Below are 57,671 nucleotides of genomic sequence, written 5' to 3'. Positions count from 1 at the left end.
TTAGCCACTCACAGCCTTACATTACGCCCGATAAAAAATTTACGGTTTACAGTTGGAGAATCTGCAGTATATTCAGATAAACTGCGTTTTGAATATATGATTCCCATTGCCTTATTTAGTGGAATGAGTCATTATATGGGAGAGCTTGTCAATAATTCGATATCTAATTCCTCTATCTTCACTCAGCTATCAATTAGAAATATTCCTCGTAAAACACATATTTATGCAAGCTTTTTTATAGACGAGTTAAGATTAAATTCTATAGATGGAGATTCTACTAACTCAAGAAACCAAACAGCGTACCAGCTAGGAATGAGTGTGGTAGACTTTCCTATTAGAAATATGTCTATTGTAGCTGAGTATTCACGAATAAGACCCTTTGCATATATACATTTTATTCCGGAACAATCTTATCAAAATAGTGGATACAACTTGGGACACTGGATTGGATCAAATGCTGATCAATTCTTTGCACAGATGAAATACAGAATTAAAAGAGGAATGGAGGTCAATATCGTATATCAGTATATTAGAAAGGGTAGTGTAGGAGTTGCATCCCAACAAATAGCAGATAACAAGTATCTATTCCCTTTTTTGTGGGGTGAAGTTAAAAATCATGAGTATTTTAGCACTACATTCCAATATGAACTTGTTCATGATCTTTTTTTAAAATTAGGCTATAATCATAGCAATCAAGCCAACCAGAACAATTCAAACAAATTGTTGAATGATCAGTTTGTTTTTGGATTCAATTTTGGTTTTTAAACGAAACAATTTTAAAGTATAATTATAATATGAAATTTATCAGTCACTTCTGTTTTATTGTAATCATTGGAATGTCTCTTCTTACAGGATGTTCAACTATTCCTAGAACTGTTTATTTTCAAGGCGATACTTCAAAATACGTTCCACTAATCAAAACAAGTCCAAAGGTTCTAAAAATAGCACCGAATGACATCTTAGGAGTCACAATTGCTAGTATTAACGAGGAAAGTAATAAGTTGTTTGAATTGCCTATTGTTGGAGGATTAAGATACTCAGGGTTTCCTAATACTCAATCAAGTAGCATGGGGCTTCAACCAATTGGCTATGAGGTAGATTCGTCTGGAAATATTGAACTTCCACTTGTTGGTAAAGTGAAAGTTGTAAATTTATCTTGTATGGAAGCTGGTGATACAATTAAGCAGCGTTTAAGTGATTATCTAAAACAACCAGTTGTTAATGTTAGGGTTTTAAACCATAAGTTTACTGTTTTGGGAGAGGTTAATCGACCTGCAACTTATAATATAATTGATAACACCCTCACCCTCTCGGAAGCTCTTGGCATGGCAGGTGATTTAACAATATTTGGTAGAAGAGACAATATCACCTTGATAAGAGAGCAAAATGGAGTTCGCTACAAAATTAGGTTAAATCTTCTAACGCAAGATATTCTAACATCTCCTTATTATTATATCAAAAACGGCGATGTAATATATGTTGAACCTTCAGAAGTTAAGTCTACCTATAATGATAGGTCATATCAAATGCTACCAATTGTAACTAGTGTTGTATCAGCTGTTACATCATTAGGGGTGTTGATTTTAAGCCTCAGTCGGTAATAATGTGTGACTTAGTTAGTTTTATGATTTTAATATTTACTTTATGAAAAATACTGTTAACAATATTGCCTTTGAGCAAGAACAAGAGGTTGATTTAAAAACTAGAATAGGTAAGTACGTAAGAAATTGGTACTTGTTTGTTATTTTCTTGGTGCTAAGTTTCACTTGTGCATTTATTTATTTGAGATATACACCTAAAGTTTATGAAGTATCATCAGTAATTTTAATTAAAGATGACGAGAAAGGTTTGGGGGCAGGGAATGATATCTTAAAAGACTTAGAACTCCTGAGTGGAAATAAAATAGTTGAAAATGAGATGGAAATTTTTAGGGCTAGATCGCTAATGAAGAGCGTAATTGAATCATTGCGACTGAATGTTCAATACTTCAGAGAAGGTAGTCCTATAGATACTGATTTATATGGTAAGTCTCCAATATGGATTCAGATAGAATCGCTTGCAGGGACCGCTTACAAGGAAAATATTACTATAAAAATTTTAGATCAATATCACTTTGAAGTTGTATTAAATAGTGGTAGTGCAGGAAAATACGAATTTGGACAGTCGATTTCATTACCTGAGATTGGAAGAATTCGCGTCTTCCAAAATAAGAGAAACTTTGCTGTGTCACAAGATGTGAAAGTTGTCTTTCATGAAATCAATCAACTAATTGATGATAATCTTAAGCGTCTAAATGTTTCTTTGTTGAATCAAAAGAGCACCGTATTAAAGTTATCATATGAAGAAACTTTACCTAGCCGTGGTAAAGATATCTTAAAGAAATTAGATGAGGTTTATACATTGGCGGCACTTAGCGATAAGAATATTGAAGCTTCTAATACTTTACGTTTTATAGATGACAGATTAAGATTAATTAGTACTGAATTAAACGATGTGGAAAGGGATGTTGAGAGTTATAAAAGTTCAGAAGGCTTTACTGATATTAGCGCTGAAGCTGATTTGTTTTTAGAAAAAGTAAAGGAAACAGATACAAAATTAAACGAAGTTGATATTCAATTAAGAGTGCTTGAGGGAGTAGAGAAAGTTTTAAGTGAAACCAACGCAAACCTAGGGGCTATTAGTTCAATGGTTCAAGATCCTGTCTTATTAAACTTAATTAAAAATCTGTCTGAACTTGAAATACAAAGAGAAAAGTATCAAAGAACATTACAGCCTAACAACCCTCTTTTTGAAGCTGTAACTAGTCAAATATCTAATACTAAGCAAGCAATAAGAGAAAATTTAAATAACCAAAAAAAGGGGTTGGTCGTTTCTAAAAATAGTCTTAAATCTCTAAACAAAACTATTGAATCCTCTATCAGAAGTATCCCTAGGAAAGAGCGTGAATTCGTAGCAATTAAAAGACAGCAGGGTATAAAAGAAAGCTTATATCTTTTACTTTTAAAGAAGAAGGAAGAAACGGCGATATCGTATGCATCCACTGTAGCAGATAGTAGAATGGTAGATGAGGCATTTGTTAGTCCAAAGCCTGTTAAGCCAAAGGGTATATTAATTTATATTTTCGCGTTGATAATAGGGATTGTAATTCCAATTACAGTTGTAAATGTAAATGAAATGCTTAATGATAGAGTTGGTTCGAGATTAGAGTTAGAAAATAGAATTCAAGGTCTACCAATTTTAGGTGAGGTGAGTTTGAAACCTAAGAAGTTAAATGGGCCACTACTCGATACAAATAGTAACCACTTCATAGTTGAGCAGTTTAGAATCTTGCGAACAAACTTACAATTTTTGATAAATACTGAAAAAAAGACACAGAAAGTTCTGATGACTTCTTCAATTTCAGGAGAAGGGAAAAGTTTTGTGTCATTAAACTTAGCATCTAGCATGGCGGCTGCTGGAAATAAGGTATTGTTGATAAATCTAGACATCAGAAAACCAAAACTCCATGAATACCTCGACTTACCAAATGATGTTGGTATCGTGAATTACCTTATAGGTAAGAAAAGTACTAATGACATTATTATTAAAACAAGTAAAGAAAACTTATCATTTGTTTCAAGTGGACCAATACCTCCAAACCCTGCTGAATTAATTTCAAATGGAAGATTTAAGCTTTTCATAGAAACTGTAGAGAATGATTACGACTATATATTTGTCGACTGCTCACCTTCAGGTTTAGTTACAGATGCACAGCTGATTGCTCCTTTGTGTGATGCAACTATATTTTTGGTACGTCATAATTATACCCCTAAGTATGCTTTGCAAGCACTGGCATCTTTGTACAAGGATAAAAAAATGCCATCTTTAACTGTTGTATACAATGGCGTGGTAGGTACAGGGGGCTACGGCTATGGCTATGGCTATGGCTATGGCTATGGCTATGGCTACTATTCTGACTCAGATAACGATTCACAAGGGTTATTTAATAAAATTAAAGGTATTTTGAAAAAAGATGGCAAATAGTAGAAGAATCTATTGGGTAAGCAATTCCAGAATTGTTTACCCAGTAGATTCCTCTGCTATTTTTGAAATGTAAGAGATTTTATCATAATATTTAATTATGTTCAAAACAAAAACCGGAGTTACTGTCATATTCTTAGTTTTGTTGATATTTGTTGACGCAATGTTTTATCAGATTCAAATTTATTTGATAGGTGGAATTATGTTCCAGCAAATAGTTTGGAAACTGTTATTATTCTTATTGTATCTAGCGACTTTTACGATTAGAACTAGTACGATAGCCCCTCTAATATCTCCTGTGTCCCTTTATGTGTTTGGTATCTATTTGTTGGTAGATGCAATCTTCTTAAATATCATACTTGGACTAGATGTATTTATGATTATAATTTCGTTTGTTTCGAGGTTTTTCTTTTTATTTTTTGCTTGGTTAATACAAAGCCAGCGCATAGTAGTTAATGAAAAATTAGTGTTTAACAGTTTTTTATTCTTAGGGATACCATTATTAACACTAGGCATATTTCAGTATTATTACAAAGAGCCTTTTGTGGCGGTTAACTCAGGTGACGGTATTTTCAAAGTGTACTCGATTGACTTTTTAGATGATTACAGAGCATTCTCGTTATTCTCTGCACCTCTAAATTTTGGATTATTTCTTACTTTTTGTTCTCTTATTTGTCTATATGAATTTCTTTATCTAAAAAAGAGATTATTTATAATATTTTATTTATTGTTCATTTATGGCTGTTACATTACTTTAACTCGCAATGTTTATTTGACTTGTTTGTTTTCAAATATTTTTCTCATTCTGTTTAAGTACAAGCCACAAAGTAGACTCTTGAGAATTTATCCACTACTTATGTTAATAGTTGGTTATAGCGTCATAATCTACTCAACTACTTTGGCTACTCTGTTTACTACGAATGCAGCTGATAATAGTAGTTTGTTACTCAGATTACAAGAATGGCAATATTTTTATAAATTAATTGATACAAGCTGGGAAGGATCTATTTTGTTTGGTCTTGGTATTATTCAGAATTCTAACTTTAAACAATTTGAGGATGTATTAATTGATAACGATTTGTTATCATTGATCCTAAACATAGGTTTAATTGGAGCAATTCTTTATTATAGAATTCTATGGGATGCTTGGAAAAATATGACTACCCATTTGGTCCACTATGAAGAAAGCCCTACATTACCGATTGTAGCCTTGTATTGTGTAACACCACTATATGGTGTCTTTAATATAGCAATTACACTTACATTGATGCTAATATTGTTTGTAATGATTGCTCCTAAAGATATATATATGACCTATTTGAAAAATAGAAGAAGCAATTCATAATACATTTTAAATCCTACTTGATTAGCGACTATAACCTATTATTGTACTGTAAGATATCAATGAGATTCATATGGTAAGGCAAACCTTAAATTATTCAGCGTATATTTTGTGAAGTTTATTAGAACTTCCAATTGGCGTATTAAATAAATTTAGGAATACACAACAATTATGTTATATTAAAACAAAACCGAATACATTTATTTTTCTGATTGCAAATTTTGGATATACGCCTATTCAATTTATTGAAAAGACAATAAACAATTTGATTTAATTTATCTGATGGTTTAAATATATTATTATTCTAAACGCCCAAAATACATTTTTAACATTACAAGAATATTTTCTTTCTATATCAACCATCTAAATCTCTATTAGACTCATAGATGTAAATAATCATAATTAAGTTTATGATATTTCTTTTAAGTCATTGTATACTTCCACCTTAAGATATGGCTAAGCTAAAAGAATATAATTCTATTCTAACACCTTTTAGTAGGTAAATAACTAACTGTATATTCCAGCTCCTTAATTGATTACTTAAAAAATGAAGAAAAGATTATTTTTAAATGCAATAGTTTCCATACTCCAAGTTATTTCTATGGGAGTAGCCGCCTTTGTTGTATATAAAATTGTATTATTAAAGTTAGGAGCAAGAGATTTAGGGATTTGGTCTTTGGTGTTCTCTGTAAGTTCTGTTGCAAATGTTGCAAACTTAGGAGTCGCAAGTAGTTTGATCAAGTTTATAGCATTTTATCATGCCAAAGAAGACTGGAAACAAATAAACAAATTAATTGGGACTGGTTTTATTATTGTTTGTTCATTCATGGGCTTGGTTGTTGGCTTACTTTACTTGCTTCGAAAACCACTATTATTGTTGTTGTTATCGGATAAAGATTTGAATATAGGGTTAGATATTTTCCCTCTATCATTGATGTCTCTATGGATTAATACTTCAGGCGCCGTTGTCCTAGCCGTTCTAGATGGCTTGAAACAGACCTACAAAAGAAGCCTCATATACATTTGCTCATCATTTGTGTTTACAATCTCAACATATTTGATAATTAGCACTTATGGCTTACAAGGGTTAGGGTATGCTCAAATCCTACAGGGATTATTTGTACTGTTAACATCATGGGTTATTTTGATAAAAAGCTCACCTTATCTATCTATTAGGTTTATGAAATTTGAAAAGCTAGCATTTAAAGAAATTTTTAGTTATAGTGTTAAATTTCAGTTAGTTTCATTGATAAATATATTTTTAGAGCCAGCATCGAAATTTTTATTAGCAAAATTTGGTTCATTATCGGATGTAGGCTATTTCGAGATGTCTAACCGTTTGGTATCGCAAGTTCGACAGCTGATGGTATCTGCTAATCAAGTAATAATTCCGTGGATTGCTCAAGGGGACGGAACTAGAGACTTTATTATTAAAATTTACAAGAAGAATTTTGATATAATTTCATTTTTTGGGTTTCTCTCAATGGGAGCTTTGATTATTCTATTTCCATTTTTTTCACTTATTTGGATTGGGGAATTAAACGATTTTTTCATATTCTCAGGAATAATTCTAACGTTTTCGCAACTTATAAATGTGCATACCTTTCCTGCAAATTTTACCAATTTAGGAGTAGGAAACCTTAACCACCTGATATACACTGCTACTACTTTCTGTACTTTAAACTGTATATTTGGAGCCATACTAGGTTATTACTTCAGTGGAATTGGTGTTGTTATTGGTTGGGGTATTGCTTTGATATTAGGTTCGCTCTTTCAAATGTATCTATTTAGAAAGGAATACTCTGTTAAATATTATCAAGTGTATACAAACGACATATTATTTAGAGGCTTATCTATATTAATATGTTGCTGCATTGTATTTTTCTACACTTTTGGCACTCAAGAACTTCTAATAGTTTCAGGATTAGGGTTGTTATGTCATACATTATTAGTTTTTTTAAGTTTAAAAAACTCCCAAATTTATTCTGAAATAGTTATTGTTATTGAATCTAAATTTAGAAAAAAAGAAAGCTAGAATGAAAAAAATCATGAAAAGTTTACTATACTCCATTGGTAAATGCATTTCTTATTTATTCTCGATTAAGAAATTATTTTTTTTAAGGAGGATGCGTGATTTGGTTTACTCAGGATTGATTTCCAAGGCCTTAAAAGAATCAGGATCAAATATTTTTATGGAGTATCCAGCAACATTTTTAGGTATTGAATCAGTAAGTATTGGTAATAATTTTGAATCATTGAAAGGTCTGCGTATTGAGGCTATACATCGTTTCCAGAACGATGAGTTTAAGCCTTCTGTAAAGATAGGTAATGACGTTTCAATTAATAGAGATTGTCATATTGCTTGTATAAATTCTGTTCAAATTGAGGATAATGTTTTGATTGCTAGTAAGGTATTTATTACTGATCATTCACATGGAGGTGTTTCAATCTCAGATATAATAATTCCTCCGAATAAAAGAACCTTGTCGACAAAAGGAGGTGTTAAAATCCATAGAAATGTTTGGATAGGTGAAAATGCAATAATACTTTCAGGGGTTGAAATTGGTGAAAACGCCATCATCGGTGCGGGTTCTGTAGTCTCAAAAAATGTTCCTGCTAATTCTATTGTTGCTGGAGTTCCTGCTCGCGTGTTAAAACAATTTTAGTACCGTGGACTTTCTCAAAATATGTTAGAAATGTCGTTTAATATTAAAATTTGAAAATAATACATAATGGATTCTTCGTTATTAAATAGAAAGGGTACGCAAGTGGAAAGTAAAGTTGGTATTGTAGTTTTAAACTACAACACTTGGGAAGACACGTTGGAATGCTTGGGTAGTTTATTAAAATTAGATTATCTAAATTACTCTATAGTAATAGTCGATAATGATTCTAAAAATGACTCAATGGAGCGTATACTACAGTGGGCAAATGGTTATTTTAGTATTTTTTTAACAAAAGAGAGCTCATACAAAGAATATTCCATACCATCTTTGTATGACATTACTAGTAATGAAGTTACAGGTGGCAAATATTACACTAAAGAAGTTATTTTGGATGAAAATAAAAAGGTAACACTAACTTTTATTAACTCTGGAATAAATGGAGGTTATGCAGCTGGAAATAATATAGGGATTCAATATTTGCTTGATAGAGGGGATACGGACTTTTTTTGGATATTAAACAATGATACTGTAGTTGACAGTAATGCATTAAATAATACTTTTGATACAATTTATCAGTTGGAATCTCAGGGTAATAAGTTAGGGATATTTGGTCATCGTCTCACATATTACTTTACTCCTGATACTTTTCAAGCATCTTTCTACTTGTATAATAAATTTTTAGCTACAACCAGACCCGTTGTTGATATTAGTAATAATTATATCTTACTCGATCTAGAAAGAGCATATCCTACCGGAGCATCTATTATAGTAAGTAAGCAATTTATTAAAGAAGTAGGTTTAATGAGTGAGGATTATTTCTTATATTTTGAGGAGCCTGACTGGGCTTTTCGAGCAAATGTGAAAGGATTTAAGCTCCTGATTATTAATAATGCTTGTATCTTTCATAAGGAGGGTGGAGCCGCAGGATCTAACGCTGATGTAAATAAAAAAAGTAAATTGTCAGATTTATATTCTTTAAGAAATAGGCTTGTAATAACAAAGAAGTTTTTTCCTAAAAACACATTTTCAGTTAAGCTAGGTTTGTTTGTCGCTCTTTTGAATAGAATTAAAAGAAGACAATTTAATCGTGCTTTATTTATTATGAAGTTGATATTTTCAAAATCACCCTACCAAAAAATTAATCTAAAATGAAAATTGTTGTCAATTGTAGATTTCTTTCTCAAAAAGTAACGGGTGTTCAAAGGTTTGCTCTTGAATTATCTAAACAACTAACGTTGCTTGACATTGATGTTGAGTTTATCGGGCCCAGAGACACAAATGAAGATAAGATAAATAATAGAAATATCAAAAAAATTGGAAGATTGAAGGGGCACTTGTGGGAAAAAGTAGAGCTTCCTCTATATTTATTATCAACAGGTTCACCAATTCTTATAAATTTTTGTAACACTGCTCCCTTTTTTTATAAAAATCAGATTGTCGCCATACATGATATGGCTGTATTTCAAGACCAAGAGTGGTTCAGTAAGAAATTTAAGCTATTGTATCAGCTTGCTTTTAAACATTACGCAAGTTTTTCAAAAAAAATAATTACAGTTAGTGAGTTTTCAAAAAAAGAAATTATAAAATATTTAAGTATTGATGCATCTGATGTTAAAGTCATTTATAATGGAATAGAACATTTTAAATATTTATCTGAAGACGGTGCGAGTAACAAATGTGATAATATTAAAGGAATTAATCTTAATGAAAAATTTTTTCTATGTGTAGGTTCAGTAGAACCGAGGAAGAATTTAAACATTGTGATAGAATCATTTCAATCGATAGAATTAGATGGAGTAAAGTTGGTAATCGTAGGAGGCAAAGATAAACTTTTCAAGTTTTTAGACTTAAAAAGTAATATATCAGAAAAATTTCATGATAAGGTTGTTTTTACGGGTTATCTGACTGATTTTGAATTGATTAGTCTTTATAGTAGTGCTACTGCCTTTATTTTTCCCTCTGTCTATGAGGGATTTGGTATCCCACCACTGGAGGCCATGAGCTTAGGATGTCCTTCTATTGTTTCTAATTCTACTAGTTTACCAGAAGTTTGTGGTGACGCTGCTATATATTTTGACACAAATGATGTAAGAGACTTAAGTAAAAAATTAGAAGAAATTTCAAAATGTACTCAAGAGCAAAAGGGTGAGATTATTTCTAAAGGTATATTACAATCTGAGAAGTATTCATGGAAAAAGTCTGCACTTGATTTATTAGATTTGATATATTCCTTAAATTAATTATATTCCTTTATTAGGATTCAAATAAACATTTTAATGAAAGTTGCGATAATTCAAGAATGGTTGGTTACATTGGGAGGCTCAGAGAAAGTAGTGAAAGCTATTAATGAGTTGTATCCTGATGCAGATATCTTTACTTTAGTTGCTGATGATAAGCTAGTTGAAGAATTGAATCTTGATAAATCAAAGATTAAAACCTCTATTATTCAAAAGCTTCCATGGGGACAAAAAAAGTATAAATTGTATCTTCCTCTTTTCCCCTTTGCCATAGAGCAATTAGATTTACGTGGTTATGATTTAATTATTTCTTCAAGCCATGCTGTAACGAAAGGTATTATTACAACGTCAGAACAACTCCATATAACCTACTGCCACTCTCCAATTAGATATGCATGGGATTTATATCATCAATATTTGGAAGAAGAGGGCCTAAAATATAATCTGAAAGGGATTCTTGCACGTTGGATTCTGCATAAAATAAGACAATGGGATTATACTACTCGAAATAGACCAGACTACTATATCAGCAATTCAGACTTTATTGGACGGAGAATTCAGAAGGTATATGATAAGCCATCGACAACCATTTACCCACCTATAGAAATTCAAGATTTTGTTTTAGAGGAAACTAAGGAGGATTACTATATTACCTGTTCTAGACTTGTCCCTTATAAGAAAATAGATCTGATTGTTGAGGCATTTACAGCTATGCCAGATAAAAAGTTGGTGGTTATTGGAGATGGCCCTGATTTTGAAAAGATTAAGAAATTGGCAGGGCCAAATGTTGAACTTCGAGGTTATGCTAAATTTAAGGATCTAATTCAAGCACTACAAAAAGCAAAAGCCTTTGTATTTGCTGCTATTGAAGATTTTGGCATGCTACCCGTTGAGGCTCAAGCTTGTGGTACTCCCGTTATCGCTTATAACAAAGGGGGGAGTTTAGAAACTGTTATTGATAATAAAACAGGAATTTTATATCAAGAACAAACCATTGATAGCTTGATTCAGGCGGTGGGTCGTTTTGAGGCAAATATTCAAAACTTCAATCCCAAAGAGATTCGTGAGCATTCGGAGAAATTTGGCACAGAGCGCTTCAAAAAGGAATTTAAACAGTTTGTCGACTCAAAATTAAAGTTATAGATTTTATGAAAAAAAATATACTAATTACAGGAGGTGCTGGATTTATTGGATCGCATGTAGTTCGATTATTTGTTACCAAATATCCTGACTATCAAATTATCAATTTAGATAAGTTGACTTATGCAGGTAACCTTGAAAATCTCACAGATATAGATACCTTACCTAACTATATTTTTGAAAAAGGAGATATTGTTGACGCAGATTTTATCAATAACTTATTTGATAAATATCAATTTGAGGGCGTAATTCACTTGGCAGCGGAATCTCATGTTGATAGGTCAATTACAGATCCAATGGCGTTTGTAATGACCAATGTTATTGGTACTGTGAATTTATTAAATGCAGCCAAAAATAGTTGGAAAGGTAACTTCGAAGGTAAAAGGTTTTATCATGTGTCTACTGATGAGGTGTATGGGGAGTTACATAATCCAGAAGATTTTTTCTTAGAAACAACCAAGTACGATCCACGTTCTCCATATTCTGCTTCAAAAGCTTCTTCAGACCATTTTGTGAGAGCCTATCACAACACTTATGGCTTACCAATTGTAGTGTCGAATTGTTCTAATAACTATGGGCAAAATCACTTCCCTGAAAAGCTGATTCCATTAATGATACACAATATCAAAAATAGTAAGCCATTACCGGTGTATGGGAAGGGTGAAAATATTAGAGATTGGTTGTATGTAAAAGATCATGCTCGTGCGATTGATGTGATTTTTCATGAAGGTAAAAATGGTGATACCTATAATATTGGAGGACATAATGAATGGAAAAATATTGATTTAGTTCATTTATTATGTGATTTGATGGATGAAAAATTAGGAAGACCATCAGGAGAGTCTCGCAAACTTATTACGTTTGTAACTGACCGTGCGGGGCACGATTTACGTTATGCAATTGATGCTACCAAACTCAAAGAAGAGTTGGGATGGATTCCATCGGTAACTTTTGAACAAGGCTTGTCTACAACTGTAGATTGGTATTTGACAAACTGGGAATGGATTGAACGTATTACTACAGGTTCGTATCAAAATTACTACGAATCAATGTACCAAAACCGATAATATTCTAACAAGATCAATAATATGAAAGGAATCATCTTAGCAGGTGGTAGTGGAACTCGTTTGCATCCACTCACCTTGGCCGTCAGTAAACAGTTGATGCCAGTGTATGACAAACCCATGATTTACTATCCCTTATCGATTTTGATGTTAGCAGGGATTAATGAAATTTTGATCATCTCGACCCCACATGATTTACCCAACTTTAAGAAATTATTAGGAGATGGGTCTCAATTTGGCTGTCGTTTTGAATATGCTGAACAGCCATTGCCCAATGGTTTAGCTCAAGCATTTGTAATTGGTGAAGAATTTATCGGGAAGGATAAAGTGGCTTTGGTTTTAGGTGATAATATTTTTTATGGCAGTGGACTGAGCAAGCTTCTCCAAGCCAACAATGATCCTGACGGAGGAGTTGTGTATGCTTATCAAGTGCATGACCCAGAACGTTATGGAGTTGTAGAGTTTGATGAAGCTTTTAATGTAAAGTCAATTGAGGAAAAACCGCTTGCCCCTAAATCGAATTATGCTGTGCCAGGCTTATATTTTTACGATAATCAAGTAGTTGAAATCGCTAAAAATATAGCCCCCTCTCCCCGTGGAGAATATGAGATTACAGACGTCAATAAAGAATATCTTAAACAAGGAAAGCTTAAAGTTGGTGTGTTGAACAGAGGAACAGCGTGGTTAGATACCGGTACCTTTGAATCTTTGATGCAAGCTGGTCAGTTTGTTCAAGTAATTGAAGAAAGACAAGGGCTTAAAATTGGTTGTGTGGAGGAAGTAGCTTATAGAATGGGCTTTATAACAAAGGAGAAACTTGAAGAGCTGGCTGCACCATTGGTAAAGAGCGGCTACGGAAAGTATCTATTACATATAATTGGTAAGTAATCTTAGGCATCATTTAATATAGACGATTATGAAAATCTCTTCCGCAAAACTCAACGATGTGATTATTATCGAGCCTTCAATCTTTGAAGATGCTAGAGGCCTTTTTTTCGAATCCTTCAATAGTATTACTTGGGCAGATAAGGGCCTGCCTACTAATTTTGTGCAAGACAACCAGTCTTTTTCACAAGCAGGTGTTTTACGAGGACTACATTTTCAAAAGGGAGACTATGCACAAGGTAAATTAGTAAGGGTAATTTCTGGTCGAGTACTGGATGTTGCGGTTGATTTACGTCCTGACTCTTCTACCTTCGGTCAATGGGAGTTTTATGAGCTAGATGGAAAGTCTAATCGTATGGTTTTTATTCCTGAAGGATTTGCTCATGGCTTTTTAGCTTTAGAGGATAGTGTTTTTTCTTACAAATGTACTGCAGGGTACAACAAAGCCTCAGAGGGTGGTATAATCTGGAATGATTCTACACTAAATATTGATTGGCCTATTGCCCATCCAAATGTTTCAGAAAAGGACTTAATCCTATCAACGTTTGAGGCTTATAAGCAGGAATTAAGTTTGTCTGAATAAACCTAATGAAGGTAAATAATGCGAGTTTTGTCAAAAATGCTAATCGTACTGCTTATCGCCTTGATTCTGCTACTTAGCTGGATAAAAAATTCAATGTTTACGAATTTAAGTCTTATGCCTAGTTGGTTGGGTGTCTGGTGTGATGAATTTCCAAGATTCAGAACTGCAATTCCTTTCTTTTTTCTATCTATTTTAGTTATTTCAGTAGAAAGAAAGTTTCTTAAATATTTGGTGATAAATTGTGCACTCGTAATATTTGTAGAACTAACCCAATTATTGATTCCTACAAGACATTGCGATGTATATGACATGCTTTGGGGATGTGGAGGTGTTATTGTTGGGCTGTTGCTAGGTCATTTATTACAAGTTTTTTATATTTTTAATAGTAAACAAACTCATAATTAGAGTCAATTAGAACAATGAAAAATATTTTAGTATTCGGAGGCGTTGGCCAATTGGGGCAATGTATTCAAAAAGCCTCTGCTTCATCAGAGCAGTTCAATTTTATCTATCTAGATGAGGTAAAAGGAAATATTTTAGATAATTCTTTATTGAGTGATTTGTTTGAAGAATATAAACCAGTATACATTATAAACTGTGCTGCTTACACGGCGGTAGATAAGGCAGAGGATGAGTTAGAGCTTTCTCGTAAAATCAATGCAACAGGCGCAGAAAATTTAGCTAATCTCTCAGAACAGTTTGGTAGTACCATGATACATATCTCTACAGATTTTGTGTTTGAAGGCAATCAAACGGGTTTGTTGACAGAAGAAGATATTGCTAAGCCAGTAGGTGTTTATGGTTTAACAAAGTTAGAGGGAGAAGTCGCCATTCAAAAGGCTGCGCATAAATACTTTATTTTGAGAACCAGTTGGTTGTATTCAGAATTTGCCAACAATTTTGTAAAAACAATGTTAAGACTGGGAGCCGATAGACCTGAGCTTGGAGTTATTGTGGATCAAGTGGGTTCACCTACTTATGCGGTGGATCTAGCAAAAGTGATTTTGCAAATTATTGAATCTGGGTCCGAAGCTTATGGCCTCTATCATTACAGTAACGAAGGAGTAACCTCTTGGTATGATTTTGCTTCGACCATATTTGAACTTGCTGGCCTGAAAGTGAAGGTAAAAGCGCTCAAAACTAGCGAATATCCTACTAAGGCGAGAAGACCATTTTATTCAGTAATGGACAAGACTAAAGTAAAGCAAAACTTAGGGGTTGAAGTTCCTTATTGGCGTGATAGTCTTAAAACATGCTTAGTAGAATTAGGGTATTAATTTGTACTTTATTGATAGTGTGATTGAGGTAAGGTTTTAGGAAAATTAATCTTTTCTTAAAACCTTATTTTTTTATACCTAATATGCTTACGAGAGGCTATACCGTTTACACATTTTCTCTTTTTTTTTATTGGATTGTTAATTTGGAATTTGTACAATTCTAAGAATTGAGGTATCTTTGAGTATCATAAACACGCCAACAAATTTCTTGCTACCGAAATATATCCTACCAAACGTTTAACTGCTAGAGGGGATTCATATAAAATCTGATATCTGTTTTGATCATACATCTCTAAATATGCCTGCAATGAATAGATTTTTTTTGATACTCCTACTTTTTTTGAGTAAGGTAGTGGTGGTCAGTGGCCAACAATTTTATCAGAATTTGGGTTTGGGGATTTCTGCTTCAACGATGGGAATCGGTCCTGAGTTATCTTATTACCCTGCAAAATATCGTCATTGGGGTGTGCGTGCGCACTGGGTACAGTTTAGTTATAAGGACCCTATACACATTGGCATGGCAAATGAAAAAAGCCTAGATATCAAACCAACTATCCAAAAGCAAGTAGGTGCGATTTATCTTGATTATTTTCCTTTTAAGAAACAGCGATGGCATGTGTTTGGTGGCCTATCCTATAATCTCAAGCAAGATTACTTGTTTAATGTAACGACAAAAACAGGCGTATCGCTAGGAGGAATAGATATACAGGCTACTGATTTTGGAAGCATTAATCTCGGTATCAAATGGAGTGAATGGATGCCTGCTTTAGGCTTGGGGTATTTGGGTAATATATATAAGAATAGACTATTGCTAGGAGTAGATTTTGGATTGAGCTATATGGGAAGTCCAAAGTTACAAGTAAGTTATGAAGGTTTTTTGGAGACAACCACCCTCGACGAGCAAATCCCAAAACTAGAACGTAATATCCGTAACTACTCTTATTATCCTAATTTGAACTTTCAGTTGAAATATCTTTTGGGCAAAAAGTAAGACCTCAATACAGCATAAACATGAAAAAGATTCTTATCCTAAGTATAATAGTTTTGCTTGGCTTTTGGGCTTGTCAATCGCCATTAGAGGGTTTTGAGCTAGGCTTCAAAGACCCTATAGAAAAAGCTAAGATAGAAATTCATTTTTACAACCCATCCGGAAGTTTACCAACAGATTTGAAAATAAGTTTTGCAGGACCAGACTCAAACTTGGTTGTAACCAATCTAAATACCAAGAAATTTAAAGTTAGTCCTGAGGGTTTGTTAATTGTGGCAGTTTCGCCTGAGGTAATTCCTTCGAGTGATAAACCCGTGAAGTTTACCATCGTCGCAGATGCAAGTGGATTTACCAAATCGACGCGAATGGTAGTATTTACCAATCAGTCAAATCAGGGAGTCTGGATTCCAATGTTTAACGAAAATAATCCACCTGCAGGAGTGAGTAGTAAAGAAGTTAACATTCCTAATACACAGGGAGGAGTACTTTCTGCCAACCAGACCATTTCAACGGGTACACAAAAGCCTGAAAATGCAAGTCTTGTTTTGGTGGCTGGCACGCAATTGACTGATATAGAGAACAAACCCGTGGCTGGTAACCTTAATGTGAGTATACAACATTTTGATAATAGGGGAGCAACTAGAGGTTTTCTTCCTACTGGGGGCGTTGCTACGAATCCCGTAGATGCAAATGGTAAAAGTTTAGCCAATCCTTTTGATTTGCCCAACTTTGCAGGGTTTGTTTCTATCGTGATGAGTAACGATCAAGGACAAATAGTCAAAAAATTATCTAAGCCACTTGAATTAAGTTTGGAACTGAACCCAGCTACATACAATCCCAGAACAAAAACTAATATTAAAGCTGGGGATATGTTGCCCATTTTTAGCTTTGATATTGACAAATACGAATGGAAAGCAGAGGGAGAAAGCAAAATTATTCAGGAAGGTAGCAAATTGATTACTAAGTTAAACATTAGCCACCTCACTGACTGGATTGCAGGTTGGGATAGAGAAATATGTCGCCAAGGGCCTACTTTTGTTTTTAAGAGTAATTTTACTGATGTAGATTTGGGATATTATTGTCAAATTGTGAACTCTAGAAATTCACAATTATTAAGCGAATTTGCGGTAGGAATAAATAATAATTGGTCATATACTCTAAGTTATTTGCCTAAAGATGCAGATTACATAATGGTAAAAGTATTTAATTTTAATACACATTGGGGAGGCGATAGAATTAATCCTGTTGCTTCGACTCGTGAGTTGGAGTTCTGTAATCCACAATCAGTGGAGGTGGATGTAAGAAGTATTCCGACTCCACCGTCAGTAGAGGTAGCGTTTGATATTGTTTGTTCTTCGGGTAAGAAGGTTGATGTAGATGCTCTACCAGCAACTTTTAAAATTCAGTATTCAGAAGTGGGTAAAAATAATTGGCAAGAATTAATAGAAATGCGGAGGCCTAATACTACTGCTAGAACCTATAAAGTAAGAGAGAAAAATACCTATGATTTTAGAGCAAGTACTGACGGTGGGGTAACTTGGCCATATAAACAATTAAATAAATATTTGGAATCGACAAGAATTTCTTATAGAATTGAGGATAAAGGGTTTTGTAAGTAATAAACCAGACGGTCGTTTGACAATAACTTATTAATCGGTAATAAATCATTGGAGAATTATAGAAAAGTCTCTTTATATAATTATTACCTTTGACATAATAATTTTTGTGATTAAAAACCATAATCGTTAAATATATGCATAGTTCAGTGAAAAAAAGAGAGACTCTACGTCTCTTCTCAGATCTTAGCTTTTTAATTGTATCTTTTTATGTGGCAGCAGAGGTGAGCGGGCATGGAGTTGGTAGACTCGATGGGGGTACTATTTTGTTTTTGTTAATTTCATGGTATTTTTCAACTAAGGCGACAAGCTTATATGATGATTTAAAGACGGTTCGTTTTGTGCATGAGTTTCTATTGTTGATTCCTAATATATTGATACAATCAGCAGTATTAATCATTACATTGTTTATTCTCAATGAGCATTATTTTGGCAGAACGTTTGTCGGCTTATATACAGTATTGCTTATTGGTATTTTAGCATTTAAAAAGTTTCTTTCTAGAAAGTTGATATATACCTTTAGTAAGGGAACCAATAGTATCAAAAACGTACTGATTGTAGGTACCAATGAGGTAGGTATGTCTTTTTATGAAACACTTAAAGGAACTCCGCACTATGGTTATCAAGTGGTTGGCTTTTTAGATCAGACCAAACCTCTACACCTAAATGGAATGTATAAAGGAGATTACAAGGAAATCGAGCGTATTTTATCCAATTCAGGGGTTGATGAGGTAATAGTAGCTTTAGATGAAGCTAACAGTGCACAACTTTCCAATATTATTAGAATAACGGATAAGTATGCAGTAAAAACAAGAATTATCCCTGATTATCTTAAATTTAATACAAGTCGCTTTAGTGTCGAAATGTTTGGGAAGTATCCGTTAATAACGGTCAGAACAGAACCATTAGAGTATTTTCACTGGAGATTGTTAAAACGTGCACTAGATTTTACCCTAAGCTTTATTGTAACAGTACTTATTTTATCATGGCTTTTACCAATTATTGCATTGTTAATTAGACTAGATTCAAAAGGAAGTGTTTTCTTTTTCCAACCACGTTTAGGCTACAACAATAAAGTATTTAAATGTTTTAAATTTAGAACCATGTATGTCGACATTGATAATTCTTCATTTAAAGCAACTGGTAAAAGAGATAATAGGGTCACAAAAATTGGTGCATTTTTAAGAAAGACGAATTTAGATGAGGTACCTCAAGTACTAAACGTATTGTTTGGGGATATGTCATTGGTGGGGCCGCGACCTCAAGCAATTCCATTTTACGAAGAATACAAAAGTTTTATCGAAAATCTAAACTTACGTCATAATGTAAAACCAGGTGTCACTGGTTGGGCACAAGTTAACGGTTTAAGGGGGGATGCGATAGATCCGATTGAAAATAAAAAACGTATCATGAAACGATTTGAGTGCGATTTATGGTATATCGAAAATTGGAGCTTTTGGTTAGATATCAAGATTATGTTTTTAACTGTATGGGTGTTTTTGAAAGGTGATGAAAACGCTTATTAGTATAATTTGTACATCTGAGAAAGAAAATTTAGAATTATGAATAACAACAATTACGTAATCATCATGGCTGGTGGTGTAGGAACGAGGTTTTGGCCATTTAGTCGAATTAGTAATCCAAAGCAGTTTCATGATGTATTAGGAACTGGTAGAACTCTCTTGCAACAAACCGCAGATCGTTTTGAAGGTATTTGCCCTAATGAAAATATCTTTGTGGTAACGAGTGAGGACTACATTGACTTGGTGCAAGAGCAATTACCGTTTTTGTCGACCGAGCAAATTTTAGCTGAGCCTATTCGCCGTAATACTGCTCCTTGTGTAGCTTATGCTTGTTATAAAATAGCGAAACAAAATCCCGACGCAAACATCGTGGTAGCTCCTGCTGACCATATTATTTTAAAGGAAAAGGCTTTTCAAACTAAAATCTTGACAGCACTCGAGGCATCAGCTAAAGGCGATGTCCTTGTCACTTTGGGTATCAGTCCTAGTCGTCCAGATACTGGGTATGGCTACATTCAATATAAACAAGAGGAAGGCGAAGTGAAGAAAGTTGAGTCCTTCAGAGAGAAGCCTAACTTGGAATTAGCAAAACAATTCTTGGCTAGTGGTGAGTACGTTTGGAATGCTGGTATTTTTATCTGGACAGCCAAAAGTATTATTACGGCTTTTGCTAAGCATTCACCTCGTTTACACGAGATATTTGAAGATGGGACTCAATATTACTTCACGGAAGGCGAGAAGCATTTTGTTGAAAAAGCTTACCAAATTTGTGAAAGTATCTCTATTGACTATGCCATTATGGAAAAATCGGATAACGTACATGTGGTACTTGGAGAGATTGGTTGGTCGGATTTAGGTACTTGGAAATCATTATACGAAGTATCTGGCAAAGACGAACTCGGTAACGTGATAGATGGAAATACTATGCTTTATGATGTGAAGGATAGTATTATCAAAACGCCCCAAGGCAAATTGGTTGTGATAAAAGGCTTAGAGAATTTTATCGTAGCTGAGTATGATAATGTTTTGATGATTTGTCCAAAAGACCAAGAACAAAAGGTAAAGGATTTTGTGGCAGATGCTGGAGAAAAAGATAGTTGTTTTATTTAATCCAGAATAATACATTCAAAAAAAGGCCTGTGGTTGTAAACCACAGGCCTTTTTTTAAGCTGCCTTGACATAAAATCCAAAGGTTGACAAGGCATTATTCACTTCTTTCCATCTACGCTTAGAAATAGGGATCGATTTGCCTGATTTGAGTATAATAAACTTGTTAGTATATTCTGCTACATAGTGAATGTTTATGATGTACGCCTTGTGAACTCTAATAAAATGATTGGCTTTGGCTTCCAACCTAGGAAGAAGGTTTTTGATGGTAATTGAAAATACTTTTGCGGGTTTATGATGTTGATAAATAACTGAATAGTTTACCTGTGCCTCAATAAAGAGAATATCACCTGTAGGAATTGTAACATTGTATTTAGGTTTGTCAGCTAACTCAGGTGGACACTTTTCAAAAAGGTAGGGGTAAGCAATTTTTGATGCATTAGGCATCTGGTTTGTATGTGTTCTCATAATTTTAAAGCTTTTAAAATTCTCTTAAGATACGGAAGTGTTATTTTTTAAGTAAAACTATGGTGTTAAATAATAGCACTTTAAGGTGTTCAAAGAGATTGTTTTAGCTAAAATGGTTGTAAAACCTAAAAGGTTAAAAAGAGTATAACGGATAAATAAAAAAAGGTATGAGCGTACTCAGTAATCGTGTAAAATCAAATTCTTGAGCTTTCAACTGTCAGCTGTGAGCAATAGAATCAAATTCAAATATTTTGCCTACAGCGTGTACTTTAAAGTGTAAAAATCATCTAGTTCGAATATTTAATTTATATTGAGTAAAAAAGGAATTTTACCTCAATTCTAAAATCAGATATCCCAAAGTTGTAGCAGTACAAAAACTTTCGTAAAGTCCTTGTACTTATTTTATAATACTTGATAATCAATATTTACCCTAAATTCCAAACAAAGCCTTATTCTGGAATGAATAGTTTTCTAATAAATTCATTTCTTTACTCATCCCCGAAAGCTTTTTGATTCTTTGGATATGCCTATCATGGTGCACATCAGTACCGATCAAGTCATAAAGATTGTTTTTTAATAAATGCAAAGCAATCTTTTTGATATCTGCTCCGTAATAGCCTTCCACTGCCAAGATATTTAATTGTAATAGACAACCTAGGTTTTTGAGTCGCTCAAAAACTTCAGGATTTTGATGCCAGTAGCGATATCTCTCTGGGTGTGCAATTACAGGTGTATAACCTCTTTTGGTCATTTCAAAAATACGCTCTTCATAGTTAAGTAGAGGAGCAATCATGGGATATTCCGCAAGAAGATATTTGCTGCCAGCCAAGGAAATCAGATGGTCTTCTTCCAGTAACTGAGTGTAATTGTCATCTATGTAATACTCCGCTGAGGCATCTATTTGAATGCCGTTTATCTGAGATTGAACTTCGCTCAATTTGCCTTTAATGATATTCGGTGTGTTTGGATACACCTCCATTCTAATATGAGGTGTGGTTATTAGCTTCTGAAAACCTAGCTCCTGAAATTCTCCTATCAGCATAAGGCTTGTTTCCATATCAGGAGAACCATCATCAATGCCTGGTAATAGGTGTGAGTGAATATCGGTCACAATCGTTTGATTGAAAAAATCAAAAATTCTTAGTTTATCAGTTTTATTTCGTTTGAAGAATGAAAACATAATTATTAGTCGATAAAACAGCAAAAGTTCAAGTATATGACACTTAAGATGGAGAAAGTAACTTATAAAAAGTACAAATTTAAAATAACTCTCACAGAGTTTGTTATGAATGTGATTGTTTTTGGAAAATCTCTATCTTTTTGCTATTAGAATCGAACTAAACAAAGTTATTTTATGGGTATGTGGAGAATTCCTCCACTAAAATACGAAAAAACTCTAAATATGGATTTATGTAAATGTTCGATATTTGTCATAAAAGAGGAATTTTACCTATTAGTGAAATAAATCATTTTGTTTATTGTAATAAATAAAGAATAAGTTTTCTTTTATTAATTACTCTTCATTTATGGCTTCAAATGGCTAGTTGAGAACTTCTAATTTTAATATTAAAATTCTACGATTAATAGATTTATTGCTCATTTATCACTACTGTCTACCGAATAATAAATTATATTCTTCGGTGACATACAAAATATTGCAACTATCAAATAAGTACATAAAAGTATGTTACTAGAATAAGATTATTTAATTAAACTTTTGTAATATTGTATGAAATAAAAGGACAAAGTATCAAGTACTATTATTTTATAAAATTCGTTATACCATTGTAATTTATATACCAAATAATCACTAAATAATAATGACTACCGTAATTGTTGTACTTTCCGCTGTAATTGCTTCTTCGTGCATCGAAGCAATCATCGAAACTAGCGACTTCTTTTCAAGCCGTCGTTCTAGATAAAAAAGGAATTCAGAAAGCCAATCGGGAGTGATGGTGAGTTATGAGATGAGATTTTGACGTGAAACAATTATTACAAAATGCCTACAGGTTGTCATTAATTACTCATTTAGTTTTCGTAAAAAATAGCTAAAAGTAATAATAAAACGCCGCCTTCGTCAGTATTTCATGTAGCACGCAAACGAGCTAATAAACATCAAGTCATTCTTCATGTTTAATAGCTCGTTTTTCTTTTGTAAAAGCTCAATATTCAAGTATCATAACCGTAGGGTCTGAAATTTCTAACTTCTTGCAAAATCGTCGAGTAATGTCTCATTATTGACTAATTGACGAATATTCTTATAATTCTTTTCTCAGATGTGTATCTTTGACACTCGTTGAAACGATGTGAGATAACCACTGATTCCCATGGATTTATTTGCTAAAAAATTAAATATATTGATAGTTGAGGATGATGATGATGAATACAACCTTTTGCTGGATTGTATTGAAAATACTTGTATCCTTACCGAGCATATTCTACATGCTAAAAATATCGCTCAAACAAAGGAATATTTGCTTGGCGAAATTAGGTTTGATCTGGTTTTTATGGATTTGAACATACAAAATCATCAACAAGCAGATTTTTTGTTTCAAATAATGGACTGGGCAGATCATAAATTGCCTATTGTAGCACTTTGTGAGGTGGCGTCTCCTGAAACTACTCTGTTGGCGCTCATCAATGGAGCCAAACACTATCTTATCAAAGGGGATTATGATGAATTGGCGGTTGAGAAGGTAATAAAAGACTGTTTTTCAATCGTAGACTCTTCAGGGGGGTATTTTGAGAATCGAGAGTTTTTAGGCGATGGTATTTCACTTGGTGCAGTTTGGGATATTGATTTGATTCAACATCAAGTGAAGCGCTCTGGTAAACAGTTTTATGAATCGCTAGGGTACAGGGACGATGAATATAATCAGGAGTTTGATTTTTGGGAAGCAAGATTACATCCTGATGACTATCAAAGAGTTATAAATACGATTCAAAAATCTCTGGCCGATAATACCAAACGTTATTGGGAGGTTGAATATCGATTTCAAAAAGCCGATGGCTCATTTATATGGGTAAATGAGCGAGGATACATATTAAATGACGCCTTAGGAAGGCCTTTACGCATCATTGGTGCGATTATTGATATAAATGACAGGAAGGAAAAGGAGGGGCAAATCCAATTCCTTGATCACCAACTGGGTGCGTATTTTTTCCATAATCCCTATCCTATGTGGATTTATGACAATGATAGTTATGCATTTTTGGAGGTGAATACTGCCGCTATACAGAAGTATGGCTACACGCGTGATGAGTTTCTCCAAATGACCCTCAGGGATATTCGACCAGCACAAGATTTGGTGCAACTCAGAAATCTTCCCAAAGATATTGTTTCATCAAATCCTGTTAGACACTGGCAGGTGAGACATCAAAAAAAGAATGGCGAAATCATAGATGTTGAAGTTACTGCAACGGATATCCAATTGACCAATGTTATTGCTACTAAGGTTATGGTCATTGATATTACTGAGCAATTGAGGGCGAGAAATGAGCGTACTTTTATCTTAGAAGTGGTTGAAAAACTTCGTCAAGAGTCTCATTTGTTGGATGGGCTCAATGCCATTCTCAAATATGTAAGAGAGTATATTCAGTGGCAATATGGTGAAATTTGGCTTACTGATTCTTCGTGTGATAATATCAAAATGATAACTCACGATTTTGATACCAATTCCCCTGTTGATTTACAAGCTTTTGCTACTCCTGTTTCATTTACTTCTATTCCTATCGAACAAACGGTGTTTAGACGAAAATCTAAACATCAAAAAACGTATTGGATTGAAGATTTGACTACAGAGGAGCTATTCATGCGCAAGCAATTAGCTCAGGAACTTGGATTACGTTCAGCATTTTCGGTGCCTATTAGTTATAAAGATAATTATGTGGCATGGGTGGTTTTCTTTACTGATAAATTTAGTCGTAAAGATGCTGCCTTAATAAATTTAGTCGAAAGTATATGTCGTCAGTTGGGTTATGAAATCCGAAGACGTAACTCCGAAGAGCAACTTCAGTATATCTTCAAGTTTAGTAGAGATTTGATGGGAATGGCCAACAAGCGTGGTTTTATGACGCAGGTCAACAATGGTTTTAAGAAGGTATTGGGTTATGATGAGCATACCCTGACAACCAAGCCTATTCAGCGTTTTATTTATCAGGAGGATTGGCCGATTTTACATACTGCTTTAGAAGAGTTACGCAACGGCAGTGTTAGCTCGCCATTTGAGTTACGCTGTTTGGCCGCAGATAATAGTATTAAGTGGATTAATTGTACTGTAACTCAGATTCCGACAGAGGATTTAGTTTTTATTTCAGGTAGGGACATCACTCGTAGGAAAAAAAGCGAAGATGAACGTGAAATGCTGATTAAAGAGTTGAGAGAAAGCAATAAGGACTTAAAACAGTTTTCCTATATTACCTCGCATAACTTACGGGCACCTTTGTCCAATCTTTTGGCGATTTTAGATTTAATAAATCCTAATAATATAAAGGATGAAATGACTTTGTTTTTATTAGAAAAATTTAAAGAGTCTACTCATGCCTTAAATCATACGGTAAATGATTTACTGGACATATTAGTTATCAAAAATAATGTTAATATTGAGCAAGAATTGCTAGACTTAGAAAATGAGCTACATAAATCTTTTGAAAGATTGGCTTATTTACGTCAAGACAAGGAAGTGGCTATCTCGATGGATTTTTCGGGGGGAAAGGAAATCAATTTTAATACCACCTATCTCGAATCCATTTATCAAAATTTGATTACCAACGCGTTCAAATACCAGTCGCCTGAACGTAATCTTGAGCTGAAAATCTTTACAAAAGAAACCAAAGGTTTTTTACAACTCTATTTTTCTGACAATGGATTAGGTATCAATTTGCAGCGCCACGGGGATAAAATATTTGGTTTGTATCAACGCTTTCATCATCATCCTGATAGTAAAGGTTTAGGTCTTTATATCATTAACTCACAAGTAAGAGCACTGGGTGGTATGATAGACGTACAAAGCGAAGAGGGAGTTGGAACTACGTTTATTGTTTCATTCAAGAAAAATTAATTGATATTGAGATTGCTCAATGCAATCTCATCCTGATAATAGATTGATTTAATAAAGTAATGGAAATCGCTGTGTTGTAGAGGCGATTTTGAGATAAATAAAAATCTGGTTTATACACTAAAATCCTTCGCTCGTACGATTTTGTGTGAAAGTCTAAAATAGTATTAGTTAATTAGTAATTCAGAATATGAGTTAGGCATTATGGATGTAGGTGAAACAGCCGCTTTTAAAATAGGAAAGTATGAATAAAATACCTTATTGTTGGTACTGACTATTGCTGTGAAACCTTTCTTTTTACCCTAATTTGAGTATTTGAGGTTCGTAAATTTATAATTTAAAATGATGATTGAAAGTGTACTCGTTGTAGATGACGATTTGATAGCACTCTCACTTTGTGAGTTTGCCATCAAGAATAGTGGCTTTTCGAAGAAGGTTCAGACGGTAAAGAATGGTAGAGAAGCCCTAGACATATTTTTTGCCCTAGAAGATGGTACATCTCCAGATGGAATCGTTCCTACACTGATTTTTTTGGATTTGAATATGCCAGTAATGGACGGATGGGACTTTTTGAAAGCATACCTTCAGAAATTTGCTGCTCAGTATCCAGAAACAAAAGTGTGTATTCTTTCTTCGACTATCGACCCAGAAGACTTTGTAAAGGCTGGGAAATATAAGATTGTACTTGAGTTTATAAGCAAGCCTCTTACCATGGAGATTTTGAATGAACTCAAAAAAAGCAGCCAATTGAAGAAATACTTTAATTAAGTTTGCCAACAATAGGCATTGGGCTTTATGCTGTACTCAAAAAGAATCAAAGTTTCTTGCGAAATTATTAATGCATTTTTGCCTAGTGCCTATGGCTTTTTTCAAAAGCGTACTAATACAATTTTATTTTACATTGTCTCTAATGGAGTACTACATCAGATGTTAGATTTATGACTTGAAATGTTCTTTTTCTTGGAAAACTTGAATCATAAATTCGCCTTCTGAAGTATTTTACTCAATAGGAATACACAAAGTCGCTATTACCATGCCTTCTTGCTCGCTGAAAAGCAATTGAGCTTTTCCTTGATACATGTGATTGAGTCTTCTTTCGAGGTTTTTAAGGCTTGTTCCATAAAAATTATCCTTCTTTTCTAGAACTCCTGTATTTCTGACTATAATATACAAGTGGGTTTCTTCGCTACGAGTGTGAATAAAAAGCTCACCACCCTTTCTCAACTTACTTACGCCATGCTTAATGGCATTCTCTACTAGTAAGTATAACGACATGGAAGGAATACGAAAAATCAAGGATTGATTTTCAAGCTTGAAATGGTAGGTAAGTCTTTTATCGAATCTAATTTTTTCTAAATCAAGATATTGTTGCATCATCAATAGCTCATCCATGAGTTGAATCATTGGCGTTTCGCTAATAGTCAAGGATTTTCGTAGAATATCCGATAATTGGATAATGGATTTCTGAGCTAAAGGAGGATCAATTCTTACTAAAGCTTTGATAGAATTTAGTGAATTGAATAAAAAATGAGGATTTAGTTGGCTTTTCAAACTATCAAGTTCTGTGCTACGAATCAAATTTTGAACTGTTGCTTCAGTACGTAGGTCAACATAAAATTGTTTGACTGTGCGAATTGAAAAGTATAAAGAGAGCCATATTCCAGTACCCAATAGACCTATCACAGAGGATTGAGTCCAGGTAATGCTATTGAAAGTTGGTGCAACGAGAGCCAAACATCCTTTATAAGCAAGGGAAAACAGTAATGAAGAGACAATCAGAAAGCCAAAGCCATATTTGATGTTGCGATTGAGTAGGTGCAAGCTAAATTGAAATTTGGCAAGAATAGCATGTAAGGCATAGCCAATAGCATGTCCAATGATATTAAAAGGTATGAGTAACACTATCCATTCCCAAACCGATAGTGACGATTGGAGGATAGCCAAGAGCATACATAAACTAAAACCCAGCCACCCAAAAATTTGAGCGGACCAGTAAAGGCGGTTCATTTTCATCGAATCAATGTGTTGTAACTAAGAGCGTTTCTTAATGGGTTTGATAAAATGCGGTATCAGTTCACCAGAAACTGGTCTGTAGAATTGTTTCTACAACCTATAATAAATGGTATAAATCAACTCCAGATCTATAAAAAAAGCTGATTTTGTTGATTAGAGATAAAAAAAACCGAGTGAAATGTTTGAATTACATTGCACTCGGTTACAAAAATAGAATAACTATTGAAATATCCGAATTCTTCAGGAAGGAAATAAAATCAAAAAAAACCTTTAAAATAATTCCGATTACAAGAATTTCGATGCCTTGAGCTAGTTAACAATCTGTTTTCTAGTGAAGTATTGTCACAATTTAAGGGTTTTGTTTTAGGAACATTTAAGAAAAGTGAGGTACTAATGCTGAGTGTTGTTTGATCTCCTTAATTACCTTCAAGGTAAGAGGCTTGCTGATAAACTCGATAATGATGTCGTAATTACTCGCTCTCTGAATATCTCTTGGGTCGATACTCGATGATAGAACAATGATGCGAGTATCTGGAAAAAGTTTATTGAATCCTTTACGGATAAACTCATCAAGAAAATCCCAACCGTTCATAACTGGCATATTCAAATCTAAGAAAATGACTGCAGGTACATCTGTGTTCGAATTGTTAGAGTCGTCTACAATATCGTTGAAATAATCAATTGCCTCCTGCCCATTTTGTGCTTTATCTACCTCCTCGGCAAAGGTAAAGCGTTTTATGACCATATCACAAAGTGATAAAGTGACAGAGTCATCGTCTACAAGTAAAACTTTCTTCAACATGTTGGTAATCATAATTTGACAGTGGTATATGAGGCAGAAGCGCTCTTGTAACAAAATTAAAAGGTGTTAGCAATCACATCTTGCCTAATATACGAAGATTTTTGTTGGGCGGATTTTCGTAAGAAACTTAATATCAATGATTTTATGGGTATGGTTTAAAACCACATAAAGATATTAATTATTTACAACAAACCAGAAAAATTTTAGTGGTTATATTTAGATTGTTTTGCTAACTGAGTAAATGGTAATACTAAAACCTTGCCAAAGTGTTAATGCAATATAATTTTTCGTGAATTGGGCAATAATGAGGGTTGGCTGACAAGAAATACTCAATTTCATGCCCAAAATTGCGGTTGAGATTTTTGTAAACCCTTATCAGCCATTTGTCCCATTTTTTATTTAAGTTCAGTCAACGGAAATGTCTGTTCAATTTTAAATCCTTTTTCGGTTGAAATTACCGTTGCACAGTCATGATTGGGATCATGGTCAAAAAAGAGTACCCAGTTTTCTTCAACAGCTTTAGAAAGAATATTAGCTTTTTCCTCCATCGTTTGAAGTGGTCGTACATCGTAACCCATCACATAAGGCACAGGAATATGCCCTGCCGAAGGAATAGTATCTGCTACAAATAATAATGTTTTTCCTTGATATTGTATTTTGGGCATTATCATTTTCTCGGTATGACCATCTGCCAATAAAAACTCAATATTTTCAAAGGAGGCATGGTCTTTATCAATGCAATAGAGTTGCCCTGCCTCTTGTAGCGGTAAAATGTTTTCTTTAAAAAATGTTGCCTTTTCACGCATATTGGGATTCAATGCCCAGTCTAAGTGCTTCGAATGTGTCCAATATTTAGCATTTGAAAATGTACTTTCGAAATGAGTACGATTATTATTCCATTGGACTGCACCACCACAGTGGTCAAAATGTAAATGACTGAGTATTACATCTGTTATGTCATTTTCCGAAAAACCTGCATTTCGAATTGAACTGATTAAGTCAGCATCACCATGTCGATAATAATACGATTGCCACTTGGCATCTTGTTTGTCGCCCATGCCTGTGTCCACCAAGATAAGTTGATTATTTTGTTCGATCAGCAGGCAGCGCATTTTCCATGTGCAAAGATTGTTTTCGTCGGCAGGTGACCATTTATTCCAGAAAGTTTTTGGAACTACTCCAAACATCGCTCCTCCATCTAATTTGAAGTTGCCAGCATCAATGCTATAAAGATTCATTGTTGTTCTTGTGTTTTGTCTTGTTAAACATTTGCAAGATAAGGGAAGTTGAGTAAATTATATATGTGATTGGGAAAAAGGGAAGAGGTGGTATAGGGAAAAAGGGTTTAGGGGTGAGGGGGATAGTGAGGAAGGGGATAATGAAATTAAATTATCAGATAACAAATACACAAATAACAGATAACGGATACACAAATAACGGATATACAGATAACGTCTATATGAAAAAAATTGGATTAGTTTTATCGGGAGGAGGAGCAAGAGGTATTGCTCATCTGGGTGTGCTCAAAGCACTGGTCGAGCAAAAAATCCCTATTGATTACCTCTCAGGTTGCAGTGCAGGCTCTATTGCTGGGGTAATGTTTGCGGCAGGATACTCTCCAGATCATATTTTTGAAATAGTGGTTTCTTCTAATACCCTCAAGGCCTTTCGACCTGCATTTAGCAGATTGGGCTTGTTACGCATGCAAAAGGCGGAGGAAATCTATTTAGAATATCTTCCACATAATTCCTTCGAAAATCTCAAACTGCCCTTCTTTGTAAACGCCACTGATATAATGCAAGGAGAAAGTGTCTTTTATTCTTCAGGTGAACTCATAAAGCCTGTTTTGGCATCTTGCAGTATTCCTGGTTTATTTGAGCCTGTCACTTTTGAAGGACGTGTTCTTGTGGATGGGGGTGTACTGAATAATATGCCAATTGAACCGCTATTGCCTCACTGTGATTTTATCATCGGAAGCCATTGTAATCCCTTTGGTAAAAACCCCAACTTAAAGTCTATTCCGAGTGTTGTTCAAAAAAGCCTTTACTTGGCGATTAACAATAACTCGAAACCTCGACTGGCACAATGTAATCTACTAATAGAACCTCCTTCATTGGTAAATTTTGAACCACAAGATATTCGAAGAGCCAAGGATATTTTTAAAGTGGGATACGAGTATGCACGTAATTTTGACTTTAAAGCTTTGGAATAATTTTAATGTTTTTAAAATTAGAAAAGTGCAATTTTATATTGTTTGTTTGATAAGTAAATATTCCTTTCAAGGTCAATTCTTAAAAAGACGTAAAAATGACGTTTTCTAATTAGTTAATCTGAGATAAGTTGGCGTTTTGTGTAGATTAAAATACCTAATTTGTCGTTGAAAAAACGGCATTTTAGGGTGTCTTATTTTAGTTTATGACATTTATACTTACATAAAATACTGTAAAAAGTGATATTTTCAATAAAAATGACTAAATATTCACTATAAACTAATAAAATATTTTGTGAAAAATATTGTGGTATTCTAGATAAATTACTAATTTGTTGATGCAATACAAATTTTTAACCTTTACTAAATACTACAATTTATGAAGAAAAGTCTCCTTTTGACTTTTCTCGCTACCTTATTGTCTTGTGCGTTTTTACAAGCTCAAGAACGTAAGGTGGTGGGGAAGGTGACGTCTGCCGAAGACGGAGCTGCTCTACCGGGTGTATCCATTACACTCCTAGGTACAACCAAAGGTACCCAAACTGATGCCTCGGGTAGTTTTTCTCTCCCAATTAGTGGCTCAAACGCCGTTCTACGATTTTCTTTCGTAGGTTTCGAATCCAAAGATGTTCCTGTAGGTACTCAAACCACCATTAATGTACAGCTCGGAAGTGACTCTAAGCAGTTATCAGAGGTGGTTGTGACAGCGCAGGGTATCGTTCGTGAAAAGCGTGCGTTAGGCTATTCGATTACTACTCTGGATAAGAAAGTAATGGAAGACCGCCCTCAAGCGGATGTTGGTAGGGTATTACAAGGCAAAATTCCTGGTGTAAACATTACTTCTACTTCAGGGGTGTCTGGTACTGGTACCAATATTACCATTCGTGGTTATTCATCTATCACTGGATCTGTTCAGCCTTTGTTTGTAGTAGATGGCGTTCCTTTTAACTCAAACACCAACACACGCGGAGGATTTACAGGCGGTGGACAATCATCTTCAAGCCGTTTCTTGGATATTGACCCAAACAATGTTGAGAATGTTACGGTACTAAAAGGCTTGGCCGCAACAGTTACGTATGGTGACCAAGGTAGAAATGGTGTAATATTGATTACCACCAAAAATGGTACTAAAAAGGCTCGCCAAACTGAGTTTTCAGTAACCCAATCAGTATTTACAAATACGGCACATTTGCCTCGTTATCAGAATACTTATGTGGGTGGTTTTCAACAAAACTTAGGTTATTTCTTTAGTAACTGGGGACCATCTTTGGCGGAGGCTTATTTGTATCCTTCACAGAATACCAATACAGCTTTGACAACTCACCCATATGCGTTCTTGACGAATGCTACTACACGTGCTGCTATGGCAGATTATGTAGCTTCGGTGAGTCCTTACAAAATGGAGATTTTCCCAAATAACGTAAGTGACTTTTTCAGAACTGGTCTTATTTCCAACACCTCATTGAACATTTCGGGTGGTGGTGAAAAGGTAAGCTACAACGTTTCTGCGGGTTATAATGCTGAACAAGGATTTATTCCAGAAAACGGCCTGAAAAGATTGAATATCGGTTTGGGTTTGAATGCTCAGTTGACCAAAAAGTTATCAGCGACTACCTCATTTAATTTTGCTAATACCGACCAGTATGCACCACCATTGAGTGCTGGTCAGGGTAACAATGCCAATGATTTCCCTTCTGTATTGGCAAACGTCCTATTTACGCCGCGTCAGGTGGATTTGATGGGCTGGCCTTATGAAAGTCCAGTGGATGGTAGTTCAGTATATTTTAGAAGTGGTAATGACATTCCGAATCCAAGATGGATTTTAGCGAATTATAAAACGACTGGTGTGGTAAATCGCTTTTTCTCAGCCACTACATTCAACTATGATTTAGGAAAAGATTTGATGTTGTTGTACAAAATCGGTTTGGATACTTACGATGAACAACAAGAATATATGTTGAACAAAGGTGGCGTATCTTTTGTAAATGGTTTGTATAACTCACTTAATTTCAAGAATACTATTTGGGATAACTCATTGATTTTGTCATATAACAAAACCTTGTCAGACAAACTGACGATGTCTGGTAAAATAGGAGGTAATATGCGTAATGATAGATTTTCATCATATAGTATTACCAGCCAAAATCAGTTAGCACGAAATTTATTCCGTCACTCAAACTTTATTGATAACGTGGCTAGCAACTTTACCAGCGAACAAACTCGTTTGGGGGTATTTGGTGAAATCACTGCCGACTACAACAATTATTTGTTCTTTAACGTAGCAGGAAGAAATGACTGGACTTCTACAGTAGAGAAGGAAAATAGACAAATTTTCTATCCTTCTGCAAGTTTGTCTTTTGTGCCTACAACAGCTTTTGAAGGTTTGGCAAACAATACTATCAATTTCTTGAAAGTTCGTGCTGGTATTGGTACCTCTGCTGGTTTTCCAAACCCTTACCAAACACGTAATATCTTGAATCAGAATGCGAGAGGTTGGTTTACAACTGGTCCAATTCAGACTCACTCGGTTGATAATACACTTGGGAACCCTAACCTAAAACCCGAGCTTCATACTGAAACTGAATTTGGTTTGGAGGGTAAATTATTCAACAATAAGTTGAGTTTTGACTTAACAGTTTACCGTCGTGATACTCGTAACTTGATTACTTCGGCTCCTTTGGATGCTGCTACTGGTTATACAAGTACCACTATTAACGTAGGTAAAATTCGTAACCAAGGTATCGAGTTAAGCTTGTCAGGTACACCTTTTTCAAGGGGCGATTTTAGCTGGGAAACAACCTTTAACTTTTCGAGAAATACGCCTGAAGTATTGGATTTGGGTGGAACTATCCAAGAGGTACAAATTTCAGGATTTGGCTCAGCCTTGGGTAACTATGCCATTGTTGGAAAACCTTTCAACATTATTAAAGGTACAGGTTTCCGTAGAGATGCTCAGGGTCGTTTGTTAATTGATGCCTCAGGTAACCTTCAGGCCACTACTTCCCCTGTAGTTTTGGGAGACCCGAACCCTGCTTTTGTGACAAGTTTGATCAATACCTTCAACTACAAGAAGTTTTCTTTGAATGTAATGGTATCGTATCGTCATGGAGGTGCAATTTACTCTTCTACGGCTGGTGCATTGTTGGGTAGAGGTTTGACAATCGAATCAGGGCCAGAAACAGGCTATGACCGCGCACAAACGTACATCTTCCCTGGTGTTAAAGCAGATGGCTCTGTGAATGATATCCAAATTACGGCATCAGATGTGTACTTCAATAACGTATTTTTCTTCGGTGACGAAGGTCGTATGTATGATGGATCAACGGTTCGTTTGCAGGAGGTGTCACTTTCTTACAGCTTACCAAAGACTTTCTTGAAACGCTTTGGTATCAAAGGAGCTAGTCTTTCATTCTCTGGAAATAACCTATGGTACAAAGCGCTAAACATTCCCAAAGGCCTAAATCTTGATACGGATAACCTAGGTCTAGGAGTTGGTAATGGTCTTGGGTTTGATTTCTTGACAGGACCTAGTGCTCGTAGAATCGGTGGAACTCTCAAACTATCGTTCTAATATTCTTACACAAAAACGTGTAGAATTTACTTTAAATCTGATATGATGATGATAAAGAAAATACATTTTTTATGGCTCGCGTTGATGTCGATAGTCATAAGCTCGTGTAAGCTAGACTTATTGGACAACCCCAACGCTGTGACTACCAATAATACAGATATTAATTATTTGGCTAGTCAAATTCAAGTGAGTTATGCCACACATTTCAACCAAGTAGGCGATCCGGGTATGCGCTTGACTCGTATGCTCAATGCAGGAGCTGCAATTTATGATAATGCCGTAACACCAGGTGGATTAGATGGTACATGGACTACCGCTTACGCAGGTATTTTGAACGATGTAAAAACCTTGATTCCTTTAGCGGAACAAGGTGAGTTTTTTGTTCATGCTGGCGTTGCCAGAGTGGTACGTGCCTCGGTGTTGATGAACTTTGTTGATATTTTTGGCGATGTGCCCTATACAGAGGCATTGGATGCTTCTAATTTTAACCCAAAAGTCGATGGCGGTGCAACTGTCTATACGGTTGCTTTGGCGGATTTGGATAAAGCTATCGAAAACTTCAACGCCAAATCTAAATCTGGTTTGACAGTTGACTTGTACTTTGGTGGTACTATCGATAACTGGATTCGCACGGCAAATACTTTGAAATTGAAAATTTATTTGAATAGAAAGTTGATTGATGCTGCAGGTTCAAAGACTGGTATCAATACTTTGATTGCGGGAAATAAATTGATTTCTACTACGACTCAAAATTTTACCTTTAAGTATGGTAGCAACCAAGTAAACCCCGACAACCGTCATCCTAGATATGCAGGACAATATTCTCCTACGGGTGGTGGCGATTATCAATCTAACGCCTACATGGGTTTGATGTATGATAAAAAAGACCCTCGTATTAGAGCTTATTTCTATCGTCAGGTAACCGTTAACTCTAAAGATGTAAACGAAATTCGTTGTATTACTAACCAAAAGCCCAATCATTATGCAGCAACAGATTATTACTGTTTGCCAACCAACGTAGGATATTGGGGACGTGACCATTTGAGTAACGAAGGTATTCCACCAGATGGTTTGAAAAGAACTGCTTGGGGCTTGTATCCAGCAGGTGGCTTATATGATAATGACGCAGGAAGACCAGTTGCTCTAGTAGCAGGGGCAGCAGGGGCAGGGATTCAACCTATGCTAATGTCATCTTTTACTGATTTTATGTTAGCAGAAGCAGCATTGACTTTAGGTACCAATGGCGATCCTAAGACCTTGTTAGAATCGGCGCTTCGTAAATCAATGGCAGATGTACGTGCATTTATGTTGGCCTCGGCTGAGTCTAGTAAAATTACGGCATTTGAGACCAGTAGTAATATTGTTTGGGCTGACCAAGTCAACAATTATGTGAAGGCTGTCCTTACAGCGTATGATGCAGCAGCTACAACATCGGCAAAACTCAATGTGATTGCAACAGAATATTGGTTTGCACTGTATGGAAATGGTATTGAGGCTTATAACCTCTATCGCCGTACAGGTATGCCGCTTAACTTGCAACCTGCATTAGATCCAAACCCTGGCTCATTTATTCGTTCGTTTTACTATCCAACAGCATTTGTTAGTAGAAACGTAAATGCGAAACAGAAAGCCAATATGACAACGCCTGTATTCTGGGATAATAATCCTGCAAGTTTATTCAAATAGGCAGCTTCTTTTCAAAGATAAACAATTGATACAATGAAACACTTTAAGATATATTCAATAATGCTGGTTTTGGGACTCTTGATAGGAGCCTGCAAAACCGAAATGGTTGAGCCTATCGATTTGAATGCCTTAGAAACTGGTGGTTATATCAGAACGGTATCGCCATACCCTGTAAGCTCAAGCTCATTTACTTTCAAGACGTCTGCGTTATCCACTAGTAAAATGGAGTTTTTGGCAGAGGCAATTACTCCCAACTTTGGGACTCTTTTCGCTTCGTACGATTTGGTAATAAAGTTTGTAGATGCAACTCCTGCCAATGGTACCAAAACTACGGCTCAGCTTACCTTGAAGAGCATTCCAGCATCAAGCTTTACCAAAGATCCAACTTCAGGGTATCCTCGTGCTACTATCTCAATTTCGTCTTCTGAGGCCTTAACAGCAACCAAACTTGTTGCAGCAGACATATCAGTAGGCGATAGCTTTGAAATAACAGGTACAATGAAGCTTACTAATGGCAAAAGCTATACGAATACAAACACTGGACCAAATATTACAGGCGGGGCTTTTTATAGTTCGCCATTTTTTTACAGAGTAAACGTAATTCAATAACTGACAATTGAATGGTTTCCTAAAACCGAGCTCTATTTGAGCTCGGTTTTTTGTTTTTTAAAGAATACAAACGAGCGTTTGAATCTTCAAATCATACATTAGAAATGTTCAATTTTTTGAATATCTATATTACTTTTAGCAAAGTATAGTTATTTAAATTGCATAAACAGGTCTACACTTTTACAAAAAATTAAGATTTGATTAGAATTTTTTTTGAACGGTTAATAGACTACTTGAATGGTATATTTTTTAGTAGTTTATACTTATAAATAGTGGTCAAATCAAACGCTTTATGTTCAAAATTAGGTACTAACGCATTATTTTAGACTAGAATAAATTTGGCTTATTTGGAGAAATTGAGGGAAAAATGTAGGTGATTTTAAAAAAATGCAAAATATCATTTTGAAATCCTATTGTGAGTTTCTTGATAATTTTATAATTTGGCACAAATAACCTTAACAAATTTTTTCAACCTTAACTAAATTAGTTCATGAGAAAAAGTCTATTAATGACTTTCTTGTTGACTATGCTTTCTTGTGTATTTATTTTGGCACAGGACCGCAAAGTCACAGGAAAGGTGACATCTGCTGAAGACGGATCTAGTCTTCCTGGAGTAACTGTTCAACTCAAAGGAACAGCTAAAGGTACTCAAACTGACGCTAACGGAATTTATTCAATTCTAGCTCCTGCCAATGGCACACTTTCGTTCTCTTTTGTGGGTATGTCAAGTCAAGATGTAGCGATTAGTAATCGTTCGATTATTGACGTGAAATTGACTGTTGACGCAAAACAACTTTCTGAGGTTGTTGTTACAGGTACTGGTGCTGCTGTAGACAAAAGAAAATTGGCTATTGATGTACAGTCTGTAAGTGCAAAAAATTTACCATCAGTTCCATCAGCGTCTATTGACCAAGCTTTGGTTGGTAAAATTGCTGGTGCGCAAATTACTTCTGGTAATGGTATGCCTGGGCAGCCAGTAAACATTTTGTTGCGTGGTATCAACACAATCAACCGTGGTACTTCTCCAATGATTTTGTTGGATGGTATTCAGTTGGGAACTACTGATTTAAACTCAATCGACTTGAATACTATCGATCGCGTTGAGGTGGTTCAAGGTGCAGCTGCTGCTACCATCTATGGTGCTCAAGGTGCTAATGGTGTTATTCAGTTGTTTACCAAAAAGGGTAAAAATGGTCAATTGACTATTGATGTTTCTTCTAGCGTAATTCGTTCTGAATATTTGAACATTGGCGGTTTGAAAAAAGCAAACATGCATGGTTTTGTTACGAATGCCAACAATGAAGTAGTTGGCGGTTCGGGTAAGCCTTTGACTTTGGATCCTGCCTTGGGTTCTTATTCAGAAAACGTTATTTGGAACTCGACTGATCCGACTGTTCAAATTAACAAGCCTTACGACAAAAACTTGCAGTATTACGATCACTTCTCGATGTTCTTCCAACCTTCGACTAACCACCAACATTCGGTGTCAATCGCAGGCGGTACAGCAAAAAGTGATTTTAGTATGTCATTGTCTCACGCTCAACAAGAAACTAACTTCAAAAACTTGGGCGGTATTGGTAGAACTAACTTTACGTCAAATATCGGTACAGAATTGGCTAAAGGCTTGAAATTGCGTTCAATCACTCAGTTGATTTACACAAAAAATACTATCAATGATGCAACAGGTAGAAGTATCATCTATTCAGTGTTCAACTCTCGTCCATTTGCGAACTATGATTTCAAAGATACTGATGGCAACTATCCTGCATACTTTGGTGATGCAGTAGGGGTAAACGGTGCAAACCCTAACTTTGTGAATCAATATTCAACATCATTGGTGAACAAAATTGATGTAGTTCAAAACTTCTCATTGAACTATCAGTTTCCGAAGTTTGTAGAATTGGATGCTAAATATGGTATCAACTATCAGCACGAAGAAGATATCTATACTTACTTGAACCAAAGTGGTAACAAAAACTCTGTAAACCAACAATACTTTCTAAACAATTATGGTACAGATGGTTCGGGTGAATTGGATAACTATACTTACAATACAACTTTCCAAAACTTCTTGGCATCAGCTTATTTCAAAACTGATTTCCAAAAAGACTTCGGTTTGAGTTTACCAATCCGTACTTCAACTCAAGTATCATTTGACTGGAGAGATCGTTATTACAAACAATATATTACTTACGGTTTAGGTTTGCCAACTTACACGCCATTCAACGCGTCACAAACTCCTACAAACCGTATTGCAAGTGATTACAAAATTCCTTTTGTTACTTATGGTTATTTGATCAACCAACGTGTTGATTATGGTGAAGTGGCAGGTATCTCTGGTGGTTTCCGTACTGACTACTCTTCTGCGTTTGGTGCTGCTTCGACGCCATTTACTTTCCCACGTGGTGATGGTTATGTTCGTCTTTCTGCTTTTGATTTCTGGAAAGACTCAAAAATTGCAAGTACTGTTGAAGAATTCAAACTTCGTGCAGCTTATGGTGAGGCAGGTATCCAACCAAACCAATTTGACCGTTATGTAACATTGAACACTAAAACAATTGGCACAAGTAACTCATTCTATTTCCCATTGTCACAGTCGAACCCAGGCTTGAACGTAGAGGTGTCTAAAGAACTTGAAATTGGTACAGATATCGGTTTGGCTTTGGCTAAAGGTACTCCTTGGTTCAATGACTTGTCTATCAACGCTAGTTACTGGAAAAGAAGTACTGACAATGCGATTTACAACATTGACGCTGCTCCATCGACAGGGGTTGGTACTTTGAAAGATAACGCATTCTCATTAGCTTCAAGAGGTTTCCAATTCTCATTGAATGCTTCGATCTTCAAAAACAGTGATTTCTCTTGGAACTTTACTACTAACTTCGGTAAGCAAACTTCTGAAATTACAGCTGTACGTGGTGGTGCAGAGGTGGTTATTACTTCTGCTGCAGGGTCTACTGGTTATGTATTGAAAGCAGGTGAAAAAATCGGTCAGTTGTATGGTTTCTACGCTATTCATAGTTTAGATGAAAAATTACCTGATGGAAATTTCGCCATTGCAGAGGCAAATCGTGGTAATTATGAAGTAGCAAGTAATGGCTGGGTTGTAAACAAAACAACTAAAGCTCCTTATTTCTCAACTAAGCAATTTGCATTTGGCGATCCTAACCCTAAATTCAACATGTCATTTATTAATGACTTTAGTTGGAAAGGTATCGTTAACTTTAACTTCCAAGTTGACTGGGTATATGGCTCACACTTGTACAACCAAACGAAAGAATGGATGTATCGTGACGGTATTCACGCTGATTACCAAGTGCCTATCACTATCAATGGACAAACTGGCGCATGGTCTGCATTCTATCGTGGTGTTTATGCTGAGGTTTCTCGTAATGGTACGAAAAACTATTTCTACGAAGATGCTTCATTCGCTCGTTTGCGTAACCTATCTGTTGCTGTAGACTTAGTAAAAGCATTCGGTATTAAAGGTTTCAGAAAACTACAATTGGTAATGACTGGTCGTAACTTGGCAACTATCACTAAGTACACTGGTATGGATCCAGAGATTTCTTCTGGTTCAAACGGTTCTGCTTGGGATAGAGGTACAGACCACAACACTATGCCAAACCTTCGTTCTTACCAAGTTGGTTTGAATATCGGTTTCTAGTCAGCCAAATTTTCTCCAATAGAAGACGCTATTTTTAGTCTTCATTTTCAGAAATAAGTATCAGTTTAAACGACACAAGGAATGAAAAAGATAAAAATTACTGCACTCTCGGTGCTACTCATGGGTAGTATGATGATGTCGTGCAAAGATCAACTCGATATTCAAAACCCTAACCAGCCAACACCTGCCAGTGCTGCAACAGAATCTGGGGTAATTGGTTTGGCTCAAGGTGCCATTTATATTAATGGTTTTACTTCATCTGGTGACAAATACTATGATGGTGTTGTAGGGGCATTCTACAACGGAGTAATTGGTTTTCATGAAATGATGGGTGATGTTGTAGCTGCAGAGGCTGCTAACACGTATATGAACAACCTGTCAGCTCCTAACTCAGTTACTTTAGATGATGGAACTGTTGTACCAAACCCGAACTCTCCAAGTCAGCAAATTACTTTGCTACGCAATATCAACGTAAATGCTCAACAAGGTGGTAACCCTGGTTTTCATGAGTGGGCTTTGATGTACGGTTTGAACAATGCTGCTAACTCTATCTTAGAAGTTGTTGAAAAAACAACATTCTCTGGCGATGCTGCAACGAAAAAGAATACGATTAAAGCGTGGGCTTACCTTTGGAAAGGATATGCATATTCTCGTATAGGTTCAATCTATTATGCTGGTTTGATTAACAATGCATCAAGTTCAACTAATGGAAATTACCTAGCGAAGGAAAAAATTATTGACGAATCTAATGCTAACTATGACAAAGCTGCTGCTTTATTAGGAGCAATCACTAATACCGCTGATTATTCATCAGTATTGGGTGCTTTGATTCCTAGTTATTTCCAAACAGGAAAAGGTGTTGTGCCTACAACTGCACAGTTTATCAAGAACTTGAACACCTTGAAAGCACGTAATATCATCGTAAACACGCCTGTGGCTTCGATGACTGCTGCTCAATGGAATCAAATTCTAACATTGACTAACGCTGGTGTTGGTTCTTCTGACCCTGTATTTGCTGGTAACACTAACACAGCTGGTGATATTTTCTCACCATTGAGTTACTCTGTAGCGGCTCGTTGTGTAGGTGCTAACGCATCAGGTGGTACCTTCAAAATCTCTGAACGTTTGATTCAAGATTTTAATGCTGGTGACAAGCGTTTGGCTAATAACTTCAACCAATTTGCTGTTTGGGTTGGTAACTCTGACCGTGGTAATGCTTTCAACACTCGTTGGGGTATCAAAGATGGGGGTAATGGTTTAGCAGGTGTAATGGTTTATACAAATCGTACAGCTGGTCAGGCCGAATTGTATATGTTAGGTAGCTACGAAGAAAACGAATTGATGAAGGCTGAGGCTAAATTATACACTGGCGATATCGCTGGCGCTGCTACTAGCATCAATACTGTACGTACTTACCAAGGTGCAGGTTTGGCTGCTCTTGCTTCAACAGACTTAGCTACAGTTAAAGAAGAACTTCGTAAAGAAAGACGTGTGGCTTTGGCTTTCCGTGGTTTAGCATTCTACGATGCTCGTCGTTGGGGTGTGTTGGATAGCGGTCGCAAAAATGCGGTAGTTATTTCTAAAGATGGTAAAACTATCAATACCAAAGCTACTATTACTTATGGTTACTTGGATTACTGGGATGTGCCAGACAATGAGTTGGCATACAACCCTGCTGCTGCTGGTAGTGCTCCAATCAAAAACCCTAAGCAATAAAATTGAGTGTTGAGTTGTGAGTGCTGAGTTTAGAAATTTAGATTCATCGAACCAACTTAATCATTCATTGCTTTCATTCAAACGCCCCTTCGCTACGGTGAAGGGGCGTTTTTGTTTATTCTACCATGTTAGAATTTAAGTTAATTTTTCGCTTTTTGTCATATTGCCATTCGCTTTTGGTCACAAGTAGAACCAATTATCTGAGCCAATTTTGTATCATTAAAACAAACAAAACTATGAACTCAGATATTCTTATTTTAGGTGGAACAGGAAGCATCGGATATGCTTTTACCATGGAACTTGTAGCGCAAAAAATCCCTGTAACTTTGTTGGTTAGAGATATACATAAAGCTCAACAAATTTTTGATCAAACGCCATTGATTGAATTTGTAGAAGGAGATGTACAAAATGGTGCATTATTGAAAACTCTTGCCCAAGATAAAAAGGTGATATTTCATGGGATTAATTATTCTTATGAAGCTTGGAAAGGAAATATGCAACAGGCAACACAAAATGTCATTGAAGCTGCCAATCTAAATAAAGCTCAAATCATTTTTCCTGGTAATATTTATAATTATGGTTTGGTTCAGACTCCTATTACTGAAGAAAGTCCAGAAAATCCTTGCGCTGTAAAAGGGCAAATTCGTGTAGAATTGGAAGCGATGATGCGTACTGCTGCACAAAATAACCTATGCAAATTACTCATTGTGCGCCTTCCCGACTTTTGGGGACCCAATGTGATGAATGAAGGTGTTCGTCCCATTTTTGCGAATGCTCTCAAAGGAAAACCTATGCGATGGTTGTGCAATATGGATATTCCTCACCAGACGGTTTATACGCCAGATGCTGCCAAAATCATGGTTGAATTAATGAAGATTAAGCAGGTAGAGGAGGTGTCAGTATATAATTACGGAGGGCAAGTACACAAATCTATGCGAACACTATTTGCCAAAATTGCTGAGCAAGCTGGACAGCCAGCCAAATATCAATTAATGTCAAAATGGATGATAAATTTGTTGGCTATTTTTATTCCTGTCCTAAAAGAGATTAAGGAAATGATCTATCTCTATGAAAATACGGTGGTATTGAATGATGATAAGTTGAAGAAACTATTTCCTGAATTTAAAGAAACTCCGTTGGAGGAGGCAATAAAAACGGCTTTGTCATGGAAAGGATACCAGTCATAGGTATTAATGCAAAATAAAAATATGAGTAACTAGTGTGCGAAGGATTTCAAACTATTGCGGATTTCTGATTTCGGAAATTATATATATACCTTGTATTTTGAAATCCTTCGGACATCTCTACAGACGAATTTCTTTTTTAAATTAATCACTCCACTGCAATTCACTCAATTAGGAGTTATATTTTACGCCCTAAATGCGCTTGGCGTCTGTCCAGTCCATTTTTTGAAAGAACGATAAAAAACACTGGGTTCTGAATAACCAAGCAGATAGGCAATATCAGTCGTACTAGAATAAGGCTGTTTCAAATGTTTGATGGCTAATTCTTTTCGAGCATCATCCAATAATTGCTGGAAGTTTTTTCCTTCTTCTTTTAATTTTTTCTGGATATTTCGCACTCCAACCCCTAAAGTCATCGCTATATGATTAAGTGAAGGTTCTTGTCCAACCAAGCATTTTACAATCTCTGTTTTCACCACATCACTAAACATTGTTTTGGGTTGTAGGGGAGCTAGTAAATCTTGGGCATGTTGCTCAAAAACAGGAAATAAGCTTGCATTGGCATTGAGGATAGGTTTTTCAAGCTGTGAACTTTCAAATACCATCCAATTTTTACCAGTCTCAAAAAATACAGGACATTGGAAAATTCTCTGATATATCGCTAAATCGCTTGTAGGGCTGTGTTCAAAGTGGACTTCTGAAAGTTTAAACTCTGAAAGCGTAAGCGCTCTGAAAGCACTGGCATAGACCGACATTTCGGACTCGAGGGCAAATTCAGGATAAATCATATCCTCAGAATTAACTCGTAAGTCAATAATGGATATTGCTCCTTTTTGATGAAAGGTTGTTTCAACTGCATTACACACAATATCTTGATACTGACAAAGTTTCTCAATCGACTTTCCCAGATTAGGTGCGTGCATCATCACATACGCTAAAATACCCACCGAGATAGGGCTGACAATTTCGCCCATCTGTAAAGGAAGCGAACGGTCTCCTAATTTTTCAACGATAGCTTTCCAGATAGCTTGAACTTTAGCTATCTCAATTCTTTCATCAGGATTTTGTAAACTTTGACTGGAAATGCGAAGACTTTTCAAAATATCAGAAGTATCTAATCCTCTAGTATTGGCTGCCCAAAGAATCATATTTACAGAACCTATCGCTAAAGTCTTTTTCATGGAATAATACAAGTTGGTTTGAGGAGGTAATCAGTGGAGGCATCACCATGAAGTAAAGTTACAAATAGTCGTTTGATAATTGGAACTATACGAAAATTTTCAAACACAACCATCTACAACGATTCAATTAAAACCTGATTGCTTAAAGCCGAACGCTCATTGCCAATTCTCAAAACAATCTTTCCTACAAAAAGTCCTAATCTCCCAATTTTCTTCTGCAAAAAGTGCTATGTACCAATATTTTCTTTTACAGATGTCGATAAAAGCCCGCATTTTGTCGAATAACGTATTGGATAATAGCCTAGATTTTGTATTTTTATTGTTAAGCATCACACAATAACATGGCAACACGACCTATATGTTCTCTTTTAGGTCGAAAATTGAAAATTAATAAATCCACATACCAATAATTATTAATACAAGTTAGTGTTGTCTTGTGTTGGGGCTTAAAAACGTAAAAGTATTTATTCAGGAGTACATCCAAACGGATAACCTCTTTTACAGAATCTATCTTATTTCAAAATTTATTTAACTTCAATCAGCAAACCCCAATATGAGAAGAAGGGATTTTATCCAGTTGTCTGGTATGGGCTTAGGTGCGCTTATGGGTGCATCAGCTATACCTGTCTTGGGAAATGTTGTTCCAGCCGAACATTTAATTGGTTCGGGTGTCGACGTAGCAACAAAGAAACGTTTAGCAGACGTAGCACTAAACGCTGCTAAATCCAAAGGCGCCACATACACCGATGTTCGTATCGGACGTTACCTCCAACAGTATTTATTTACCCGTGAAAACAAAGTTCAAAACGTAGTGAATGCCGAATCTTATGGTGTAGGTATTCGTGTAATTGCCAACGGAACTTGGGGTTTTTCTGCTACTAGCGATGTTACGCCTGAAGGTATTGCTAAATGCGCTGAAACTGCTGTTTCCATTGCAAAAGCAAACTCAAAAATCCAGAAAGAACCAGTAGTTCTTGCGCCACAAAAAGGGGTAGGAGAGGTTTCTTGGAAAACACCACTCAAAAAGAACTCATTCGAAGTTCCTATTCAAGAAAAAATCGATTTGTTGATGAATGTAAACGGCGAAGCTATGAAAAATGGTGCAGCCTTCGTTACATCTAACTTGTTTTTCATCAACGAACAAAAATATTTTGCCTCAACCGACGGCTCTTATATCGACCAAGATGTTCACCGTATTTGGCCAACATTTACCGTAACTGCGGTAGATAAGCAAGCAGGTAAGTTTAAAACTCGTGATGCGATATCTTCTCCAATGGGTATGGGTTATGAGTATTTAGATGGTTTAGCTTCTGAAAAAATCCCTGGTCCAAATGGTTTGGTAGGATACCGCAATTCTTACGACATGGTCGAAGATGCGATTTTTGCTGCTAAACAAGCGAAAGAAAAATTGACGGCTAAGTCAGTAATGGCTGGAAAATACGACCTTGTGCTTGATCCAAATCACTTAGGTTTGACAATTCACGAATCAGTAGGTCACCCATTAGAGCTTGACCGTGTGTTAGGATATGAAGCTAACTATGCAGGTACAAGTTTTGCCACTTTGGACAAATGGAAAACTAAATCATTTAACTATGGTAGCAAATTAGTGAATATCGTTGCTGATAAAACTCAACCATATACCTTGGGTACAGTTGGCTACGACGACGAGGGTGTTCCTTGTAAAGAATGGGATTTGATTAAAGACGGCGTTTTGGTAAACTACCAAGCGATTCGTGACCAAGTAAATATCTTGGGTGAGAAAGAATCTCATGGCTGTTGCTATGCCGACAACTGGGATTCAGTACAATTCCAGCGTATGCCAAACGTTTCTTTGCGTCCGGGTAAAGAGAAGTTGAACGTACAAGACATGATTAAAGGTGTTGAAAAAGGTATCTATATCATTGGACGTGGTTCTTATTCGATTGACCAACAGCGTTATAACTTCCAATTTGGTGGACAGTTATTCTACGAAATCAAAAATGGTCAAATCACAGGAATGGTCGATGATGTAGCATATCAATCAAATACACAAGAATTCTGGAACTCATGTGCTCAGATTTGTGATAAAGATGATTATCGTACATTCGGTTCGTTCTTCGATGGAAAAGGTCAGCCTTCACAAGTAAGCGCCGTGTCACATGGTAGTGCCACGACACGTTTCAACGGAGTGAATGTGATTAATACAGGAAGAAAAATCTAAAACTTACCTTAAACAGCATCAACAATGACGATTTTAACGAAAGAAGAAGCTAAAAAAATCATAGATAAGGTTTTGTCTTTTTCAAAAGCTGACGAGATGAGTGTGGCACTTTCAGGAGGTCGCACGGGTAATATCCGTTATGCTCGTAACTCGGTTTCGACGAGTGGAGAATCATACAACTTATCACTTTCTATTACCGCAGTATTTGGCAAGCGTTCGGGTACTTCTACGATTAACGAATTCGACGATAAATCTTTGGAAAAAGCCGTAAGACGTGCCGAAGAAATTGCTCGTTTAGCTCCAGAAAATCCTGAATTTGTTCCTGCCTTAGGACCACAGCAATATTTAGAGCCTGCAAGTTTTTCACAAAAAACAGCAGATATTTCTCCAGATTATCGTGCTAATGCTGCATTTGATAGTATCGACCCTTGTAGCAAGAAAAACTTGACTGCGGCAGGTTATATGGAAGATCGTACAGGATTTAATGCCATCGGCAATAGCAAAGGACTTTTTGGATACAACAAAGCTACATCAGTAGATTTCTCTATCACAGTACGTACTGCCGATGGTCTGGGTTCTGGCTATGCCATTCGTGATTTCAACGATGTCTCTAAATTAAGTACCAAGCAAGCAACTGAGATAGCGATGCAAAAAGCGATGGCGTCGACATCTGCTCGTGCTTTGGAACCAGGTAAATACACCGTAATTCTCGAACCAGCGGCTTCTATTGATTTGCTTCAGAATATGATGAGAAGTATGGACGCACGTAACGCCGATGAAGGTCGTAGTTTCTTGAGTAAAAAAGGAGGAGGTATTCGTTTAGGCGAAAAACTCTTCGATGAAAGAGTAAATATTTACTCAGACCCAATGAACATCGAAATTCCGGGTTCTCCATTTGCTGGGGATGGTCGTCCGCAAGAAAAAGTATTTTGGATTGAAAATGGTGTGGTAAAAAACCTTACTTATTCTCGTTTCTGGGCTGAGAAAAAAGGGGTAAAAGCCGTACCAAACCCAGGTGGTTTTATCATGATGGGCGGTACAGAATCTTTAGCCGACTTGATCAAAGGTACAGATAAAGGTATTCTGGTGACGCGCTTCTGGTATATCCGTGCGGTGGATCCTCAAACCTTGTTATATACAGGTCTTACTCGTGATGGTACTTTCTATATTGAGAATGGTCAAATCAAATACCCAATCAAAAACTTCCGTTTCAACGAGAGCCCTGTGATTATGCTCAACAACCTTGAGGCTATGGGCAAGCCAACTCGTATTGGTGGGTCGTTAGTGCCACCTCTCAAAATCCGTGACTTTACCTTCAGTAGCTTATCGGATGCAGTATAGGTATTATAGCCTTTAGCTATCAGCTGTCGGCAGTCAGCTTTACATAACCAAAAGCTGATTGCTGATAGCCAATAGCTCATTGCCGAAAACCTTTTCCGCTTACCACGAAAAAAAGCCATTCATCAAAATCAGCCATTGGCTAGCTGGGCATCTTCTTGAAATTTTGGTAAATTAAGATTGGGAAAACCTCTCAATTAGGCTCTTATTGCCTTTTGTAAGCGTTTGATAGTCTTAATAGGTTATTGGTTATATGTTGATTAGTTATACGGAAGTATCCTAAAGGGTAAAAAATCGAGTCATCCATGATATACATGATGTCTGATGATTTTCTCTTTCTATTAACATTTAACGGATAACTACTTACAGCCAAAATTGAGAGAACGCCTCTTTTAAACGATTTTTCAATTAATAAACTAAAAAAAACTTGAAAAGAAGAGATTTTATCCAGATGTCGGGTCTAGGTTTAGGAGCAATGATGCTACCTAATATTCCGATTATGGGCAGGTCCGTTGCTGCCGAATCCTTTCTCAATGAAGGTATCGATGTAGCCGTGAAAAAACGTTTGGCAGATGCAGCCCTCAATGCTGCCAAGGCAAAAGGTGCAACTTATACGGATGTTCGTATTGGTCGTTATCTTAATCAGTTTGTGATTACTCGTGAAGACAAAGTGCAAAACATCGTCAACACCGAGTCGTATGGTGTAGGTGTACGTGTCATTGCCAATGGTTGTTGGGGTTTTGCGGCTGTGGTAGATGCTAAAACAGAAGCAGATACAGCCAAAGCAGCCGAGCAAGCAGTGGCAATCGCAAAAGCGAATGCAAAACTGATGAGTCAGCCTGTAGAACTTGCACCGCAAAAAGGATTTGGTGAAGTAAGCTGGAAAGCGCCTATCCAAAAAAATGCTTTTGAAGTGCCTATTCAGGAAAAGGTAGATTTGTTATTGGGCGTTAATGATGCTGCTATGAAAAATGGCGCAAATTATGTTAACTCTCTTTTGTTTTTGGTAAATGAACAAAAATACTTCGCTTCATCTGATGGCTCGTATATCGACCAAGATGTACATCGTATTTGGCCAGTATTTACGGTAACTGCGATTGATCCTAAAACGGGTAAATTCGAAAATCGTCAGACTTTGAGTGCTCCTTCGGGTATGGGTTATGAATACCTTCAAACCAACCCTAAAGATAAAGTAACTGGTGTAACTACTCGTTACAACAAAGGCTATGATATGATGGAAGACATCATCGCAGCTTCGCAACAAGTAAAGCAAAAATTGGCAGCTAAGTCGGTAGAAGCAGGAAAATATGACTTGATTCTCGACCCATCTCACCTTTGGTTGACCATCCACGAGTCAGTAGGGCACCCGCTCGAACTTGACCGTGTATTGGGATATGAAGCAAACTTTGCAGGAACATCTTTCGCTACTTTAGACAAATGGCAAAGTAAAAACTTCAACTATGGTAGCAATATCGTGAATTTCTTTGCTGACAAAACTCAAGTTGGTTCGTTAGGTGCTGTAGGTTGGGACGACGAAGGTGTAAAAACCAAAAAATGGGATTTGGTCAAAGATGGTAAGTTAGTAAACTATCAAGCCATTCGTGATCAAGCAAAAATCATTGGCGAAACCGAATCACATGGTTGTTGCTATGCCGATAGTTGGTCATCTGTTCAGTTCCAGCGTATGGCAAATGTTTCACTTGCTCCAGGCAAAGAACCATTGTCGGTAGACGAAATGATTAAGGACGTTAAAAAAGGTATTTATATCATTGGCGACGGTTCGTTCTCTATTGACCAGCAACGTTATAACTTCCAATTTGGTGGACAGTTATTCTATGAAATTAAAGATGGAAAAATTGTGGGTATGCTCAAAGACGTAGCTTACCAATCTAACACACAAGAGTTCTGGAATTCTTGTGCAAAGATTTGTGACGATCGTGATTATCGTTTAGGTGGTTCGTTCTTCGACGGAAAAGGTCAGCCTTCTCAATCAAGTGCGGTATCTCATGGTAGTTCGACTGCGCGTTTCAATGGCGTAAATGTCATCAATACAGCACGTAAAATTTAGTAACCATAAACCTTTATTCCACTTTAACTTCTCAAGAAAACTATGTCTGTAATATTAACCGAAGAAGAAGCAAAAGCCTTGTTAAAAAAGGTGATGAGCTATTCAAAATCCGACGAATGTGAGGCTAATTTATTAGGAAATATTCGTGGCAATATTCGATATGCACGTAACGAAGTTTCGACTAGTGGTGCATTAATCAATCAGAATTTACAAGTACAATCTGCATTTGGTAAAAAAGTAGGTGTGGCTACTATCGACGAGTTTGATGATGCTTCTTTAGAAAAAGTAGTTCGTCGCTCGGAAGAATTAGCTCGCCTTGCCCCAGAAAATCCTGAATATGTAGGACTTTTGGGACCACAGCAGTATAAAAGTCACTCATTAGGATACGTAGAAGATACAGCGAATATCAATCCTGATACTCGTGCAGAGATGGTCTTCAAAAGTCTGGAGTTGGCTCGTCCACAAAAATTAGTAGCGGCAGGCTTTCTGGAAGATCAAAAAGGCTTTTCTGCCATGATGAATTCGAAAGGATTGTTTGCTTATTATAAAGACTCAGGTATTAATTTCTCCCTGACCGTTCGTACAGAGGACGGTACAGGTTCGGGTTATGTAACTAGAGGGTACAACGACGTTAAAAAATTGGATACAGTGGCTGCTACCAAAATTGCGATGCAAAAAGCAATGGGTTCTAAAAATGCCAAAGCATTAGAGCCTGGTAAATACACGGTAATCCTCGAACCAACAGCCGCAGCGGTATTGCTCGAAAGCATTTATTTTGATATGGATGCTCGTAGCGCCGACGAAGGTCGTTCGTTTTTTAGTAAACAAGGTGGAAAAACCAAAATAGGCGATAAGATTGTCGACGAACGTGTCACAATTTTCTCTGACCCTGCTTATCCAGCGCTTCCTGGTGCTCCTTGGGCAGGTGATGGTCAACCACAAGAAAAAGTGACTTGGATAGAAAAAGGTGTGGTCAAAAACCTAGCCTATTCTCGCTATTGGGCACAACAGAAAAAAGTAAAGCCTTTACCATTTCCAAGTAATGTGATTATGGAAGGGGGGACTGCCACGCTCGAAGAAATGATTAAGAGTACAAAACGAGGTATTTTGGTTACAAAACTCTGGTACATTCGCCCTGTTGACCCGCAGACTTTATTACAAACAGGTCTAACACGTGATGGTACTTTCTTGATAGAGGATGGAAAAATTAAGTATCCTGTAAAAAATTTCCGCTTCAACGAAAGCCCAATCATTATGTTGAACAACCTAGAGATGTTGGGTAAAACAGAGCGTGTTGTAAGTACTGAATCAAACGCCAACTATATGGTACCTCCAATGAAGATTCGTGAATTTACGTTCTCATCATTGTCGGATGCAGTGTAGTAATGATGTCGGATTTCTGATTTTTGATTTCGGAAGTAAAAGAGACTTTTTCGGATATTACGATATGAAATAAAGGTTTTTATATTTCCGAAATCAGAAATCTCAAATCCACAATAGTTTTTAGAAAATAGAGAAAATTTGAGTAGAAAATCAAAGAATTCAAATTTTCTTAAGCCCAAAGCCCAAAGCCCAAAGCCCAAAGCCCAAAGCCCAAAGCCCAAAGCCCAAAGCCCAAAGCCCAAAGCCCAAAGCCCAAAGCCCAAAGCCCAAAGCCCAAAGCCCAAAGCCCAAAGCCCTTACAGTATCACGACTCTCAAAATTATGAAACCATTTGTATTTACTCGTATTCAATATAACTCAGGCGACTGGGATACCGATCAACGAATGCCCTCCAATCTGCTTAATTCGTTGGTTGAGTACACCACTATTCCAATTGATGAAAAGGAAAAAGTGGTTTTATTGAGTAGCAACGAGATTTTTAAAAGCCCTTTCTGCTATTTGAGTGGTCATAAATTAGTAGAGTTTTCGAGTAAAGAAAGAGATATTTTTCACCGATATGTACAAAATGGTGGATTCGTATTTGTAGACGATTGTAATCACGATATTGATGGGCTATTTGCAAAATCATTCGAGCAAGAAATGGCTAAAACTTTTGGACAAAAAGCCCTTCAAAAGATTCCAAATACTCACGAAATTTATCGATGTTTCTTCGAATTTGAAGGTCCGCCCACAACTAGCTTCGAACTAAATGGCTGGGGCGACGATCTTGTGCATGATTATCTCAAAGCAGTTACCATCAACGGACGTATTGGCGTATTGTATAGCAACAAAGACTACGGTTGCGAATGGGATTATGATTTTCGCAATAAACGTTGGCTTGCCGAGGATAATACCAAATTTGGTGTCAATATCATCAATTATGCTTTGACCATGTAAGATTTTAAGAATCTTTATCAAAGGCAAAATTGCTAATGATGAGCACTCTCAATTACGACAATTAATGGCTAAACAGATAGAGCCATCTCACTATATTTTCATTAACAAATGACACTGGAAACAAAAGAGCTTCAATATTATAAATCTTTGGTGAGCAAATTACCGCTTCTCAAAAAGGAAATCGCAAAAGTTATTATCGGGCAAGAGGAGGCTATCGACGAGATTATTATTTCCCTTTTGGCGGGTGGGCATTGTCTACTCGAAGGTGTGCCGGGTTTGGCCAAAACTCTCATGGTAAAAACGATTTCGGAGGCGCTCGAAATGCAATTCAAACGTATCCAATTTACGCCGGACCTTATGCCAGGCGATATTGTTGGTACTGAAATTTTGGAAGAAGACCACGAAACAGGCAAGAAATTCTTTAAATTTAGCCAAGGGCCTATTTTTGCCAATATCGTTTTAGCCGATGAAATTAACCGTACGCCACCCAAAACGCAAGCTGCTTTGCTCGAAGCCATGCAGGAATACAAGGTGACTTATGCGGGTACCAACTACGATTTGCCAAAACCATTCCTCATTATTGCTACACAAAACCCTATCGAACAAGCGGGTACGTATCCATTGCCAGAGGCACAACTCGACCGCTTTTTGTTGTATATCAAACTAGGGTATCCTTCCGAAGCTGAAGAATTACAAGTATTAAAAAGCACCACTGGTTCTGGAAAACCAACTTTGTCAGCCGTAATGAGCGATAAAGATATTTTGGATTTACAAAAACTAACGCGTCAAGTACACATCAGTGATGAATTGATAGAGGAAGTCAATCGCATCGTAAGAAGTACTCGTCCTGATACAACTAGCTCGGCTTTTGTAAAAGAATGGTGCGATTGGGGTGCAGGTCCACGTGCGGGACAAGCCTTGGTATTATGTGCCAAAGCACGTGCCGTGTTAAATGAACGTTTTGCTGTTATTCCTGAGGATATCCATACGCTAGCTTATCCTATTTTGCGCCACCGTATTTCTCTCAATTTCCGTGCAGAAGCCGAAGGTATCGCTCCTGATGATGTAATCAAAGCTATGCTTTCAGGAAAATAGAATAATGAAAAATGGATAATCATTGAGCTAAAGAGTTGAAGGACAAGCTGTATTTCATCACTCTAAACTCATCACTCACAACTCAAAGAATGGCTTTACTCAGTTCCGAATTAGTAAAAATTACCAATCTCCAATTAGCCAGCAAATTGGTAAGTGAGGAACTTATGTTAGGGATTCACGCCAGTAAAAGATACGGCTATGGGATTGAATTTGAGCAATATAGACATTATGAAATAGGAGACGATCCCAAACGCATAGATTGGAAACTTTTTGCCCGTACTCAAAAACATTTAGTGCGAGAGTCTTCTACCGAAAGTAATTATCATATCCGTTTTGTACTTGACCTTTCGGGGTCGATGAATTATACCGAAGAGGGTGTAAGTCGACTACAATATTGCAAAATACTGTTGGCTTCTATTGCCTACATGGGTTTTCGACAAGGCGATCAACTGAGTTTATATGTGCTGAAAGACAACCAAGTACATACTTTAGTCGCCGCAGGCAAGCAAGCTTTCCAACGAATTTTATATGCTTTGGAAAAAGCAGAAGCATCTGGGAAATGGACAAGCGATACCAAGAGCTTTCCCGTTTTTCAACAAAAACAAAAAGAGATACTCTTTTTTGCTTCAGACCTTTTACAATTGGATAATGAATGGATTCAGTTATTGAAAAAATTAGCGAATCCACGACGTGAAATCTATGTTTTTCAAGTACTTGGACAGCATGAGCTCGATTTTGATTTAAAAGGATTTTACCGTTTCAAAGATTTAGAAACAGGTCAAGAAGTGGAGCTTCAGGCAGAGCAAATTAAAGCTGAAGTCAAAGCCAATGCCGAATCGTTTTTGTCACAAATCGAATCAGATTTAAAAGTACCCTTTGTTTACTGGAAAAAAATCAGTCTCAAAGATTCTATTGCAGGTATTATCCGAGAGATACTTTGATGTAACATAAATCAAGCTGATTTTGAACTTTCAAATTTTGACTATTCTAATGATAGATTTTAATACGCCAACATTGCTTTGGGGCTTGTTTGGTCTAGCGGTTCCGATTCTGATACATTTCTGGCATCAGAAACAAGGAAAACGACTAGATTGGGCTGCAACTCAGTGGTTAGGCGAGAAAAACTTACAACAAGCTAGAGGAATACGCCTTGATAATATTTGGCTATTAATCTTGCGTTTGGCGATTGTACTATTGCTATGCTTAGCTTTAGCCAAGCCACTTTGGAATACTTTTCAAACGTCTTCCTCCTTCTCTAAAATCCATCTGATAGAGCCGAACACATTGGTTATCAATAACTTTCGATTTGAAATAGAGGAAGCTCTCAAAAAAGGTGAACCTTGTTTTTGGATAGAAAACTCTCCCAGTGAACTGAAAGATTTGTCTGAACAACCTAAAGAAATTATAGAGGCAAGAGTATTACAAAATGCACTTATTGATTTAGGGAAAAAGTATCCAAAGCAGTCTGTGGAATTGTATGTGGTGAACCAACAGTCATTGACAAATTTACCCGTAATTTATCACTCAACTCCACTGAATTTACACGCTATTCCTGATACTATTAGGCAACATCAAGTAAAGGTTTGGCAAGTAGATGGACAAAAAAATATAGGCTTGAATACTGAAGGACAATTAGGAATAGTAACTGTAAATAATCCAGAAATAGTACAAAAAGGCGCATTGAAGGTTTGGATTTCAACGTCTGAATCTGCACAAAAAACATTGAAAGCTAGTTTGAAGGCCATAGAGGAGGTATATCAACTTCCGATTCAATTTTTGGATAATAATCAAAAGGAGCAAGCACAGTTAGTTTGTACTAGTCAAATCCCTCAAGTGCTAAATCCTGAAGTATTATACTTGATTCCTGAAAGTGATAAGCATCCACAAAAGTCCTTGGCTTCGAATGTGATAGAGTGGTCAAGCTCAATGAATCCTCAAACTGATGATGCAGTATTTGAGGGGAAATTTCCTGCATGGTTGTTAGAGAAAATTCTAGACTTTCAAGGAATAAAAGCTGAGAATAATACCATTTCAAATCGCCAGTTGAAAGCCTTATTTAAGGAACAAAAATTAGTCAAACCGCTCGAAACAGAATGGTTTACCGCAGTATTAATCACTCTCTTGGTTTTATTGCTTAGTCTTGAGCGCTGGCTCGCAATTCACCGAAACGTATGAATCCTTTTTTTCAAATCATATCAAAAGTTAAATGGCAATTGCATACCGAGGATTTGCTCAGAGGGCTATCCGTTTTCGGCGTAATGGCTATTTGGCTTCATTATTACTTCCCCAATGTCATCTGGACATGGGCTTTGTCTTTTGTCGTTGCTTCAGCTTGGTCTTTTTGGAAAGGCTTTTTTTCTACAAAACACCAACAGGCCATTCGCTTGGTGCATCAAAAAATCGATAATACCGAATATAGCCTAGACTTATTAGCGAAAAACGAGCTCAATATTGCTGAGCAGCTCCAACTTAATCGTTTGCTTGAAAAAGGTAATATTCAAACACCTTGGGTTTTTACGCATCACTTATGGTATTATTTGGGAGCTGTTGCTGCATCGATTTTATTGACCGTTTTGTTTGACCAATCTTTTGTTCAAAAACTTTCTGAAAAGTCTTTGACAGAAATTGTTTCTGGAAAAAAAGATACGCCAGCCATACCACCCCAATTCGAAAAAGCACTTTTAACAGTCGTACCGCCAGCTTATACTGGTTTGAAAACGGTGCAATCCAAGCAACTAAATGCTTCGGCTATTGTAGGCTCAAATTTGACTTGGCAGTTGTCATTTTTACACCAAGATCAACTCAAAGTAAGGCTCAGTAATGCCAGAGGAACTGAACTTCCTTTTACCCTAAAAGAAGATAAGTATGTCTATCAAGACCAATTGTTGAGCTCAGGATTGTATGCCATAAAAGCTTATTGGAAAGATTCATTGATTTATGCTTCAGACTATTATCGCTTGGAGGCCTTACCAGATGCAGCCCCTAAAATTGAGCCAAGTAGCAAAGAATTATATAGTTTTCATTACCTCAAAGACCCGAAAACAGTACAGTTGAATGCCAAAGTGTCGGATGATTTTATGGTAAATGAGGTCTATATGATTGCGACTTTGGCAAGAGGTAGCGGTGAAAATGTAAAGTTTCGTGAAGTAAAAATGCCTATCACACAAAAGGCATTCAAATCATCACAATTGAGTAAATCTATTGACTTAAAATCACTCAATTTTACCCCAGGAGACGAATTGTATTATTATTGGGCAGCTATTGACAACCGTCGTCCAAAGCCAAACTTTACAAAATCAGATACCTATTTTATTGTTTATAAGGATACAACCAAGGCTGAAGAATCAGATTTGGCAACGATGGCCATGAATATCATGCCTGAGTATTTCAGAAGTCAAAGACAGATTATTATTGATACCGAAAAACTGATTGCTAAACGTAAAAAAATAGCAGATAAGGAGTTTAAAAGTGCCTCAAACGAGATTGGGTTTGACCAAAAAACGCTGCGTTTGAGATACGGACAATATTTGGGTGAAGAGTTCGAAAATTCGATAGGAGGAGGCAATCCCCTTCCAGACAATGCTGACAAAGATGGCGATATTCTAAAAGGTTTTCGTCATGCACACGATGAAGGTGAGCATGATCATGACCAAGCTGAAAAACATGAGGAAGAGCATCATCATCATGAACAGTCAAATGACGACAATAAAGATCCTTTGGCAAGTATGTTGGCTGATTATGTACACTCGCATGATGATGGTGAGGCAAATACATTTTACGAACAATCGACCAGAAGTTTGCTGAAATCTTCACTAGAACAAATGTGGCAATCCGAACTGCATTTGCGTATGTATGAGCCCGAAAAGGCCTTGCCTTATGAGAAAAAGGCGCTAGAATTTTTGAAAGCAGCCCAACACAAAGCCCGAACTTTTGCCAAAAAGACAAGCTTCGATCCGCCTCCGATCAAGGAAAAAGAAAAACGCTTATCGGGAGAGTTAACTAAGTTTAATACAAAATTTAGTTATGCAAAAAATCTATCT

The 57,671-nt window shown here is 36.3% G+C and carries 43 protein-coding genes (2 of these 43 cut by a window edge); 36 read left to right on the top strand and 7 right to left on the bottom strand.

Annotation, left to right across the window (positions count from 1 at the left end; all coding sequences use genetic code 11):
* The 18 genes from QM524_RS23510 to QM524_RS23425 all read left to right on the top strand — a co-directional run.
* Nucleotides 1-765: the 3' portion of a capsule assembly Wzi family protein gene (locus QM524_RS23510; protein ID WP_283346484.1), read on the top strand. Its footprint begins 696 nt before the window's first position; the window shows 765 of its 1,461 coding nt (coding positions 697-1,461); its start codon lies beyond the left edge, outside the window; it ends in the stop codon at nt 763-765.
* 29 nt (nt 766-794) lie between these two features.
* Complete coding sequence (locus QM524_RS23505) at nt 795-1,601, top strand: polysaccharide biosynthesis/export family protein (RefSeq protein WP_283346483.1); 807 nt, start codon at nt 795-797, stop codon at nt 1,599-1,601.
* Between the two features lie 43 nt (nt 1,602-1,644).
* A complete protein-coding gene (locus QM524_RS23500) occupies nt 1,645-4,023 on the top strand; it encodes a GumC family protein (RefSeq protein WP_283346482.1) in 2,379 nt (792 codons plus the stop codon).
* A gap of 97 nt (nt 4,024-4,120) precedes the next feature.
* Nucleotides 4,121-5,365, top strand: a complete 1,245-nt coding sequence (locus QM524_RS23495) for a hypothetical protein (RefSeq protein WP_283346481.1) — start codon at nt 4,121-4,123, stop codon at nt 5,363-5,365.
* Between the two features lie 544 nt (nt 5,366-5,909).
* Nucleotides 5,910-7,397 (top strand): lipopolysaccharide biosynthesis protein, encoded by a 1,488-nt coding sequence (locus tag QM524_RS23490; RefSeq protein ID WP_283346480.1) that lies wholly within the window; start codon nt 5,910-5,912, stop codon nt 7,395-7,397.
* Between the two features lies 1 nt (nt 7,398).
* Nucleotides 7,399-8,028, top strand: coding sequence for a DapH/DapD/GlmU-related protein (locus QM524_RS23485; protein ID WP_283346479.1), 630 nt, complete (start codon nt 7,399-7,401; stop codon nt 8,026-8,028).
* 66 nt (nt 8,029-8,094) lie between these two features.
* Entirely contained in the window at nt 8,095-9,180 is a 1,086-nt protein-coding gene (locus QM524_RS23480; RefSeq protein ID WP_283346478.1) for a glycosyltransferase family 2 protein, read from the top strand.
* Nucleotides 9,177-10,268: a glycosyltransferase family 4 protein gene (locus QM524_RS23475; protein ID WP_283346477.1), complete on the top strand. Its 1,092-nt coding sequence runs from the start codon at nt 9,177-9,179 to the stop codon at nt 10,266-10,268. Before QM524_RS23480 ends, QM524_RS23475 begins: the two co-directional genes overlap by 4 nt.
* Before the next feature lie 36 nt (nt 10,269-10,304).
* Nucleotides 10,305-11,408: a glycosyltransferase family 4 protein gene (locus QM524_RS23470; protein WP_283346476.1), complete on the top strand. Its 1,104-nt coding sequence runs from the start codon at nt 10,305-10,307 to the stop codon at nt 11,406-11,408.
* Nucleotides 11,409-11,413: 5 nt separating this feature from the next.
* Nucleotides 11,414-12,472 carry a dTDP-glucose 4,6-dehydratase gene (gene rfbB / locus QM524_RS23465; RefSeq protein ID WP_283346475.1) on the top strand — a complete coding sequence of 353 codons (1,059 nt, stop codon included), beginning with the start codon at nt 11,414-11,416 and terminating at the stop codon, nt 12,470-12,472.
* Nucleotides 12,473-12,493: 21 nt separating this feature from the next.
* A complete protein-coding gene (gene rfbA / locus QM524_RS23460) occupies nt 12,494-13,357 on the top strand; it encodes a glucose-1-phosphate thymidylyltransferase RfbA (protein ID WP_283346474.1) in 864 nt (287 codons plus the stop codon).
* A gap of 28 nt (nt 13,358-13,385) precedes the next feature.
* Nucleotides 13,386-13,937 carry a dTDP-4-dehydrorhamnose 3,5-epimerase gene (gene rfbC / locus QM524_RS23455; RefSeq protein WP_283346473.1) on the top strand — a complete coding sequence of 184 codons (552 nt, stop codon included), beginning with the start codon at nt 13,386-13,388 and terminating at the stop codon, nt 13,935-13,937.
* Between the two features lie 36 nt (nt 13,938-13,973).
* Nucleotides 13,974-14,342, top strand: a complete 369-nt coding sequence (locus tag QM524_RS23450) for a VanZ family protein (RefSeq protein ID WP_283346472.1) — start codon at nt 13,974-13,976, stop codon at nt 14,340-14,342.
* A 14-nt stretch (nt 14,343-14,356) separates the two neighbouring features.
* Nucleotides 14,357-15,214 carry a dTDP-4-dehydrorhamnose reductase gene (rfbD, locus tag QM524_RS23445; protein WP_283346471.1) on the top strand — a complete coding sequence of 286 codons (858 nt, stop codon included), beginning with the start codon at nt 14,357-14,359 and terminating at the stop codon, nt 15,212-15,214.
* Between the two features lie 307 nt (nt 15,215-15,521).
* On the top strand, nt 15,522-16,205 hold the full coding sequence (locus QM524_RS23440) for a hypothetical protein (protein ID WP_283346470.1): 684 nt from the start codon (nt 15,522-15,524) through the stop codon (nt 16,203-16,205).
* Nucleotides 16,206-16,225: 20 nt separating this feature from the next.
* A complete protein-coding gene (locus QM524_RS23435; protein WP_283346469.1) occupies nt 16,226-17,821 on the top strand; it encodes a hypothetical protein in 1,596 nt (531 codons plus the stop codon).
* Between the two features lie 146 nt (nt 17,822-17,967).
* A complete protein-coding gene (locus QM524_RS23430) occupies nt 17,968-19,344 on the top strand; it encodes an undecaprenyl-phosphate glucose phosphotransferase (RefSeq protein WP_283346468.1) in 1,377 nt (458 codons plus the stop codon).
* A gap of 36 nt (nt 19,345-19,380) precedes the next feature.
* Nucleotides 19,381-20,451 (top strand): mannose-1-phosphate guanylyltransferase, encoded by a 1,071-nt coding sequence (locus QM524_RS23425; protein WP_229242295.1) that lies wholly within the window; start codon nt 19,381-19,383, stop codon nt 20,449-20,451.
* 54 nt (nt 20,452-20,505) lie between these two features.
* Here the strand turns inward: QM524_RS23425 and QM524_RS23420 are convergent, their stop codons facing one another.
* Nucleotides 20,506-20,916, bottom strand: coding sequence for a LytR/AlgR family response regulator transcription factor (locus tag QM524_RS23420; RefSeq protein ID WP_095163399.1), 411 nt, complete (start codon nt 20,914-20,916; stop codon nt 20,506-20,508).
* Nucleotides 20,917-21,346: 430 nt separating this feature from the next.
* Entirely contained in the window at nt 21,347-22,096 is a 750-nt protein-coding gene (locus QM524_RS23415) for a tyrosine-protein phosphatase (RefSeq protein ID WP_283346467.1), read from the bottom strand.
* Nucleotides 22,097-23,243: 1,147 nt separating this feature from the next.
* Here QM524_RS23415 and QM524_RS23410 point away from each other — a divergent pair.
* Both QM524_RS23410 and QM524_RS23405 read left to right on the top strand, forming a co-directional pair.
* Nucleotides 23,244-25,976, top strand: coding sequence for a PAS domain-containing protein (locus QM524_RS23410; protein ID WP_283346466.1), 2,733 nt, complete (start codon nt 23,244-23,246; stop codon nt 25,974-25,976).
* A gap of 339 nt (nt 25,977-26,315) precedes the next feature.
* Nucleotides 26,316-26,741 carry a response regulator gene (locus QM524_RS23405; RefSeq protein ID WP_205749704.1) on the top strand — a complete coding sequence of 142 codons (426 nt, stop codon included), beginning with the start codon at nt 26,316-26,318 and terminating at the stop codon, nt 26,739-26,741.
* A gap of 231 nt (nt 26,742-26,972) precedes the next feature.
* On the opposite strand, the gene QM524_RS23400 is transcribed toward QM524_RS23405, so the two are convergent.
* The 3 genes from QM524_RS23400 to QM524_RS23390 form a co-directional block, all read right to left on the bottom strand.
* Entirely contained in the window at nt 26,973-27,986 is a 1,014-nt protein-coding gene (locus QM524_RS23400) for a sensor histidine kinase (RefSeq protein WP_283346465.1), read from the bottom strand.
* A 373-nt stretch (nt 27,987-28,359) separates the two neighbouring features.
* Nucleotides 28,360-28,800: a response regulator gene (locus QM524_RS23395; protein WP_095163405.1), complete on the bottom strand. Its 441-nt coding sequence runs from the start codon at nt 28,798-28,800 to the stop codon at nt 28,360-28,362.
* Between the two features lie 383 nt (nt 28,801-29,183).
* Complete coding sequence (locus QM524_RS23390) at nt 29,184-30,026, bottom strand: MBL fold metallo-hydrolase (RefSeq protein ID WP_283346464.1); 843 nt, start codon at nt 30,024-30,026, stop codon at nt 29,184-29,186.
* 221 nt (nt 30,027-30,247) lie between these two features.
* Between QM524_RS23390 and QM524_RS23385 the strand changes: the two genes are divergently transcribed.
* The 7 genes from QM524_RS23385 (at nt 30,248) to QM524_RS23355 (ending at nt 43,433) form a co-directional block, all read left to right on the top strand.
* Entirely contained in the window at nt 30,248-31,000 is a 753-nt protein-coding gene (locus tag QM524_RS23385; RefSeq protein WP_283346463.1) for a patatin-like phospholipase family protein, read from the top strand.
* Nucleotides 31,001-31,376: 376 nt separating this feature from the next.
* A complete protein-coding gene (locus QM524_RS23380) occupies nt 31,377-34,568 on the top strand; it encodes a SusC/RagA family TonB-linked outer membrane protein (protein ID WP_283346462.1) in 3,192 nt (1,063 codons plus the stop codon).
* Between the two features lie 48 nt (nt 34,569-34,616).
* On the top strand, nt 34,617-36,254 hold the full coding sequence (locus QM524_RS23375; RefSeq protein ID WP_283346461.1) for a SusD/RagB family nutrient-binding outer membrane lipoprotein: 1,638 nt from the start codon (nt 34,617-34,619) through the stop codon (nt 36,252-36,254).
* Between the two features lie 33 nt (nt 36,255-36,287).
* On the top strand, nt 36,288-36,863 hold the full coding sequence (locus QM524_RS23370; RefSeq protein ID WP_283346460.1) for a hypothetical protein: 576 nt from the start codon (nt 36,288-36,290) through the stop codon (nt 36,861-36,863).
* 490 nt (nt 36,864-37,353) lie between these two features.
* Nucleotides 37,354-40,530 (top strand): SusC/RagA family TonB-linked outer membrane protein, encoded by a 3,177-nt coding sequence (locus QM524_RS23365; protein ID WP_283346459.1) that lies wholly within the window; start codon nt 37,354-37,356, stop codon nt 40,528-40,530.
* Between the two features lie 81 nt (nt 40,531-40,611).
* The gene (locus QM524_RS23360; RefSeq protein ID WP_283346458.1) at nt 40,612-42,246 is read left to right on the top strand and encodes a RagB/SusD family nutrient uptake outer membrane protein; all 1,635 of its coding nucleotides are present in this window, start codon (nt 40,612-40,614) and stop codon (nt 42,244-42,246) included.
* A 236-nt stretch (nt 42,247-42,482) separates the two neighbouring features.
* The gene (locus QM524_RS23355) at nt 42,483-43,433 is read left to right on the top strand and encodes an NAD-dependent epimerase/dehydratase family protein (protein WP_283346457.1); all 951 of its coding nucleotides are present in this window, start codon (nt 42,483-42,485) and stop codon (nt 43,431-43,433) included.
* Nucleotides 43,434-43,615: 182 nt separating this feature from the next.
* Here QM524_RS23355 and QM524_RS23350 read toward each other — a convergent pair whose 3' ends face one another.
* Nucleotides 43,616-44,611: an AraC family transcriptional regulator gene (locus QM524_RS23350; protein WP_283346456.1), complete on the bottom strand. Its 996-nt coding sequence runs from the start codon at nt 44,609-44,611 to the stop codon at nt 43,616-43,618.
* 553 nt (nt 44,612-45,164) lie between these two features.
* Between QM524_RS23350 and QM524_RS23345 the strand changes: the two genes are divergently transcribed.
* The 4 genes from QM524_RS23345 to QM524_RS23330 all read left to right on the top strand — a co-directional run bounded on the left by QM524_RS23345 (nt 45,165) and on the right by QM524_RS23330 (nt 51,600).
* On the top strand, nt 45,165-46,811 hold the full coding sequence (locus QM524_RS23345; protein WP_283346455.1) for a TldD/PmbA family protein: 1,647 nt from the start codon (nt 45,165-45,167) through the stop codon (nt 46,809-46,811).
* 24 nt (nt 46,812-46,835) lie between these two features.
* Nucleotides 46,836-48,152 carry a TldD/PmbA family protein gene (locus QM524_RS23340; protein WP_283346454.1) on the top strand — a complete coding sequence of 439 codons (1,317 nt, stop codon included), beginning with the start codon at nt 46,836-46,838 and terminating at the stop codon, nt 48,150-48,152.
* Nucleotides 48,153-48,576: 424 nt separating this feature from the next.
* Nucleotides 48,577-50,217: a TldD/PmbA family protein gene (locus QM524_RS23335; protein ID WP_166579858.1), complete on the top strand. Its 1,641-nt coding sequence runs from the start codon at nt 48,577-48,579 to the stop codon at nt 50,215-50,217.
* A 42-nt stretch (nt 50,218-50,259) separates the two neighbouring features.
* Nucleotides 50,260-51,600, top strand: a complete 1,341-nt coding sequence (locus QM524_RS23330; protein ID WP_283346453.1) for a TldD/PmbA family protein — start codon at nt 50,260-50,262, stop codon at nt 51,598-51,600.
* A gap of 159 nt (nt 51,601-51,759) precedes the next feature.
* On the opposite strand, the gene QM524_RS23325 is transcribed toward QM524_RS23330, so the two are convergent.
* Nucleotides 51,760-51,951, bottom strand: coding sequence for a hypothetical protein (locus QM524_RS23325; RefSeq protein WP_283346452.1), 192 nt, complete (start codon nt 51,949-51,951; stop codon nt 51,760-51,762).
* Between QM524_RS23325 and QM524_RS23320 the strand changes: the two genes are divergently transcribed.
* The 5 genes from QM524_RS23320 to QM524_RS23300 form a co-directional block, all read left to right on the top strand.
* Nucleotides 51,922-52,536 (top strand): DUF4159 domain-containing protein, encoded by a 615-nt coding sequence (locus QM524_RS23320; RefSeq protein WP_095163416.1) that lies wholly within the window; start codon nt 51,922-51,924, stop codon nt 52,534-52,536. The genes QM524_RS23325 and QM524_RS23320 overlap by 30 nt on opposite strands.
* A gap of 108 nt (nt 52,537-52,644) precedes the next feature.
* Nucleotides 52,645-53,631, top strand: coding sequence for an AAA family ATPase (locus QM524_RS23315; RefSeq protein WP_388045003.1), 987 nt, complete (start codon nt 52,645-52,647; stop codon nt 53,629-53,631).
* 89 nt (nt 53,632-53,720) lie between these two features.
* A complete protein-coding gene (locus QM524_RS23310) occupies nt 53,721-54,572 on the top strand; it encodes a DUF58 domain-containing protein (RefSeq protein ID WP_283346451.1) in 852 nt (283 codons plus the stop codon).
* Nucleotides 54,573-54,621: 49 nt separating this feature from the next.
* Nucleotides 54,622-55,806, top strand: coding sequence for a BatA domain-containing protein (locus QM524_RS23305; protein ID WP_283346450.1), 1,185 nt, complete (start codon nt 54,622-54,624; stop codon nt 55,804-55,806).
* A protein-coding gene (locus QM524_RS23300; protein WP_283346449.1) for a hypothetical protein crosses the window boundary here: on the top strand, nt 55,803-57,671 show its 5' portion. The gene runs 336 nt beyond the window's last position; the window shows 1,869 of its 2,205 coding nt (coding positions 1-1,869); its start codon is at nt 55,803-55,805; the stop codon falls past the right edge of the window. The genes QM524_RS23305 and QM524_RS23300 overlap by 4 nt, the downstream gene beginning before the upstream one ends.

The sequence above is a fragment of the Flectobacillus roseus genome (assembly GCF_030056595.1).
Taxonomy (GTDB): Bacteria; Bacteroidota; Bacteroidia; order Cytophagales; family Spirosomataceae; genus Flectobacillus; species Flectobacillus roseus.
This window is presented reverse-complemented; position numbering and strand designations above follow the sequence as displayed.

Coding starts and splice junctions, on each gene's coding strand:
- QM524_RS23495 (WP_283346481.1), top strand. CDS start 4,121: ATGTTCAAAACAAAAACCGGAGTTACTGTCATATTCTTAGTTTTGTTG.
- rfbD (WP_283346471.1), top strand. CDS start 14,357: ATGAAAAATATTTTAGTATTCGGAGGCGTTGGCCAATTGGGGCAATGT.
- QM524_RS23480 (WP_283346478.1), top strand. CDS start 8,095: ATGGATTCTTCGTTATTAAATAGAAAGGGTACGCAAGTGGAAAGTAAA.
- QM524_RS23310 (WP_283346451.1), top strand. CDS start 53,721: ATGGCTTTACTCAGTTCCGAATTAGTAAAAATTACCAATCTCCAATTA.
- QM524_RS23305 (WP_283346450.1), top strand. CDS start 54,622: ATGATAGATTTTAATACGCCAACATTGCTTTGGGGCTTGTTTGGTCTA.
- QM524_RS23390 (WP_283346464.1), bottom strand. CDS start 30,026: ATGAATCTTTATAGCATTGATGCTGGCAACTTCAAATTAGATGGAGGA.
- QM524_RS23425 (WP_229242295.1), top strand. CDS start 19,381: ATGAATAACAACAATTACGTAATCATCATGGCTGGTGGTGTAGGAACG.
- QM524_RS23370 (WP_283346460.1), top strand. CDS start 36,288: ATGAAACACTTTAAGATATATTCAATAATGCTGGTTTTGGGACTCTTG.
- QM524_RS23320 (WP_095163416.1), top strand. CDS start 51,922: ATGAAACCATTTGTATTTACTCGTATTCAATATAACTCAGGCGACTGG.
- QM524_RS23345 (WP_283346455.1), top strand. CDS start 45,165: ATGAGAAGAAGGGATTTTATCCAGTTGTCTGGTATGGGCTTAGGTGCG.
- QM524_RS23435 (WP_283346469.1), top strand. CDS start 16,226: ATGAAAAAGATTCTTATCCTAAGTATAATAGTTTTGCTTGGCTTTTGG.
- QM524_RS23330 (WP_283346453.1), top strand. CDS start 50,260: ATGTCTGTAATATTAACCGAAGAAGAAGCAAAAGCCTTGTTAAAAAAG.
- QM524_RS23365 (WP_283346459.1), top strand. CDS start 37,354: ATGAGAAAAAGTCTATTAATGACTTTCTTGTTGACTATGCTTTCTTGT.
- QM524_RS23350 (WP_283346456.1), bottom strand. CDS start 44,611: ATGAAAAAGACTTTAGCGATAGGTTCTGTAAATATGATTCTTTGGGCA.
- rfbC (WP_283346473.1), top strand. CDS start 13,386: ATGAAAATCTCTTCCGCAAAACTCAACGATGTGATTATTATCGAGCCT.
- QM524_RS23385 (WP_283346463.1), top strand. CDS start 30,248: ATGAAAAAAATTGGATTAGTTTTATCGGGAGGAGGAGCAAGAGGTATT.
- QM524_RS23315 (WP_388045003.1), top strand. CDS start 52,645: ATGACACTGGAAACAAAAGAGCTTCAATATTATAAATCTTTGGTGAGC.
- QM524_RS23410 (WP_283346466.1), top strand. CDS start 23,244: ATGGATTTATTTGCTAAAAAATTAAATATATTGATAGTTGAGGATGAT.
- QM524_RS23470 (WP_283346476.1), top strand. CDS start 10,305: ATGAAAGTTGCGATAATTCAAGAATGGTTGGTTACATTGGGAGGCTCA.
- rfbB (WP_283346475.1), top strand. CDS start 11,414: ATGAAAAAAAATATACTAATTACAGGAGGTGCTGGATTTATTGGATCG.
- QM524_RS23355 (WP_283346457.1), top strand. CDS start 42,483: ATGAACTCAGATATTCTTATTTTAGGTGGAACAGGAAGCATCGGATAT.
- QM524_RS23420 (WP_095163399.1), bottom strand. CDS start 20,916: ATGAGAACACATACAAACCAGATGCCTAATGCATCAAAAATTGCTTAC.
- QM524_RS23490 (WP_283346480.1), top strand. CDS start 5,910: ATGAAGAAAAGATTATTTTTAAATGCAATAGTTTCCATACTCCAAGTT.
- QM524_RS23450 (WP_283346472.1), top strand. CDS start 13,974: ATGCTAATCGTACTGCTTATCGCCTTGATTCTGCTACTTAGCTGGATA.
- QM524_RS23360 (WP_283346458.1), top strand. CDS start 40,612: ATGAAAAAGATAAAAATTACTGCACTCTCGGTGCTACTCATGGGTAGT.
- QM524_RS23400 (WP_283346465.1), bottom strand. CDS start 27,986: ATGAAAATGAACCGCCTTTACTGGTCCGCTCAAATTTTTGGGTGGCTG.
- QM524_RS23475 (WP_283346477.1), top strand. CDS start 9,177: ATGAAAATTGTTGTCAATTGTAGATTTCTTTCTCAAAAAGTAACGGGT.
- QM524_RS23375 (WP_283346461.1), top strand. CDS start 34,617: ATGATAAAGAAAATACATTTTTTATGGCTCGCGTTGATGTCGATAGTC.
- QM524_RS23415 (WP_283346467.1), bottom strand. CDS start 22,096: ATGTTTTCATTCTTCAAACGAAATAAAACTGATAAACTAAGAATTTTT.
- QM524_RS23395 (WP_095163405.1), bottom strand. CDS start 28,800: ATGATTACCAACATGTTGAAGAAAGTTTTACTTGTAGACGATGACTCT.
- QM524_RS23485 (WP_283346479.1), top strand. CDS start 7,399: ATGAAAAAAATCATGAAAAGTTTACTATACTCCATTGGTAAATGCATT.
- QM524_RS23380 (WP_283346462.1), top strand. CDS start 31,377: ATGAAGAAAAGTCTCCTTTTGACTTTTCTCGCTACCTTATTGTCTTGT.
- QM524_RS23405 (WP_205749704.1), top strand. CDS start 26,316: ATGATGATTGAAAGTGTACTCGTTGTAGATGACGATTTGATAGCACTC.
- QM524_RS23340 (WP_283346454.1), top strand. CDS start 46,836: ATGACGATTTTAACGAAAGAAGAAGCTAAAAAAATCATAGATAAGGTT.
- rfbA (WP_283346474.1), top strand. CDS start 12,494: ATGAAAGGAATCATCTTAGCAGGTGGTAGTGGAACTCGTTTGCATCCA.
- QM524_RS23440 (WP_283346470.1), top strand. CDS start 15,522: ATGAATAGATTTTTTTTGATACTCCTACTTTTTTTGAGTAAGGTAGTG.
- QM524_RS23500 (WP_283346482.1), top strand. CDS start 1,645: ATGAAAAATACTGTTAACAATATTGCCTTTGAGCAAGAACAAGAGGTT.
- QM524_RS23505 (WP_283346483.1), top strand. CDS start 795: ATGAAATTTATCAGTCACTTCTGTTTTATTGTAATCATTGGAATGTCT.